At 44.4% G+C, this 57,671-nt stretch carries 38 protein-coding genes; 22 read left to right on the forward strand and 16 right to left on the reverse strand.

Annotated elements, in window-relative coordinates; genetic code table 11:
- From ACFQS8_RS14455 to xylB, 3 genes are all read right to left on the reverse strand, one after another.
- Positions 1–109, reverse strand: a 109-nt coding sequence (locus ACFQS8_RS14455) for a transaldolase family protein (RefSeq protein ID WP_382168760.1), incomplete at its 3' end; no start/stop codon positions are given.
- A 13-nt stretch (positions 110–122) separates the two neighbouring features.
- The gene (gene xylA, locus ACFQS8_RS14460; protein WP_382168662.1) at positions 123–1,439 is read right to left on the reverse strand and encodes a xylose isomerase; all 1,317 of its coding nucleotides are present in this window, start codon (positions 1,437–1,439) and stop codon (positions 123–125) included.
- A gap of 2 nt (positions 1,440–1,441) precedes the next feature.
- The gene (gene xylB, locus ACFQS8_RS14465; protein ID WP_382168762.1) at positions 1,442–2,896 is read right to left on the reverse strand and encodes a xylulokinase; all 1,455 of its coding nucleotides are present in this window, start codon (positions 2,894–2,896) and stop codon (positions 1,442–1,444) included.
- A 395-nt stretch (positions 2,897–3,291) separates the two neighbouring features.
- Between xylB and ACFQS8_RS14470 the strand changes: the two genes are divergently transcribed.
- Together ACFQS8_RS14470 and ACFQS8_RS14475 are read left to right on the forward strand one after the other, a co-directional pair.
- Positions 3,292–4,986 (forward strand): glycoside hydrolase family 43 protein, encoded by a 1,695-nt coding sequence (locus ACFQS8_RS14470; protein ID WP_382168664.1) that lies wholly within the window; start codon positions 3,292–3,294, stop codon positions 4,984–4,986.
- A 196-nt stretch (positions 4,987–5,182) separates the two neighbouring features.
- A complete protein-coding gene (locus ACFQS8_RS14475; protein WP_382168666.1) occupies positions 5,183–6,235 on the forward strand; it encodes a LacI family DNA-binding transcriptional regulator in 1,053 nt (350 codons plus the stop codon).
- Between the two features lie 137 nt (positions 6,236–6,372).
- Here ACFQS8_RS14475 and ACFQS8_RS14480 read toward each other — a convergent pair whose 3' ends face one another.
- Positions 6,373–6,432 carry a hypothetical protein gene (locus tag ACFQS8_RS14480; RefSeq protein WP_382168764.1) on the reverse strand — a complete coding sequence of 20 codons (60 nt, stop codon included), beginning with the start codon at positions 6,430–6,432 and terminating at the stop codon, positions 6,373–6,375.
- On the opposite strand from ACFQS8_RS14480, the gene ACFQS8_RS14485 reads away from it, so the two are divergent.
- From ACFQS8_RS14485 to ACFQS8_RS14495, 3 genes are read left to right on the forward strand one after another with little or no spacing between them, the layout of a single operon-like run.
- Positions 6,417–7,832: an MFS transporter gene (locus tag ACFQS8_RS14485; RefSeq protein ID WP_382168668.1), complete on the forward strand. Its 1,416-nt coding sequence runs from the start codon at positions 6,417–6,419 to the stop codon at positions 7,830–7,832. The genes ACFQS8_RS14480 and ACFQS8_RS14485 overlap by 16 nt on opposite strands.
- A 40-nt stretch (positions 7,833–7,872) precedes the next feature.
- Positions 7,873–9,018, forward strand: coding sequence for an endo-1,4-beta-xylanase (locus ACFQS8_RS14490; RefSeq protein WP_382168766.1), 1,146 nt, complete (start codon positions 7,873–7,875; stop codon positions 9,016–9,018).
- Position 9,019: 1 nt separating this feature from the next.
- Positions 9,020–9,982: a glycoside hydrolase family 43 protein gene (locus ACFQS8_RS14495; RefSeq protein WP_382168670.1), complete on the forward strand. Its 963-nt coding sequence runs from the start codon at positions 9,020–9,022 to the stop codon at positions 9,980–9,982.
- Between the two features lie 23 nt (positions 9,983–10,005).
- Here the strand turns inward: ACFQS8_RS14495 and ACFQS8_RS14500 are convergent, their stop codons facing one another.
- Genes ACFQS8_RS14500 through ACFQS8_RS14515 form a run of 4 tightly spaced genes read right to left on the reverse strand, consistent with a single transcriptional unit; the run spans position 10,006 to position 15,870 of the window.
- The gene (locus ACFQS8_RS14500; protein WP_382168671.1) at positions 10,006–11,523 is read right to left on the reverse strand and encodes a tryptophan halogenase family protein; all 1,518 of its coding nucleotides are present in this window, start codon (positions 11,521–11,523) and stop codon (positions 10,006–10,008) included.
- 13 nt (positions 11,524–11,536) lie between these two features.
- On the reverse strand, positions 11,537–13,057 hold the full coding sequence (locus tag ACFQS8_RS14505; protein WP_382168673.1) for a tryptophan halogenase family protein: 1,521 nt from the start codon (positions 13,055–13,057) through the stop codon (positions 11,537–11,539).
- Complete coding sequence (locus ACFQS8_RS14510; protein WP_382168675.1) at positions 13,054–14,373, reverse strand: tryptophan 7-halogenase; 1,320 nt, start codon at positions 14,371–14,373, stop codon at positions 13,054–13,056. The genes ACFQS8_RS14505 and ACFQS8_RS14510 overlap by 4 nt, the downstream gene beginning before the upstream one ends.
- The gene (locus ACFQS8_RS14515; RefSeq protein WP_382168677.1) at positions 14,374–15,870 is read right to left on the reverse strand and encodes a tryptophan halogenase family protein; all 1,497 of its coding nucleotides are present in this window, start codon (positions 15,868–15,870) and stop codon (positions 14,374–14,376) included.
- Between the two features lie 303 nt (positions 15,871–16,173).
- On the opposite strand from ACFQS8_RS14515, the gene ACFQS8_RS14520 reads away from it, so the two are divergent.
- The 9 genes from ACFQS8_RS14520 to ACFQS8_RS14560 all read left to right on the forward strand — a co-directional run bounded on the left by ACFQS8_RS14520 (position 16,174) and on the right by ACFQS8_RS14560 (position 29,692).
- The gene (locus ACFQS8_RS14520) at positions 16,174–19,392 is read left to right on the forward strand and encodes a TonB-dependent receptor (RefSeq protein WP_382168679.1); all 3,219 of its coding nucleotides are present in this window, start codon (positions 16,174–16,176) and stop codon (positions 19,390–19,392) included.
- 72 nt (positions 19,393–19,464) lie between these two features.
- Positions 19,465–20,496, forward strand: coding sequence for a cupin-like domain-containing protein (locus ACFQS8_RS14525; RefSeq protein ID WP_382168681.1), 1,032 nt, complete (start codon positions 19,465–19,467; stop codon positions 20,494–20,496).
- Positions 20,497–20,561: 65 nt separating this feature from the next.
- A complete protein-coding gene (locus tag ACFQS8_RS14530; RefSeq protein ID WP_382168683.1) occupies positions 20,562–21,110 on the forward strand; it encodes a hypothetical protein in 549 nt (182 codons plus the stop codon).
- A gap of 36 nt (positions 21,111–21,146) precedes the next feature.
- A complete protein-coding gene (locus ACFQS8_RS14535; protein ID WP_382168685.1) occupies positions 21,147–21,980 on the forward strand; it encodes a ThuA domain-containing protein in 834 nt (277 codons plus the stop codon).
- A gap of 277 nt (positions 21,981–22,257) precedes the next feature.
- A protein-coding gene (locus tag ACFQS8_RS14540) for an IS3 family transposase (protein ID WP_382168687.1) occupies positions 22,258–23,399 on the forward strand; the annotation gives its coding sequence in 2 pieces (ribosomal slippage) (positions 22,258–22,522 and positions 22,522–23,399; 1,143 coding nt in all).
- A gap of 680 nt (positions 23,400–24,079) precedes the next feature.
- Positions 24,080–24,697 carry an RNA polymerase sigma factor gene (locus ACFQS8_RS14545; protein ID WP_382168689.1) on the forward strand — a complete coding sequence of 206 codons (618 nt, stop codon included), beginning with the start codon at positions 24,080–24,082 and terminating at the stop codon, positions 24,695–24,697.
- Positions 24,698–24,703: 6 nt separating this feature from the next.
- Positions 24,704–25,729, forward strand: coding sequence for a FecR family protein (locus ACFQS8_RS14550; RefSeq protein WP_382168691.1), 1,026 nt, complete (start codon positions 24,704–24,706; stop codon positions 25,727–25,729).
- Between the two features lie 157 nt (positions 25,730–25,886).
- The gene (locus tag ACFQS8_RS14555; RefSeq protein WP_382168693.1) at positions 25,887–28,781 is read left to right on the forward strand and encodes a TonB-dependent receptor; all 2,895 of its coding nucleotides are present in this window, start codon (positions 25,887–25,889) and stop codon (positions 28,779–28,781) included.
- A gap of 11 nt (positions 28,782–28,792) precedes the next feature.
- The gene (locus ACFQS8_RS14560; protein ID WP_382168694.1) at positions 28,793–29,692 is read left to right on the forward strand and encodes a hypothetical protein; all 900 of its coding nucleotides are present in this window, start codon (positions 28,793–28,795) and stop codon (positions 29,690–29,692) included.
- 150 nt (positions 29,693–29,842) lie between these two features.
- On the opposite strand, the gene ACFQS8_RS14565 is transcribed toward ACFQS8_RS14560, so the two are convergent.
- Positions 29,843–31,099 (reverse strand): helix-turn-helix domain-containing protein, encoded by a 1,257-nt coding sequence (locus ACFQS8_RS14565; RefSeq protein WP_382168696.1) that lies wholly within the window; start codon positions 31,097–31,099, stop codon positions 29,843–29,845.
- Between the two features lie 226 nt (positions 31,100–31,325).
- Here ACFQS8_RS14565 and ACFQS8_RS14570 point away from each other — a divergent pair, with 226 nt between their 5' ends.
- The 5 genes from ACFQS8_RS14570 to ACFQS8_RS14590 all read left to right on the forward strand — a co-directional run bounded on the left by ACFQS8_RS14570 (position 31,326) and on the right by ACFQS8_RS14590 (position 40,383).
- Positions 31,326–33,257, forward strand: a complete 1,932-nt coding sequence (locus ACFQS8_RS14570; RefSeq protein ID WP_382168698.1) for a sulfatase-like hydrolase/transferase — start codon at positions 31,326–31,328, stop codon at positions 33,255–33,257.
- Between the two features lie 451 nt (positions 33,258–33,708).
- The gene (locus ACFQS8_RS14575) at positions 33,709–34,335 is read left to right on the forward strand and encodes an RNA polymerase sigma factor (RefSeq protein WP_382168700.1); all 627 of its coding nucleotides are present in this window, start codon (positions 33,709–33,711) and stop codon (positions 34,333–34,335) included.
- Positions 34,325–35,389: a FecR family protein gene (locus ACFQS8_RS14580; protein WP_382168702.1), complete on the forward strand. Its 1,065-nt coding sequence runs from the start codon at positions 34,325–34,327 to the stop codon at positions 35,387–35,389. The genes ACFQS8_RS14575 and ACFQS8_RS14580 overlap by 11 nt, the downstream gene beginning before the upstream one ends.
- A 192-nt stretch (positions 35,390–35,581) precedes the next feature.
- Positions 35,582–38,557: a TonB-dependent receptor gene (locus tag ACFQS8_RS14585; protein WP_382168704.1), complete on the forward strand. Its 2,976-nt coding sequence runs from the start codon at positions 35,582–35,584 to the stop codon at positions 38,555–38,557.
- 83 nt (positions 38,558–38,640) lie between these two features.
- Positions 38,641–40,383 carry a sodium:solute symporter family transporter gene (locus ACFQS8_RS14590; RefSeq protein ID WP_382168706.1) on the forward strand — a complete coding sequence of 581 codons (1,743 nt, stop codon included), beginning with the start codon at positions 38,641–38,643 and terminating at the stop codon, positions 40,381–40,383.
- Between the two features lie 109 nt (positions 40,384–40,492).
- On the opposite strand, the gene ACFQS8_RS14595 is transcribed toward ACFQS8_RS14590, so the two are convergent.
- The 5 genes from ACFQS8_RS14595 to ACFQS8_RS14615 form a co-directional block, all read right to left on the reverse strand.
- On the reverse strand, positions 40,493–42,172 hold the full coding sequence (locus ACFQS8_RS14595; protein ID WP_382168708.1) for a sodium:solute symporter family protein: 1,680 nt from the start codon (positions 42,170–42,172) through the stop codon (positions 40,493–40,495).
- A 113-nt stretch (positions 42,173–42,285) separates the two neighbouring features.
- A complete protein-coding gene (locus tag ACFQS8_RS14600) occupies positions 42,286–43,029 on the reverse strand; it encodes an SDR family NAD(P)-dependent oxidoreductase (RefSeq protein ID WP_382168710.1) in 744 nt (247 codons plus the stop codon).
- Positions 43,026–43,937: an SMP-30/gluconolactonase/LRE family protein gene (locus tag ACFQS8_RS14605; protein WP_382168712.1), complete on the reverse strand. Its 912-nt coding sequence runs from the start codon at positions 43,935–43,937 to the stop codon at positions 43,026–43,028. Before ACFQS8_RS14605 ends, ACFQS8_RS14600 begins: the two co-directional genes overlap by 4 nt.
- A 1-nt stretch (position 43,938) precedes the next feature.
- Entirely contained in the window at positions 43,939–45,108 is a 1,170-nt protein-coding gene (locus ACFQS8_RS14610; protein ID WP_382168713.1) for a mandelate racemase/muconate lactonizing enzyme family protein, read from the reverse strand.
- Positions 45,101–46,006 (reverse strand): dihydrodipicolinate synthase family protein, encoded by a 906-nt coding sequence (locus ACFQS8_RS14615; RefSeq protein WP_382168715.1) that lies wholly within the window; start codon positions 46,004–46,006, stop codon positions 45,101–45,103. Before ACFQS8_RS14615 ends, ACFQS8_RS14610 begins: the two co-directional genes overlap by 8 nt.
- Positions 46,007–46,338: 332 nt before the next feature.
- Between ACFQS8_RS14615 and ACFQS8_RS14620 the strand changes: the two genes are divergently transcribed.
- The gene (locus ACFQS8_RS14620; protein ID WP_382168768.1) at positions 46,339–49,242 is read left to right on the forward strand and encodes a glycoside hydrolase family 2 TIM barrel-domain containing protein; all 2,904 of its coding nucleotides are present in this window, start codon (positions 46,339–46,341) and stop codon (positions 49,240–49,242) included.
- Positions 49,243–49,610: 368 nt separating this feature from the next.
- Complete coding sequence (locus tag ACFQS8_RS14625) at positions 49,611–53,507, forward strand: TonB-dependent receptor (protein ID WP_382168717.1); 3,897 nt, start codon at positions 49,611–49,613, stop codon at positions 53,505–53,507.
- Positions 53,508–53,675: 168 nt separating this feature from the next.
- Here the strand turns inward: ACFQS8_RS14625 and ACFQS8_RS14630 are convergent, their stop codons facing one another.
- A complete protein-coding gene (locus ACFQS8_RS14630; protein WP_382168719.1) occupies positions 53,676–54,461 on the reverse strand; it encodes an IclR family transcriptional regulator in 786 nt (261 codons plus the stop codon).
- Positions 54,462–54,727: 266 nt separating this feature from the next.
- Here ACFQS8_RS14630 and ACFQS8_RS14635 point away from each other — a divergent pair, with 266 nt between their 5' ends.
- The gene (locus ACFQS8_RS14635) at positions 54,728–55,660 is read left to right on the forward strand and encodes a 2-dehydro-3-deoxygalactonokinase (RefSeq protein ID WP_382168721.1); all 933 of its coding nucleotides are present in this window, start codon (positions 54,728–54,730) and stop codon (positions 55,658–55,660) included.
- A gap of 186 nt (positions 55,661–55,846) precedes the next feature.
- On the opposite strand, the gene ACFQS8_RS14640 is transcribed toward ACFQS8_RS14635, so the two are convergent.
- The gene (locus ACFQS8_RS14640; RefSeq protein ID WP_382168723.1) at positions 55,847–57,427 is read right to left on the reverse strand and encodes a tetratricopeptide repeat-containing sulfotransferase family protein; all 1,581 of its coding nucleotides are present in this window, start codon (positions 57,425–57,427) and stop codon (positions 55,847–55,849) included.
- Positions 57,428–57,671 lie beyond the last annotated feature (244 nt).

The following is a 57,671-nucleotide window of genomic DNA, read 5'->3' on the forward strand; positions in this document are numbered from 1 at the left end:
GTCCTGATTTTTTGATGAGTGAAGGGTTTGTTGTCACCCCATCAATCAGACCGTAGGATTCAAGCTCCCGGATTTCATCGACATTTGCTGTATCTACAAAAAATTTCATCAGAAACTTCCGCCTATTTGATGCTTAGGTTGATCAGGTTTTCAAGGTGTTCTTGACGCCCCGAATTGTGAGTGCCGTTTATGCCTTCTTTTTTTGCGTGGTCGGCAATGTCAGCAAGAGATGTTTCTTTTGAAAGGATCATTTTCCCTAGGGTACCTTCCCATCCTTTATAGCGGTTAGCTTTGAAGGATTCGATTTCGCCTTTTTCTATAATGTCGGCTGCGGCGAGAAGGGCGCGCGCTAAGCAGTCTGCGCCGCCAATGTGGCCGTGGAGCATATCAACTGCATCAGAACTTTGACGGCGCACTTTCGCATCAAAGTTGAAGCCACCCGTATCTAAACCACCGCTTGGCAATAGCTCAATCAACGCCAATGTGATGTCTTTGATATCTACGTTGAATTGGTCTGTGTCCCAACCGTTTTGGTAGTTCCCAGAATTGATGTCGATTGATCCCATAACGCCCAAGGAGACAGCTGTTGCGATTTCGTGTGCGAATGAGTGGCCGGCAAGGGTCGCGTGGTTAGGTTCGATATTGACGTGAACTTCTTTTTCTAAGCCGAAGCGTTGAAGGAAGCCGAACACTGTTGCAGTATCAAAATCATACTGGTGGTAAGAAGGTTCATGCGGTTTTGGTTCAATCAGGATTTTACCTTTGAAGCCAATTTTGTGCTTATATTCTACGACTTTACGCAGCAACGTACCAAAGTTTTCTAGCTCTGTGTTCAGGCGGGTGTTTAGGAGTGTGTCATAGCCTTCACGTCCCCCCCAAAGAACGTAGTTTTCTCCACCCAACTTCATCGTGGTGTCCATACATTCACGGATTTGACGGACAGCCGTTGCGGTCACTTCTGGGTCTGGGTTGGTGAGCCCACCAGCCATATAGCGGCGGTGTGAGAAGAGGTTAGCGGTTCCCCAAAGTAGTTTGACGCCAGTTTCTTCCTGCTTCTGAGCGAGGCGGTCTGCTGCGCGCGCTAATTCGTTTGATAGTTCGTCTGGTGTTTCCAAATGTCCGGCAACATCAACATCGTGAAAACAGTAATATGGAAGCCCTAGTTTCGTGAAGAATTCAAAAGCTGCATCCATTTTAAGGTCTGTAGCTTCTTGAACTGAAGAGGCGTTGTGCCATGTGCGTTCAAACGTGCCTTGGCCGAATGGGTCTGCTCCATCCCAGCAGAAAGAGTGCCAGTAACATACTGCCATGCGCAGGTGTTCGGCCATTGTTTTGCCAAGGACGACTTGGTCTTTGTTGTAGTAACGAAATGCGAATGGGTTGGTTGTGTTTGGCCCTTCGTATTTGACGGCATCAACACCTTCAAAATAAGTAGTCATAGTTAGTTTCCTTCAAATTCTGGCGTTAGATTTTTGTAGAGGGATTGGAATTTCTCAAATTTGGGGCTGAGAGCTTCGATGTCTTGGTCGCGTGGGTTTACGATGTCGACGACAGCAGGGGCGCGGAACATGTCGTTGATGTCGCCGCCTTCTATTCCGTAGCGCGCAAGTCTGGCTGCGCCCAGGGCTGGACCGGTTGCGGCTCCATCGCGATAGACGAGCGGTCGCCCGATTGCTGCGGAAAGGATGCGCCCCCAATAGAGAGATAAAGAGCCGCCACCAATGACGGAAACATTGCTCACTTCTGCTTTGGATTTTAAGAGGGCATTGAAGCCATCAGCCATGCCAAAAGCAACGCCCTCTAAAACCGCTTGGGCAAGGGAGGCTTCATCTGTGTCGTGACCTATGCCAAATAACACGCCTTTTGCATTCGGATTGTTGTGTGGCGTTCGCTCTCCAGAGAGATAAGGTAGGAAGTGGAGGTCTGAAGCGAATTGGTTGCGTTCTTCCGCTTTTGCTACGAAATTTGCGACATTGCCATCTCCAGTCAGTTTGGCGGCCCAATCTAAACAGCTTGCAGCACTCAACATAACGGACATTAAGTGCCAGCGGTTTGGGAGTGCGTGACAAAAAGCGTGGACTGCTTTGTCTGGAGAGGGGCGAAATGCGCTTGTTGCAAGAAATATGACGCCAGATGTACCCAAGGATAGAAGGGCTTCACCATCATTTATAACGCCAACACCGGCTGCTCCTGCCGCATTGTCTCCGCCACCCGCGATGACAGGAACTTGTTGCATGCCCCAAGCTTCGGCAAGTTCAGGTCTCAGTTTGCCTGTTACCTCGTGGCCTTCATATAACTTTGGCATATTGCTAGTGGAAAGGCCGCACGGGGACAGAAGCTCTTCGGACCAACGGCGTTCGCCGACATCTAGCCAGAGTGTGCCTGCTGCGTCTGATAAATCTGTCGCTTTTTCACCTGTCATGCGTAGGCGGACATAATCCTTTGGGAGAAGGACCGTTTTGATTTGTTTGAATATTTCTGGCTCGTTGCGTTCTAGCCAGCGGAGCTTTGGGGCGGTGAAGCCGGGCATTACCAAATTGCCACCTTTGGTGAGGTAGTCGGGCTGTTCTTTGGTAAGAATTTCACACTCTTCCATGCATCGGCCGTCATTCCATAATATTGCTGGTCTTAGAATGCGATCGTCGGCGTCTAGAATTGTCGCTCCATGCATTTGGCCTGAAAGACCAATCGCTCTGATTTTGTGTCTGAGCTCTACATCTAATTGAGCAACGGCCATATTAGTGGATGTCCACCAGTCTGCCGGGTTCTGTTCCGACCACAATGGTTTGGGGCGGGAAATGGGGAGATCTACAGAGGTTTGTGCTATCGGGGTTCCATCGTTGTCTATTACGACAGTTTTTACGCTGGACGTACCTATATCTATTCCTAGAAACATTGTTTGATTTGCTCGCTTTGGTGCGTATTCCATTTGGGTTTGGAGACGCTTTTCTTCCCTAATCGTATTGGGCTTTGGGATTGCAACCATGAAGAATTGTCCCAGCCATAACGCTTTTCTTGCAATGATAGCGTTATCATTACGGTGCTGCAAGTGTCTTTTTTTGTTTTGTGATTCATTCGTCTTTTTTAGCCAGTGGGAATGCGTGAATAGAATGGGGTAAATTAAAGAAATTTATTTTAGCGATCCCAATGAAATCTAGTGCGGCTTTCCTGAGCCCTGATGACTTTATAGGTTAGAGGTAAAGCGATTGTTGTCGTGCTCATCCTGAAATTGTTGTTTTAAAACAATTTATTAGTTGTATGCGGTGAGAGTTTTTCGAAACTTTGTTTGCAATGATTGCGATATCATTTATCGTGTTGTCTCTTGCGGACGCGTGGTTTTGGTCGTGGATCATTTATTTGGCGCAGGCTTATGAAGCGGAGAATAGTGTTTTGAAAAAGTGTGTGCAGAAGAAAATTCTTAGGAACCCAATTCTCCGTGGTTTTAACCCTGACCCATCCATATGTCGGGTTGGAGATACATATTATATTGCCACTTCAACATTTGAGTGGTTTCCTGGGGTGCAGATATTTGCATCAACGGATTTAGAAGACTGGAAATTGGTTTCCAGACCATTGGATAGTGCGCGACTTTTAGATATGCGCGGGGTGCCTGATAGCTGCGGAGTGTGGGCTCCGGCTCTATCTTATGCTGATGGTAAATTCTGGCTACTTTATACGAATGTCAGACGTTTTGACGGGGATTTTAAAGACACTCCAAATTTTCTGACAACTTGTGAAGAGATAGATGGTGAATGGTCCGACCCAATCTACATAAACGCATCTGGGTTTGACCCGTCTTTATTTCATGACGATGATGGCCGCAAATGGGTTGTGAATATGGTTTGGGATCACAGGCATAATCATAGCTATTTTAAAGGCATTGTATTGCAAGAATATTCGGTCGAAATGCGGAAGGTATTTGGGCCACGCAAGATGATTTTTCAGGGAAGTGAGGCTGGTTATACTGAGGGACCACATCTGTATAAGATAAACGGTGAGTATTATCTTATTACAGCTGAAGGCGGTACCGGATATAATCATGCGGTTTCGGTTTGTCGATCAGATAAGATTGATGGTCCCTATGAGATAGACCCCGCAATGCATGTCATTACAGCGCAAGGCCAAGCTGGAAAACCCATCCAAAGGACGGGGCATGGCGGGTTGGTGGATACACCTGAGGGTAGATGGTTTCTTACTCATCTCTGTTCGCGCCCAATCCCTGGAACGCGACTTAGTCCGATGGGGCGAGAAACCGCCATTCAAGAAGTTTACTTTGATGATGATGGATGGATAAGGCTGAGGCATCCCGACATTGCATTTGAGATAAAATCTCTCAATGAGGATGAGAAGCAATTAATCCGTTATTCTTTTGATGGCGAGAAATTGCATTCGGATTTTGCATGGCTGAGGACGCCATATCCGGAGCGTCTTTTTTCTTTGTCCGCGCGTGAGGGGTGTTTGAGGCTCATTGGACGCGAATCTCCAGGGAGTTTGTTTGAGCAATCAATTGTGGCGAGGCGGCAAACAGAGCATTGCTATCAGGCAACTACGATTATTGAGTTTGATCCTGATAGTTTTCAGCAAATGGCTGGTTTAATTGCCTATTACAATCAGCATAAATTCCATTATCTGTTTATTTCTTATGATGATGAAAATGGCAAAACCCTGCAGGTGATGAGTTGTGCAGGTGATTTGAGTTTGCATGCGCGTGCGCCAATGGGTTTGAAGCCCGTTTCGATCCCTGAAGGCGTACCCATTCATATGAAAGTTGATGTTAAGTTTGATGTTTTGACTTTTTATTGGTCTCTGGATGGGGGCGACTGGACACGTATTGGCCCAACGCTTGATGCATCTGCACTGTCTGATGAGGCGGGAAAGGGAGAGGGTGCAAATTTCACAGGCGCGTTTGTTGGTATGGCATGTCATGATGTGACTGGAATTGGGTTACATGCTGATTTTAGTGCATTTTCATACGCTGAAACATAAGTGTGAATGCGCCGTTTGTGGCGATCTAAGTCTTGAGAATGTAATTATTACATCTTATAGTTGTTTATAAGAGCGATCGAATCCAAGCTAACCTATTGCAGCGATATGAATTGACGCTGTTCAATTGTTGCTAGTGTACTGTTTTAACGCTAGCACCTCTTGCTGCAGTGTCGAATGTTCGAGGGGTTAAGTCATAATGGAAAGACGGCGTATAACAGAAGTGCAAGGCACTAGTGGTCGCCGGCTAACTATTGTTGATGTGGCCCGTGAGGCTGGCGTTTCGGTCAAAACCGTGTCGCGTGTTCTCAACGACCAAAAGGGAGTTGGTGATAAAACGCGTGAGCGGGTTCGCGACATCATGGAGGCGATGGGCTATAAAATAAACAAGGCAGCACGGGACTTACGTTTAAATCGTCCAACGCTTATCGCACTGCTGCTTGATAACCCCAGCAGGCATATGAGTTCGTTTAACGCTGACCTTCAAATTGGCGCGATGCGTGGATGTAACAAACTTGGATATTATCTTATCGTTGATGATTACGGATCGCCTGAGAGTGCGTATGAAGAAATCGTCGACAATTCGGATTTGGCTGGTGTGATTGTTTCTCCTGGTTTGTCGGATAACCTTGGAATGATTGCGGCTTTTGAAGAGCGCAATATTCCTTATGTAAGGATTGCACCACAAAGTGAGATTGAGAGATCATTTTGCGTCTCTATTGATGATAGGGGGGCATCGCGGGATTTGACCAAGCATTTGCTAGATGCTGGGCATCGTAAAATCGGTGTCATTAAGGGGCACCCAGACCATTTGGTGAGTGAGATTAGATATATTGGTGTTGTTGAGGCAGCTATTTCGGCTGGCGTAACGATTGACCCCGCTTATGTTTTGCCAAGTTTGTATGATTTTAAATCAGGCCTGAAGGCTGCGGAAAAGCTCTTGAGTATGAAGGAGCGACCTACGGCTATAATTGCGTCAAATGATGAAGTCGCTGCTGCTGTGATTGCGGTTGCGGCGAAAAAAGGTATTAAAGTGCCTGAGGAGTTGTCTGTCGTTGGTTTTGATAATGCGCCAATCTCTAACTCGATTTATCCGGCATTGACCACTGTGAATCAGCCTGTAGCTGAAATGTCTAAAGTTGCCGCTGAACTGCTTATTCGTGACGTCCTCCCCAGCGAAACGCAAGTTAAGCGCGTAATGCTGAACTATAGGGTCGTATTTCGAGACTCTGTTGCAGATATTTCTAAATAGTTGAAACCATTGAATTTAACTTTTTTGTTGAAGCTTTACTGAAACTGTATATGTTAGAGACAACGATGGACGTGCCGAGCTAGTCTGCTCCGCGTGCGTTCATATTGCTGATTGGGATTCTTAAGCTTCGAAGAAAGTTATCGCTCAATCTTATGCAATGTGGTTCTAAAGGGGAGAGGATATGAAAGAGCAATCAGATCATAAGTTGTCTGTTGTCGAAAAAGTTGGGTACGCTACCGGGGATCTCGCGGCGAATCTGGTTTTTCAGACGCTGATGACGTTTTTGGCGTTCTTCTATACAGACATATATAATTTACCAACAGCAACTTCCACCATGATTATTTCAACCGTGGGGATTAGTGCTGCATTGCTGATAAACCCCATTATGGGGTTGATCGCGGATCGAACGAATACAAAGTGGGGGAAGTTCCGCCCTTGGATTTTGTGGACCGCAATTCCTTTTGGCCTCATTGCTATTTTGACCTTTAGAACTCCTGATTTGGGTGAGCAGGGAAAGGTCATCTATGCCTTTGTAACTTACACAATGTTGCTTGCTATTTATGCTGCAAACAATCTTCCCTATGCGGCATTGAGTGGTGTTTTGACGGGTAACATGTCCGAAAGAAATAGCCTTTCTGCCTATCGGTTTGTCGCTGTGATGGCTGCTCAGTTTATCGTCCAGGTTTTCATGTATCCTCTGGTTTTGATTGTTGGCGATGGCGATGCGGCAGCTGGATTTAGTAAGGTCATGACCACGCTTGCGGTGTTTGGTTCCTTGCTAATGCTTGTCACCTTTTTCACCACTAAAGAGCGCGTTGTTCCAAAACCTGAGCAAGCGTCGAGTGTTCTTCAAGATACCAAGGACATGTTTTCCAACAAGCCGTGGGTGATCATGTTGGTCTTGACGACAATGGTCTTCTTAGCTTTGGCCCTGAAAGGCGGGTTGTATATATACTATTTTGAAAACTACATCAGCGAAGAGGCTATCGTGAAATTCCTCTCCGGTGTTGGTTTTTCTGAGTTGGAAAACCCTTCCGCTTATGCCTTTGGAATATTCAATGGCGGTGGCATCATAACGATGATCATTGGTATCTTATTTTCCAAGAGCTTGGCGGATAAGTTTGGGAAACGCGACGTTTTTGGCGGAGCCATTTTTCTGGCAACTCTATTTGTTATCTCAATATATTTTGCTTCGCGGTCTTCTGTTGCATTCGTGTTTGGGATGCAGGCCATACATGGTTTCTTTTGGGGAATTACGATTCCTATCCTTTGGGCGATGATTGCAGATGTTGCCGATTATTCTGAGTGGAAAACCGGACGACGAGCTACTGCGATAGTTTTCTCCGCTATGATGATTGGTCTCAAACTTGGGTTAGCTTTCGGTCAATCATTAGTGACTGTCGCGCTTGGAGTTATTGGCTATGAGGCGGGCCTTGAGCAGCAGAGTGACGGTGCAATAAACGGTATCCGTTTTTCAGTGAGTGTATTGGCGGCAGTGCCGTTCTTGGTCGCTTGCGGTCTGCTGTTTTTCTATAAAATCGATAAATCGATGGAAGAGCGGTTAGAGCAAGATCTGAAGGCGCGGCGCAGCACTTAGTCTTTGTTTTTATGTGATGTTCAAAATACGGATGGTTATGATGAAATATAATGTATTGGTGGCTGCCATAGCAGCTTTAGGTTTGACGCAATGTGCTCAAACGCGTGAAGTATCCGCTTCAAATAGTGCAACGTTAGCACATGCATATGAGGATCATTTTCTAATCGGTGCAGCGCTAAACGAGGATCAAATATATCAGCGCAATGCCGAAATAGATGCAATCATCCGTACGCAGTTTAATTCAATTGTTGCTGAAAATTGTATGAAGTTTGAACGCATTCACCCGAACCAAGGTGGTTTTTTCTGGGATGAGGCGGATGCATTCATAGCTTATGGTGAAAAGCACGATATGGCTGTGATCGGGCATACGCTTGCTTGGCATTCGCAAACACCAGAATGGTTGTTTCTTAATGATGAAGGAGACAACGTTGGACGCGAAGAGCTGCTCAAGAGGATGGAGCACCACATTACCACGATAATGCACCGCTATAAAGGTAAGGTAAAAGGTTGGGATGTTGTCAATGAAGCGGTTCTTGATGACGGAACGATGCGTCAGAGTAAGTTCTATCAGATTATTGGGGAGGACTGGGTCGAGCAAATGTTCCGGATTGCTCAAAAGGCAGATCCGGATGCTGAACTATATTATAATGATTATTCAATGGCGATCCCTGCTAAGCGTGAAGCCGTGCATGCTTTGGTAAAGGGAATGCAAGAAAAAGGTATCCGTGTGGATGGGGTGGGTATGCAGGGGCATATTAGCCTCGAAGGACCGACAATAGATGAGTATGAGGCAAGTTTGGTACGCTTAGCTGAGTTGGGGCTGGTCATGATCACTGAGCTTGATGTGACTGTATTGCCTTGGCCGGGGACTGAATTGACTGCTGAGGTATCTATGTCAGTTGAGTTCCAAAATGAGTTTAATCCCTACAAAGATAAGTTGCCTGCTGATGTGTCGAACCAATTGACGCAAAGGTACAAAGATATGTTTGCATTGTTTCTTAAGCACGAGGACAAAATAGATCGCGTTACGATGTGGGGAGTAACCGATGGTGCAACATGGAGAAATGATTGGCCCATGGAGGGGCGCACTGATTATCCATTGCTGTTTGATCGAGCAAACAAAGCAAAACCCGCTGTAGCGGAAATCATTTCACTGACGCAATCTGACGACGAGACAAGTGACTAATATGAGACATTTAGTAGAGCATATCTTTACTGCAGACCCTTCTGCTCATGTGTTTGATGGTCGAGTTTATATTTACCCTTCACGCGATGTGGAGGGGGGTATCGAATTCAACGACAATGGCGATCACTTTGATATGAGAGATTATCATGTGTTCTCGATGGATAAGATTGATGGCGAGGTGACAGACCATGGTGTCGCACTTCATGTTGATGATGTTCCGTGGGCAAAACGCCAGATGTGGGCACCAGATGCAGCTAAGAAAGGAAGTAAATATTACTTCTATTTCCCTGCTAAAGATTATGACGATGTATTTCGCATTGGGGTGGCTGTTAGTGATAAGCCAGAAGGCCCGTTCATTCCTCAGTCACAGGCGATGCAGGGAAGTTTTAGTATAGACCCTGCAGTTTTTGAAGATGATGATGGCGCGCACTATATGTATTGGGGCGGAATTTGGGGGGGGCAGCTTCAGCGTTGGAAGACAGGATCTTATGAAGAGGATGATTCCGAACCTGAAGATGATATGCCGGCGCTTTGCCCCAAAGTTGCGCGCCTGCGAGAGGACATGCTGGAGTTTGATGAAAGTGCGCGGGACCTTGTTATCCTTGATAAAAAAGGGGAACCACTAAAGGCGGGGGATCACAATAGGCGCTTCTTTGAGGCTGCTTGGATGCATAAATTTGGTGGTAAATACTACTTTTCTTATTCCACAGGTAACACGCATCTAATCTGTTATGCTGTGGGGGATAATCCCTATGGTCCTTTTACATATGGCGGGGTTATCATCACGCCTGTCGTGGGGTGGACAACTCATCACAGCATCTGTGAAGTGGACGGTAAATGGTATCTATTCCACCATGACAGTAAGCTATCTGGCGGCGTAACGCATTTGCGTAGTATTAAGGTCGCGGAACTAACGCATCGTGCTGACGGAACTATAGAAACAATTGATGGAATGGCTGAATAAGCCATTCCTGATTGGCACAGAATTTAGAGACGATTGTCAATTAGTCCATTTTTCGAAAGGTATTCGGAATGAAGAGGCATTACCTCTGCGGATTTGGCAATCGTAGCTCTAATACTTTGAAGTCGTTGGGCGGTTTCTTCGTTAGATTGAACGCCTGCAATGGGGTCATACCCTGAGGGGCGTAGGCCTTGTCCGATCATAACTGAAAACCAGCTTGTGTCATTGAAAAGTTCTTCATTTTCTCTGAAAATGCGACCATTTTCGGCAAACAAATCTATCTTCTCTTTGAGCGTATCTGGAATGCTCATTGTGCGAACATAGTCCCAGAATTTAGAATCATTGCGCGACGTTGCGTGGTAATGAAGAATTATGAAATCTCTAATTCTTTCATATTCATAGTCAGTTACTTTGTTGAAACGTTGAATGTTGGCTGGAAGGAAGTCTTTGTCCGGAAACATTTGTAAAAGTTTGCCAATTGCTGACTGTATTAGATGAATGCTGGTGGATTCTAATGGTTCGATAAAACCAGCAGACAACCCTATTGCAACACAGTTTTTATTCCAGAAAGCTTTTCGACGGCCTGTTGTGAATTGTAAGTGGTTTGGGGAGCCAATTGCAGGAGTTTTTAACTCTTCGATAAGTTGGGCTGTGGCTTTGTCTTTAGATATAAACGCGTCGCAATATACATGACCGTTTCCAACTCTGTGTTGAAGTGGAATGCTCCATTTCCAACCCGCACTTAGGGCTTTGGAGTGCGTGTATGGGGGAAGGTTTTTGTCTGATTGGGAGGGGACTGCAACTGCACGGTTCATTGGTAACCAATGCGACCAATCAATATATCCCGTTTTTAGGGCTTGTTCGATCAGTAAACCTCTAAATCCAGAGCAGTCTATAAATAAGTCTGCCTCAATGAGTTTGCCGCCTTCCAACGAGACTCCTGTTATGAAGCCATTTTCACCGTTTTGGTGGACTTTGGATATCAGTCCTTCTGTTCTTTTAACGGAGCGTGTCTCTGCGAAATTTCTGAGGAATTGTGCATATAATCCCGCATCGAAATGGTAGGCATATGCTATGTTTGAAAGGGGGGAGTTTCCTGCATTTACGGGGCGCATGAATTTGTTTTCCCGTGATGCCATGGCTTGAAGAGAGTATTCTTCTAGTGCATTGTTGTTTATAGTTTTTGTATATAACTTTTGAAAGAAGGCATGAAACGAAATGCCATTCATATTGAGTCCATAGGGGCCAAACGGATGGAAGTAGCTTTCATTCAGCTTTCCCCAGTCATCAAACTTGATGCCAAGTTTGAAAGTTGCTTTGGTACGCTTTACAAATTCGCTTTCATCTATCCCCAGTGATCGGTTAAATGTTCTAATCTGCGGAATGCTAGCTTCGCCAACACCTACTGTTCCAATGTGCTCTGATTCAACGAGTTCAATTTCGCAGTAGTCTGGTTTGAGTGTGTTGGAAAGGGCTGCCGCAGTCATCCAACCAGCCGTGCCACCACCCACAATAAGTACTTTTTTTATCTGTTTATTGGTCATCAAGACAGTCCATTTAAAAGCTGTTGGCGCGACAGTAGCGATCAATATATTGCTGGTGTGTTGGCAATTTGTTGGATAGGTCCGCAATCGCTGCTCGTAGACTTTTGATTGCCTTTAGTGTTTCTTCCTCGGGCATAGCATCAGCAAATGGATCCCAAGTAGCGGGGAATATTCCTTGACCTAAGAAGACGGCTAGCCAGTTCGTTTCAGCAAACAGTTCTTTGTCGTGTCTAACGATTTTTCCTTTGTTGCTGAAAAGGTCAACTTTCTGCTGTAGAGAGTCTGGAAGGGGAATTGATTTTATGTCGTTCCAGAAGTCGGAATCATCTCTTTGGGTTGCTATGTAATGCAATAGGATGAAATCACGTATCTGAAGATATTGGAGGTCGGTTTGACGATTATATTCGTCAATTTCAACTGGCCGAAATTGCGTGTCTGGAAAAAGCGCGATTAGCCGTGAGATACCTGATTGAATAAGGTGAATGCTTGTAGATTCAAGCGGTTCAATGAAGCCTGCTGATAGTCCGATTGCGACGCAATTTTTATTCCATGCTTTTTTGCGTTTGCCCGTCGTGAATTTAATTGTGAGAGGGGAGCTGACTGTTGGTTCGTCAAGATTGCTAAGTAAGATATCGCTCGCAGCAGAATCTGAAATATGTTGGCTGGAATATACAAGCCCATTGCCATTCCTGTGTTGTAGAGGGATGCGCCACTGCCAGCCGCATTGTCTGGCAGTAGAAATTGTGTAAGGCGGGGGCCGCGTATCGGATTTGGTTTGGATGGCTATAGCGCGATCACATGGTAGTATATCAGACCAGTCATCATAGCCTGTTTTCAGTGCGCCTTCTATCAGTAATCCTCTAAATCCCGTGCAGTCTATAAAGAGGTCACCGGCTATGTAGTAACCATTGTCCAAGACTACTTTTTCGATGAAGCCTGTTTGCGAATCTTGAACGACCTGTTTGACTTTTCCTTCTATTCTTTTGGTATTTTGGCTTTCAGCCGCGCTGCGAAGAAATTTGGCATAAAGTGCAGCGTCAAAATGATAAGCATATGAAATAGTTGATAAAATGGCATGAGGGTCAGGGCCAGGAGATAGGAATTTCCCTTTCAAGGCGGCCATCGCTGATAGACAATATTCATCCAGAGAGCCAACACCTTTGTGATTTCTGTATTTGAGCCAGAGTTGATGGAATGCTACGCCTTGCATCGCCATTCCATACTCTCCAAATGGATGTAAATAGGAGGTATTTAGCTTATGCCAATCTTCAAACTTAATGCCTAGTTTGAAAGTCGCTTGCGTTTTTGCGACGAATTCATTTTCGTTGATGCCAAGAATTTTGTTAAAATTGACAATGGGCGGAATAGTGGCTTCCCCGACACCGATTGTGCTGATTTCATCAGATTCGATTAGGGTAATGCTTGTTGTCTTGCAATTAAGGAGGCGCGATAGCGCCGCTGCGGTCATCCAACCCGCTGTTCCACCACCTACGATGACTATGTTCTTTATTGGGTCTTTTGAGTGCTGTGTCATGTGATTTGCTCCGCTTTGGAATTTTCGAGCAAATGGTCGAGATATTCATTTAGCGTTGGTGCGGCTGTGGCCTGTTTTTGTATTCGGTCATAATGTTTGGAGTAAAAGGCATTTAATGCATTGGTTGGCGCAGCTTGCGCGCCGATCGAGCTTGTTTCTGGAATTATGCCAAGGCTCAGCATGCTGGTTATCCAATCGTCGTCAGAATAGGTTTCGTTATCGTACATAACTACTCTGCCTCTGCGTCGAAATTGCTCAATTTTTCGCTGTAATTTGGGTGATGCTTTTTTCTCCCATGGGACTTGGGAGGGGGGCTGATTTTCCAGTAGGTGTAATTCTAAGAATAAGTCAGTGTTTTCTATCGTATCAGATACAACATTATTGAATGCACGAATTAGAGAGTCATTTTTGTCCAAAGGGCTGTGTAGGGTGCTTAAGAAAGTTTCGCACGCAGTTTCAATGACGGTGAAATTTGTAGATTGAAATCCAGAATATTTTTTTAATACACCGCCCAAGTCTATTGTTTTACCAGTCCAAACTGCTGGAGTAGATTTATTTGTATCTCTGGGCAGAAGAGGATGTGTTTCCACAAACTCATGACATGTTGTATAGGCTGTGTTTTTGATAGTGTCGGGATTTAGGGTTAACGTAGCGATAGGTTTAGTTTTGGTGCGCTGGATTGAGGTGGCTTGATAGTTTACACCCGTTGCTGGAATGCTTTGCGAGCAGTTGATTTCCCACGTGGGCATATCGAGAGTCGCTTCGTTAGGTTTGATGGTGACACCATTGCTTAGGCAGAGTTTTTTCAAAACATTTCTAAATTTCAAGGCGTTTACCGTATAACCATATGAAAAAGTAGAATTAATGCTGCGAGGGTTATCGCTGGGGTGATAGAATTTACATTTCTCAGATAAGGCCGCGCCTAGGCTATACATCCAATAGGGTTTTGCGAGGTTGGCGTGTTTGAGTTTAGCCCAATAATGGTGAAAGGCTGTGCCGTTCGCGCTAATCCCAGTTTTCGAGAAGCAATTGGTGAAGTCAGAAATGTTATTGCGCGAGTAACGATATTGTACCCCGAGTAAAAAATTGGCGTCACAAGTTGCGAACAACTCTTGCTCTGTCAGGTCTATTTCTTCCAGTACGCGCAACATTTCAGGGCGTAGGGTGAATGCCGGCGGTATATTGTTGTCATCTATGTTTTGCGGCGAGACCTCTATCTGGTGTGTGCTAAATGAGAGTGCTGTTCGCAATCGTAGTGCGAGATACCAAGTTAGGTGACAATTTCCCAACAAGTTAATTTTGATCAAGGTGCTCATTTAAGACATTCCTTGTCGGCAATATTTGTTGAGAAATTCTGTGTGAGTTTCTGAGGAATCAACAAATTTACGGACCGTGTTTGCGTAGTTGAGGTGTCTGTCTAAGTCTGCCTGAGAAAGAGCGTCCGCCCGTGGGTCTCTATTTTGAGGGATTATTCCTTGACCGATAAAAACAGACAGCCAGCTAGGAAACAAGAATAGGCCATCTTTGTACTCCGGCACAAAACCCTGAGATTTGAACATTGATATTTTCTCGATGAGGCTATGTGGAAGAGGCATGTTTTGGATATATCTCCAAAATTCGGTGTCATTCCTTTCAGTCGCAACGTAATGCAAGATTAGAAAGTCGCGAATGCGCTCGTATTCTACGTTGATTACATCATTGAATTCTTTGATATCTACTGGGTCTATTCGCTTATTCGGAAGGAGTTCTACCAGTGTAGTTATTGCTGCTTGAATAAGATAAATGCTAGTTGATTCAAGGGGTTCTAGAAATCCCGCCGATAAACCAACGCCAATGCAGTTTTTCTTCCATTGTTTGCGCCGAAGACCAGCTTTAAATCTAATTTTATTGGGTGAGGCTAAAGCTGTTGTTCCTAGCTTTCTCATCAAAAGTGCTTCTATTTTGTCATCTGATGTGTATTCGCTGCAATAGACCGATCCGTTACCGTTACGGTGTTGGAGTGGAATCTTCCAGGTCCACCCATGACCATGAGCTTCTGCTTGGGTATAGGGGGGGAGTTTCTCTGGTGTTGTGTGTGTGCTCGGGATAGCGATTGCTCGATCGCAGGGGAGGTAGTGCGACCAATCTTCGTACGCTTCGCCTAACGCTTGTCCTAAAAGAACTGATCGAAAGCCTGAGCAATCTATAAACAAATCGCCAGATATTGTGTCTCCATCTTCGAGGCGGAGGAAGAGGATGTTTCCACTTTCAGGATCTAGTGAAACGTTTTCAACCAGTCCTTCTTGCCGCGTGACCCCTTTCTTTGTGCTGATATCGCGGAGAAATTTTGCGTAACGTCCTGCGTCTATATGGTAGGCGTAAGAGTAGGTGGTGGAAACGTCATCATCTGGGAGCTGAGGGATCTGAAACTTAAAATTTCTCGCCATCATTTCGCCGGCTGAGAAGTTTTGTAAGCTGAGGTCGGGGTGCTTCTCTAATAGGCGGTGCCAGATGTGGTGAAATTTTATTGGGGTTGTGCTGGGGCCGTATTCGCCAAATGGATGGATATAAGATTGGCCGATTTGACCCCAATTATTGAATTCTATTCCAAGCTTTATGGTCGCATTTGTTGCTCTCATAAACTCTTGTTCGTCTATTCCAATGGTTTGATTGAAGAATTTCAGGTGAGGCAGGGTAGCCTCGCCAACGCCAACTGTGCCGACTTTATCAGACTCTATAAGGTGGATTTGTGCATCACTATCTTGGAGGAAGTGTGAAAGGCCTGCTGCTGTCATCCATCCCGCTGTTCCTCCCCCTAAAATAACAATTCTCAAAATGATGTCCTATCGTTGTCTCATTGGATTCGTTGTTTTTCGCCATTGGTATAACATAAAAGAGCATTGTCGTATCGAATTCTAGGTGTGTGTTTGGGTATTTGTGTGCTTTTCTTGTCACAAGAAGTGGAAATAGCCCACCAGACATTGGTGTTGAGGCAAGAGATACGTCTAACGTTGTCTTTTTTTGTTGATTGCGTAAATGTGCTGTGCTCATTTGAAGATTAGGCGCTTTTTGGTGCCGTTAAGATGGCTGGAAGGGCAGTAGACCCTTGGTCGACATATGTTCGGGAGGAATTTTATATGTTGAAGGTTAACTTTGAAAATAAGTCTAGAATATCAACAAGGGCTGCGAAAGCTTTGTTTTGGTCGGCTTCAGTGGCGGCGTTGGGTTTTGGGCAGGTTGCTTGGGCGCAGGAATCTGAGGTTGCCGAAGAAAAGGTAGAAGATGCAAAAGTGTTGGATACGATTACTGTCACAGGTATCCGTAACTCTCTTGCGTCAGCGCAGGATATCAAACGCAACTCGGACACATTTGTCGATGCGGTAACATCTGAAGATATTGGAGCTCTACCTGACCGGTCAGTGACTGAAGCATTGTCTCGCGTGCCGGGCGTTGCAATTAGTCGTTTTGCTGCGGCAGATGATCCGGATCACTTCTCTATTGAAGGGTCTGGAGTTGTTGTGCGTGGTTTGACTTTTGTTCGGTCTGAAATCAATGGTCGCGATGCATTTACGGCTAACAATGGGCGCGCTCTAAGCTTTTCAGATATTTCTCCAGAGCTGCTTGGCTCTGTTCAAGTGTTTAAGAACCAATCTGCGGATTTGATCGAGGGTGGGATTGCTGGTTCTGTGAATTTGGTGACCCGCAAACCATTTGATAAAACTGGGCAAGTGATCGCTGGATCTATTGAGGGAGCATATACCGACTTTAGAGAGGCGGCTTCTCCTACTGCGTCGCTTCTTTATAGCAATAATTGGGATACAGAAATCGGTCGCGTAGGTTTTCTTGTGAGTGGCGTTCATTCGCAGTTGAAAACTCGATCTGATGGATCTCAAATTTCTAGTTTTCAGCCAAGAGATGATCTAGCTGATGGAAGAGTGTGGGCTCCTGAGGGGGCGGTTTTGAGAACTCAGAACTATGACCGTGATCGTACGGGGTATTCTGCATCCGCTCAGTGGGAGAGCAAAGACGAGAAAATCCTAGCGACGGTTGAGTATTTGCGTTCAGAAGCATCTACTTCTTGGGATGAGTACGTAAGTGAAATCGCGACGGATAATGTGGGTGATACTGCCTTTTTCCTTGTGCCAGGCACTGAATTTGGCTTTGGTGGGGATGATTTGTTTACCCATGGTACGATTTCTGCCCCAACCGGCTGGAGAGATGACCAGTTTTCTGACCCAAGAACGCCTATTTACGGTCTGCAATCAAACAATATCCACCGTGGTAATGAAACTGAGACAATGACGGCGGATTCCTCTTTCAATATAAAGTGGACTCCGACTGAGCGTCTTTCTTTGAATTTTGACTATCAGCACGTAGAATCCACAACAGATGTGGTCGATCACACAATATGGGCATCTTCATTTCAGGATGTTTCTATTGATTTGAGACGTGATATTCCTGAAATTAAGTTTCTTGCTCCGACAAATGCGGGCGATCTGATCGACTGTTCTGGTGGCATTTCAAACAATTGTCCGGATTACTTTAATGCTCCAAATGATAGTTTTGGTGCGCCTTCAAATAGCTTTTGGCGTGCTGCGATGGATCACATGCAGCAAAGTGAGGGAAAGCAAGATGCCTTCCGCGCTGACGTCGAATACGATCTAGAAGATGACTTTGATTGGATACGTTCAGTTCGTTTCGGTGCACGTTATTCAGATCGAGAGCAAACAACACGTTTCTCCGCCTTCAACTGGGGGGCGTTGTCTGAAATTTGGGGTAATGGTGGTCCAGTGTGGTTTGATGAGACTGGACAAGAAGACAATGGGTATTTTGCAAATTACAATTGGGACAACTTTCAGCGTAGCGACGTCACTACACCTGACCCAAGACAATTTTTCCAGTTAAATCCAGCGGTTAATTACGGTGAGGCAAGTGATTTTGCTGACTCTGTTGTCGCTGCATGGCTTGGTGAAGGCGCTGTCGCTGGTGGGGGCGGTAATGGTTGGCGTCGTCTTGAGGATCGTCCAGGTGTTATTGCTGGAACGCCATTCCTGCCGGGTGAGATTACAGACTCTACAGAGCAGAACACATCCTTCTATGCCATGATTAATTTTGGGCATGATGCTCCGTTCGGTAATGGTATGACGGTCGAAGGGAACGTTGGATTGCGGTATGTGAAGACGGACGTGTCTACGACAGGTGGCGCTGCCTTCATGCCTGCAACAACGCTTCCAGACGATGGGAGCTTAGGAACTTCAACTAACTTGTCGGGAAGCGATTGTATTCCGGATAGGGCAGAACAAGAAGTGTCTTTCTTCTGTGAGCTTTCTCCGACTGAACGCCAGGCGGCTTATGACTTCTTGGATGGGGCGTCGATTGATTATGTCGGTGATCATGACTACGAAGAAATTCTCCCATCATTCAATTTGAAACTTGGTTTGACAGATACTCAAATCGTCAGGTTTGCCTATTCTAAAGCCTTGTCTCGTCCTGATATAGGTTTCTTACGTGGTACATTCTCTGTCGGAGCAGAAACTCAGGATGATCCTCGCAATCCAGGTGTTGGGGTTCCGGACGGGTATTCAAATGGTTTCTTTGGCTTTACAACATCTGGAGGAAACCCATTCCTAAACCCAATTACATCTGCTCAATATGATTTATCCTATGAGTGGTATTTTGATGATGTTGGTTCAATAACAGCGACAGCGTTCTATAAAGAAATTGATGACATCATCGTTGCGGGTTCGGGGGATATAACCTTAGAAAACAATGGCCAGACATTTGATGTATTTGTTACAAACCAACCAACAAATTCAGATGAGACAGCCGAAGTTAAAGGGTTTGAGTTGGCATATAACCAATTCTTTGATGACCTTCCGTCTCCGTTTGATGGTATAGGTGTTCAAGCGACTTATACTTACATTGAAAGTACTGGTGTAAATCCATCTGTGTTGAACAATACACTTGGTGATCCGGCTTCAAATCAGGCAACTGTTGATCTGGGAGAGCTTCCTCTGCAGGGCTTGTCTAAGAACAATGCAAACCTTGCTCTGATCTATGAGAAAGATAAAATTTCTACACGGTTGGCTTATAGCTGGCGCGATGAATATCTTGTGACAGCTCGCGATGTGATCACGCCATTTTATCCAATCTTCCAGGAGGCTTCTGGTCAGTTGGATGGATCGTTCTACTACACTCTGAATGAGAACGTAAAAATTGGTGTGCAAGCTGCCAACTTGTTGAATGAGATAACGGTTACGGAATCTTATTTGCCGAACTCGGACGGTAGACGAGGTGGTCGTTCATGGTTCCAAAATGATCGCCGCTTCACAGCTTCAGCGCGATTTAATTTCTAAAGAGGGCTTCATTTTGCTGCAATTTAGGACTGCTGGGAAACTTGCAGTCCTTTATTGCTTTTAGGAGGTCGAATGCTGAATACGAAAAATACAGTCGAGCAGTTGAAAATCGAATCTGTTGATCAGTTTAGGCGAGAGGTTTTGGGGGCCTCTGTTCCTAAATTGCTAAAGGGGTTTGTGAGTGAGTGGAAAATTGTGCGTCAAGCAAAGGATGCGCATGCTTTGTTTGGGTATTTAAAGAAGTTTGATAGCAAAAAGGAAGTCGATGTACTCGCTGGTCGGCCGGAAATTGAAGGCAAATTCTTTTATAAAGAGGGTTATAAAGAACTGAATTTTGAGAAAAAAAGGGGGTTAGTTACCGATGTGCTGGATCAAATTTTGGAGAATTTGAAAGTCCAAGGTGGTTCAACATATTATTTACAATCATTATCTGTGAATGAATTTTTTCAGGGGCTTGCTCAAGAAAACCCTATCGGTATTTTGCCGCCGCAAATTGAGCCTCGAATTTGGATCGGTAATGCGCTCACCGTACAAACCCATTTTGATTTATCTGATAATCTGGCTTGTGTGGTTGAGGGGACTAAGAAATTCACCCTATTTCCGCCAGAGCAAACGGCAAATTTGTATCTTGGGCCGCTAGAGTTCACTTTGTCGGGGCCGCCGGTAAGCTTGGTGGATGTTGAAGCGCCAGATTATAAAAAATATCCGCGATATAAAGAGGCGGAGTCGAAAGCGATTATAGCTGAGGTTGAGCAGGGGGATGCGCTTTATGTGCCTTATTTCTGGTGGCATCACGTGAAATCTACTGCGCCAATTAATGTAATGATTAATTACTGGTGGAGCGATGCAAAAGCGGATTTGTCCTCCCCATTTGATGCGCTCTTGTTAAGTTTGCTTTCCATTAAGGGGCTGCCTGATCGCTATAAATATGCGTGGCAACAAATGTTCCAATCACTTGTCTTTTCTCAATCTCATGATGCGGGCGCGCATTTGCCTGAAGATGTAAGAGGTGTGTTGGGCGCGTTAAATGGGCGAGAAATTAGCGAACGCAAAGCAAGACTTGCGCGAAAGCTGGCGATCGAGGCTGGCGTGGCAAAAGGTTGATTAATAAATAAAATAGGAGGAAGCGAGACATGAGGCTGTGTGGCGCAAGAGGAGTAGTGTGTGGATTGGCGTTGAGTGTAATCGTCGAGAGTGGCTTGCCGGTTAACGCTCAACCTTCAGCGGCTGAATTAGAGTATATCGCTGAATTGAATGCTGTTTTGCCGGGGGAGTTGCTGAATAATCCCGCAGCCCCTGAGTATAAAGCTAACGGAGCGGACTTTAAAACAAAGACTGTGAAGACAGATAAAATAGCTGGAGGTGTTGCCTATCAGGTGCGTGTAAAGCGTAACCAGAGCAATCTGTGGGATGTTGCGGTGCATAGCGGTGTTTATCGCCCTGTTGTGAAGGGCAATAAATTGCTCTTAGCTTTTTGGGCGCGTTCATCCAATGAATCTGTCGAAAATATTCAAGTACGTGTTCAAGAAAGTGGGGAGCCATATGGGGCAGCTCTTGAAGGTCAGATCAGCATCGGGCCGGAGTGGGCGTTATATGAAATTAAGGGTAGTGCTCAAATGGGTTTAGGCGCTGAATCTTGTGTTGTTTCATTTAACGTTGGTGGATCAAAAAAGATGATAGAATTAGGGCAGTTCTTTTTGATTGATCAGGGAAGGTAGGCAGATATGAAGCGGCTCAATCTTTTAGGAGTTGGCGTGAGTTTTCTTGTTTTGATTTCGGGATGTGCGCAGCGAGAAGGGGTTGATGAGTTGTATGATGAGCGACCGCCGGAGATTACAGAATATATGAAAGCGCCTTCGGTGTTGGTGTTTTCGAAAACAATGGGATGGCGTCACAATGAGGGAATTGCAGGTGCAGACTTATTCTTTGCAAAGCTAAGTGAAGAAAGGGGTTATGGATTATTCACCACGTCGAATGGGGCCGTATTTAACGGGGATGATTTGGCTAAGTTTGATGTTGTCGTCTTTAATAATGTGTCGGGAGAGGTACTCAATACTTCGCAACGCGAGGCTTTTAAGGTGTGGTTGTTAGCGGGTGGTGGGTGGATTGGACTTCACGGTTCAGGAGCGGAGAGGCTTGGTAGCTGGGATTGGTATCATGACGCGCTTATTGGGGCTGATTTTATCGGTCATATTATGGCCCCCCAAATCCAAAATGCAAAAATCCATACATTGGTGGAGGCGCACCCAGTTCTAGAAGGTGTGCAAAGCGGTTGGGAGGTGGCGGATGAGTGGTATAGCTTCGATAAAGTGCCCGATCAGTCTCGTTTTAAGCTTCTGCTAGGATTGGATGAGGGGAGTTATTCCCCCCAAAATACGGTGGTTGATCGGTGGCCGGAAAATTTAGAAATGGGTGACCTTCCCGAGCAGCACCCTATCGCGTGGGCGTCGTGTCATGGGGCGGGGAGGGCGGTGTATTCTGCTATAGGGCATGGGTACGAAAATTATGAAAATAATAACTACGCTTTGTTTATGAAAAACGCGTTTGACTGGGTTGCGGGTACGGCAAATAAATCTGACTGCCCTTGAGTTTTTTGGATCTGCAATATGCGTTGGGGTGGCTTAATTAATCATGATTTACCGAAAGTGGTGTCCATCGTTATCTGTCCTTTATTTGTAGATTTATCGCGTTTTTGAGTGCTCTGCTTGACAGGTTTTGCTGTGAACGGTAAATAATAGAGACATCGTTGTCGTAATGGTTTTCGTCTCCCACGAAACTATTCTTCTATTTGAGTGTTGTGGTCTGCTTCCTAAAAAGTGGTCCAGGTATTGAATTAGATCTGGCTTCAATGAAGGAAGCTAGAAAATGGCCCGTAAGAAACATACAGCCGAAGAAATTATTTCACATCTAAGAGAAGTTGAGGTTCGCACATCTCAAGGCCAATCCATGGGACAAGCCGTTCGTGCAATAGGTGTGACAGAACAAACCTATTATCGCTGGCGCAAAGAGTATGGCGGCTTGAAAATGGATCAAGCCAAACGTCTGAAAGAGTTGGAGAAAGAGAACCAGCGCCTTCGCCGCGCTGTATCCGATCTAACGATCGATAAGATGATCCTTGCTGAAGCAGCAAAGGGAAACTTCTAAGCCCTTCTCGACGCCGCGCCTGTGTCGATCATGTTATCAGTGAACTTGGCATTTCTGAACGTCAGGCTTGCCGCGTGATCGGCCAGCACAGGTCCACACATCGTAAGAAACCGATTGGCAGGTATGATGAAAGTGCGCTTACGCGCGCTATCATCAAACTTGCGGAGCAATATGGTCGTTATGGTTATCGACGTATCACAGCTCTACTTAATCGAGATGGCTGGCATGTAAACGTCAAGCGTGTGTACCGGATCTGGCGACGAGAGGGGCTGAAAGTCCCGACAAAACAACCTAAACGTGGTCGTTTATGGCTAAATGACGGATCATGTGTTCGCCTACGCCCAGAATGCCAAGGTCATGTCTGGTCATATGATTTTGTTCAGGATCGTACACATGATGGTAAAATCTATCGCATGTTATGTGTGATAGATGAGTTCACACGTGAATGCTTGGCGATACGCGTGGAACGACGGCTAAACTCCAAAATCGTTTTAGAAGTATTGGCCGATCTATTTGTGAAATATGGGCCTCCAGATCACATTCGATCAGACAATGGCTCCGAATTTATAGCAACTGAACTACGTGAGTGGTTAGAGCGTCTAGATGTCAAAACACTCTATATCGCTCCAGGGTCACCTTGGGAGAACGGTTATTGTGAGAGCTTCAATTCCAAACTTCGAGATGAGTTTCTAAACCGAGAAATACTATATTCCTTAAAGGAGGCCCAAACGCTTATTGAATGGTGGCGACAACATTACAATATCCTTCGACCTCATTCGTCTCTGGGATATAAGCCACCAGCACCACAAACCATCTTGCCAAAACAAACTCAATGGCAATACCTTAAAACCACTCCAACATGATGTTGGTCAATTAAATGCCGGATCTAACTTAGTAAGTGGATCACCTAAATGGGGCAGACCACCTTCTGCCGGTTTGTTTATTAGTCGCAGTCACTTTATCCTATATTATTGCTCGTTTTATCGACCCACCAGTCCGCAAATGGTTGAGTCGAAACCTGTTTGCTCCTCCTCCATTGGCTGCAACAAAATTGGGTTAAATCACGATAATGAGCGCTGTGAAATTTGGTTGAATTTTATAAGCATTAGAAGTGATGAGGGGTATTTATAGCTGAGCGGTAATCTGGCGCGCTTCATTCAAATTGCTTAACCGAAGCAGAGACCTAATCTATCCCGTCCAATCCGCGCGGCTTCATGTGTGTAACAATTCCCTGCTTACGTAGCGAGCCTTCCACTTTTGTAAGCAAGCGTGGGAGCGGGACATGCTTCCTCACGGCTGATTTGACTGCCGTAGACTGCAAGACCGCGTGATAGTGGTGTCAGGCAAAAGCTGACCGGTCTTTGATACATCAAGGGGTGTTATTTTTAAGCTCACGAATATTTGTCGTGATGACAGTTTTATTAAATTTATATTTTGACCTTGCCAAGCAATGCTTCGCCTAACATTACGCGACGGTAAAAGGGTGCGATTTTCTCTACCGACATTTGTAGAAGTGATGTGCTGTATTGGATGTGAAAATATAATGCGGAAAACAAATAGCGATACGCAAAAGATTGTACATTTGGATACATACAAAGCTGTGCATCGTGTAAATTCCAATGTCGATATAGAAGGAATGAAAAGCCCTGCTACCATTGATAGATTGTATCGAGAGCATTGGGGGAAGCTCTGCAATCGGTTGCGACGCGTATTTGGTGATGGGCCCCCAGACCCTGAAGATTTAGCTCAGCAAGCATTTGAAAAATTGATAGAAAAAAACAATTCCGAAGATATTAAAATGCCCGGAGCATATTTATTCCGCCTTGGAATGAATGTCGGATTAGACGTAAAACGCAAGAATATGCGCGCGCGTAAATATCTCGAACAAGAAATTGTTTTGATTGATGAAAAAAATCTGCAAAATTTGACGCCTTTAAACGTCTTAGAAGAGAGCGAGAAATTATCCAAGATAAAAGAGGCGATTTCTCAACTTCCAGCTCGGCAGAAAGACGTGCTTTTGAGAAGTCGATTTAAAGGTCAAACTTATTTGGAAATAAGCAAAATTTTGAAATGTAGCCAGGCTAGTGTCTCTCGTGATTTAGCGCGTGCTCTAAATAATTTAAAACGGTTTTTGGCCGAAAATGAAGATGGTCGGAAATAAATATAAATGACTGTTATTGATAGTAAAAAAGATAAAACGACAGAGGATATTGCGCAAGAATGGTTTCTGCTAATCAATTCTGGAAGTGCAAGTGAGCAACAATATCGCGCACTAGATCAATGGCTTGAGCAAGACATTAAACATAAACAAGCGTTTGAGAGTATTCGTGCTCTATGGATGAGCCTTGATCTTGTCGAGGATATCGAGAGCTTCCTTCCTGTAGAGCCGGAGGAAGCTCCGAGAAGGGGGGCTGCTAATTGGCTGATGGGTGCGCGTGCCATGACAGCAGCTGCTTTCCTAATAGGGTGTGGTGTTATAATTTCCACGGGCTCTTTGTTTGATGGGTTTGGCAATGAAGAGACTGAGAGTCTGAATGCTACCGCAGGGGCAGTTTTACAATTTGCGACACTTACAGGAAAAATTCAAAACATTGAGCTTGAGGATGGGTCGCTTGTAAAACTCGATGCAGAGTCTGAGTTGACTGTTACGTTTAGTGACAAAAAGCGATATGTGAATCTACTAAAAGGCCGCGCTTTTTTTGATGTCGCAAAAGATGAAGCTAGGCCCTTTATTGTCGATACGGGTGAAAATCTTGTGACAGTTAAGGGAACTGCATTTGATATACGTAAGAGCGTGAATGATGTGAGGGTTTCAGTTCTGGAAGGGGTCGTGGATGTGTCTAAAGCCAAAGACCCTAGCAATGAAATCTTGGTTCAATTATTGCCTGGCAAACAGATGCTCGCAAAAATAGATGGTTCACTCAAAGAAGTACGCTCATTTGATAAGGACAAACAGACGGGATGGACAAAAGGGCATTTGTCGTTTTCTCAAGCGCGTCTGGAAGATATCATAATTGATGCAAACAAATATCGAGATAATAAGATTGTATTATCTGAGCAGAGCATTGGCGACTTATTATTCACCACTTCATTCGACATAGAACAGTCGGACCAAATGCTTGAAGGGGTTGTATATGTGCATGGATTAGAGGTCGCCAATTATGAAGACGTAACTATTTTGTCGCGTAAATAGGGTGATCTTCTACTTCTAAGTATTGTGAATATGAAGCTTTGGTGAAACAGACTAATGGCCTGCAAAAACTGAAACACCCCAGCGTCTTTTGAATGTCCGTAAGCTTGCAAACTGAATTTGCGGGTAGGCGGAGATGCAATGGATGAGGGTATTTCATATGACGATGTCAGGTAAAATTCGGGCGGGATTATTTTCTGCTATTTCGCTTGTAAGTTTGGTGCAAGCAGAGAGCGCTTATGCGCAGACTGAAAGCAAGGTGTCTTTTAACATTGAACGCCAGTCGCTTGCAGAGGCTTTAACTGCATTCTCAGAGCAATCTGGTGTGACACTGGTGGCTTCAGCAGATTTAACAGCTGGCAAACAATCCAAAGGGCTTTCCGGTGTTCATACTCCAGAAGACGGTCTGAACGAATTGCTGGATGGTGCCGGACTTTCTCTAAAGCGCAGCCCAAGTGGTCTATTCATGGTTGTTGAGGATACAGCACCTGCCAAGCCTGCGCCTCAAACCAAGCCTGCGACCAAGCAGGACGTTGATAAGAGTGCATCTCTCAACTCAACACAACGCCGTGACACTATCATTGTGTACGGGCAGGCACTATCCCAAGCGCGTTCAATTGAAACAAAGCGTAATTCAGATATTATTCTGGATGCTATTGCGCAAGATGATATCGGGCGTTTACCTGATTTGAACATCGCCCAGACGCTTGTGCGCATTCCGGGGGCAGCAGTTCAAAATGACCAAGGTGAAGCGCGTTTCCCTATTATTCGTGGATTAAATGCAACTTATAACCGCACGACAATTGATGGCGGTATTGTTGCGTCTCCAGAGCGAGGTGGTTTGGGACGTGCTGTGCCTCTGGACCTCATTCCTGCGTCTCTTGTATCGCGTATCGAAGTACAAAAATCCATCACACCAAATCTGGATCACAATGCTATTGGCGGGACAATCAACCTTGTAACGCGCAGTGCGTTTGATGATTCAACACCGTTTCTTGTAGGCGGCGTTTACCTTGGAGATTATGAGCAAGCCGGCAAGGGAACGACACTAGATGGTGATGATAAAAAGACAACATGGCGTGCGAATTTAGCGGCAGGCAGTCGTTTTGGTCCAAATGATCAATTCGGAGCGGTGCTTGGTTTGGATTATTCCATACTGAACTTCAACATCCCACAAATTGAAGTAGATGACGCTGATTACACGGAGTTTGATGATCTAGGCGTTAATGTTGGCCTCGGTAATGGAAATGGTCTTGTTGTACCGACAAATACACGGCAGTTTTTTTACAATAATGTGCGTGAACGAATTGGCGTCGTTGCAAAAGGTGAGTGGCAGCCAAGCGATGCATTTCAGGCTGAAATCGCTCTATCTTACAATGAATATAATGATGACGAACGCCGCGACGAGCAGATTTATGAATTAGGCACGGGCGGTGGTTCAAACCAACCAGCTCAGATTACCAATCAAACAGCGACAAGCGGTGTTACAGATACAGGTTACAACAAAATCGGGATTGGCCGCTTCGTGTTGGATCGTGAAATTATCAATCTGCGTTCTGCCGCTGAATGGCGTTTTGCTCCGGGATGGGAGTTGGATGTACAAGCTGTATACACGACCGCTGAACTTTCAAACCCAGAAGTGACAGAAGGGTTTTCGACTGACACGAGTTTTGGGGCACGTTATGATACGTCTTCATTTTTTAACTCGGTTCAACCACTTGATCCGGTCGCGTTTTACGATGCTGAAAATTATGCCTTTCAAAACCGAGGTGTATTGGATCGTTTCGCCGACGATGAAATTCAAGAATATTCAGCAGACTTGAATTGGGATGCGCCAGCTCTTGCGGATTGGAAGTTTGCAACAGGTGTATTGTTTCGCACGAGTGAAAAAACAGAAGGTTTTACATTTGAGCGGTTTATTGCGGATACAGGGTTCAACTACACATTAGCGTTGGTCAATGAGGCTTCGCTTCGAGAAGTTGACTATCAGGGGGGCTATAGTTTCCCGCAACGTATTTCTATTGAGGCTTCTGATGCAATAGCCCAAAGTGGGAACCTTGTAAGCTCATTCACAACAATGAGTGGCTCAACAGCAAGTGAGGAGACATCCGCAGCATATTTAATGGGTACGTGGGATCGCGGGCCATTTAATGTAACGGGTGGGTTGCGCTTTGAGCAAACCGAGTTTGAGGGTTTGCCGCAAGGTGGTGAGGTTGTGTCAGGTGAGTATTCTGATGTGCTTCCATCTATCAATATGCGTTATAATGTACGTGACGATGTGGTGATCCGCGCAGCGGCTTCTCGTACATTGGGGCGTCCAAATTTAAACCTGATGACCCAAGGTGTGTCTATCAATACAGCGGACAATACCATCTCTCGGTCTAACCCTGACCTAAAGCCACGTAGTTCAACTAACTTTGATGTATCCGCTGAATGGTATATCGGAGACGGTATTTTGGCGGCGGGCGTATTCTATAAGGATATAGCAGACGAGATTTTCACACTTACAACTGCTGGGCCTGTCACCGTTGATGGTGTTACTTATGACGCGCTTACGCAGCCGGAAAATGCTGAGAGTGCGGAGATATTCGGCTTTGAGGCCCAATATCAGCAGACTTTTGGTTTCTTGCCAGCGCCGTGGAATGGTCTTGGTGTAGCGGCAAACATGACTTTATTGGACACTGAATTTACTGTGCCATTGGCGGATGGTTCAAGTCGTGTGACAGGTTTTTTCCAGCAACCTGATAATGCGTACAATCTAACTGCATTTTATGCCACAGAAGTGTTCGAGATGCGTGCCAGCTATAATTTCACGGATACATTCATCGATACGATTAGTGCGAATAATATCAATGCAGATGAGTATTGGGATTCGCGTGAGCAGGTTGATTTACAAGCGCGTTTCAACATCAATTCAAATATGACTTTGGTAGGGGAAGTTCAAAACCTGACTGGTTCTGGGCGGCGTGAACTCACAGGGCCAGACGCATTGTACCTGCAAGAAGATGCCGTCTTTGGGCGTACGCTTTGGCTCGGGCTAACAGCGAGTTTCTAATGAGGATAACAATGTTAGGTTTTAAGCCTCTTATGGTGGTGGGTGCGATGATCGCACTCACCATTTCGCCGGCGTTTGCAGAACTAAAGTATAAGGAAATTCCTGTATATGAAGCGCCAAAGCCAATTGTATTGGATGCTAAGCTTGTGGGAAGTTGGGATGCAGTTGAGGCGCGTCAGGGCGCAGCAGGTGATAGCAAATCAATTTACGCGATCGTTAATCATGTCATTGGACGCTATGATAAGATTAGCAAAGAACTGCAAGCACGCTGGATCGGGCCACGTAAAGGTCTGATACGCCATCTTAATTCATGTTTGATCGAGGGGAAGCGCTTAGTGTGTGCGAACTCCAATCATCCTGAAGTGCCTATGGGTAGTTCAATTGAAGTGTTTGATGCGCTTAGTCTCGAGCATATTGATAGCCATAGTTTAGGGCTGATGGATGAAGGGTCGTTGGTCTGGTTTGACCATTATCAAGGCGGCTGGATTGTTGGATTTGCACATTATAATGATGAAACAGGACTACCATTTAAGACTAATGCCTATGCTGGTGTGCACACCTATGATGCATCGTGGCGGCGAACGGGCGGTTGGATGCTTCCCAATACGCTTGTCAGTTTAATGGCCCCTCAGGCTGCGTCAGGTGGTGCTTTGGGCCAAGACGGCTTTTTGTATATGATGGGGCATGATCGCAAAGAAATGTATGTTTTAGCGAAGCCAACAATGGGGCCTAAGCTTATTCATATTGCAACAATAAATATAGAGGCTGAAGGCCAAGCTTTTGCGTTTGACCCTAATGAGGCTCGAATTGTTTATGCTATTTCGCGCCCCAATGCTCAGGTGCGAGCCTTTGAGTTACCACAAATGCCTGAAGGTATTTTAAAAGGTATTGATGCAACCCCTTTTAAGTGAAAAGGGTAAATACACAAAGCTCCCGAGAATAATTTCTTGGGGGCTTTATTTGCCAGTCCCAATGTGGTGAGGGCGGGGCGTATTTATACCGATTTTTAAGGTTGTCATGGGCAAAGTGTCCAGAATGAATGGAGTGTTCGTACTCGATATTTAGCGAGACGGATCTTCTATGTTTTGCCGACCGATAACATCAGTTTGATATATTAACTCAGCTTTAACATCAGAACGATCAATACCCATAACTTCAAAAACTGCGGCAAGATCAGTCCAATCATTTTTGGTATTTCCAATCGTTGAATAACTATCATTACTCGTAGCAAATCTGACCATTCGTGCCAGTGACGTATCTTGGATAGATCCAAAAGTAACAACCCTATTGCCGTTTTCGCCAGTGTGTTGGGTAAACAAACCATAGTCTTTATGTACTTCTGAGGCTTTGCCGATTTGTTTAAATTCTTGATCGGTGGTTGTGAGAGTGAAGCCACCATAATTCTCTTGGAAATCTACAGGTAGGCCTCGATAGATCGGCTCCATATTCTGTTGCGTACGAAATTGACCGACAAAAATAATATTCTTATTGCGGATATCATTCGCCGTCACTTCAGAAGCTATTTTATACTCCAGGGGACGAGCATTATTGTATTTTTCTGTCAGAATAGACACTGCATTTAGCGTTCCTCGAGACACAAAATGAATGGAATCTGGATACCTATTTATGACGTCATGTGATGACGACTGCGAATTGGCAATAAACTGGGTAAATTGTGCATACGTGTCCATATACAGATTATATATCACACGCGTTGTTTCTTTAACGCCCGTATCTTCTACATAGAAAAAGGTATCGCCAGAAACGATCAATATCGGCATTTCATTTTCAAGAAGAGAGCTCCAGAACAAGTTGTCAGAACTCTGCAAAGTTTTTTGATCGGTTTTGCTAAATAATTCCAACGAGATCACTGCCAACAATGCACCTATCAGAAAAGCTGAGAATAATTGAGTGCTTTTGAAAGAGAACCACGAGGAGATCAGTCGGCTATTATCACCCCTCTCGGAATGCTGTTCAGTTTGTGAAATTACTGATGGTTTTGACAATTCGATTGAGTATCCCCCGTGAGGGATGGAAAGTTGATAGTCCGATTGGTTTTTGGGTTGGGAGTAATAAGCAATAAGCTTGTTTCGTAGGTTATGAATGTAAACGCGAGTTGAGGAATCTGTTGGTGAAGACGTCCCAGTCTTTCCAAACACATCTTGTGCTATTTCTATTTCCTTGGGGGAAGTTGCGTTGTTTTCAGATGCACGATTTGCAAGGTATAGAAGTAGGTCTTTGTAAGTTCGAGCTTTTCCAACTCCACCATTCTGGATGACTCTTTCCGCTTCTTTTATAATCTGAGATGCGTCATCCATAAATCACCTGTTATAAACAAATTTTTACACCAAAACTAACTGTTTTTACGTGGATTTTTCAATGGTCTTCTATCCAGTATTCCACAAAACAACACGTACCCCGAGTTAATCCTGCCTAAAGAATACCTGCAACTCTAGGCCTAAACTTGATTAATTGAAGAGTGTCGATGTGTGTTGTTGTTCGTTTTGCGTCTTGAAACGAAAGACATAGAAATAGGTGGAAGCTATGAAAACAATCTTTGGCACATGCCTCGCAAGCCTTCTTGCTCTTGTAATCTCGCCCCTGAGCTTTGCTGAACAAGAAAATAGCCAACCAAATATTTTGTGGATTGTCACTGATGATCATCGCCCTGATTCAATTCGGGCTTACAATCAGGCAATGACAGGACAAAGCGAGAGTCCTTTAGGGTATGTCTCATCTCCTGTTACTGACAAACTGATCGCTGAGGGAGTGCTCTTTACACAAGCTTACAATCAGTCACCAGCGTGTGGACCATCAAGAGCTTCCATGCATACTGGTCGTTACCCTTTCAGAAGCGGCAAATACGCTTGGGAAGCGATGCACCAAGAAGTAGACATCTCACGCCCCACACTTTCTCAAACAATGCGTGAGGCAGGATATGGTACGGCTCTCATCGGCAAATCTCACCACGGTGTATCTAAATTCCGGCAGAACTCTCCAGAAGATATTCAACAAAGACGTGAAAACAATAAAACGCTCCGTTCAGATATTTTTGATTTCGAATTGGATTTTAGTCGTGATCTGGAACGAAATGGCATCGGTGATCTCGTTTCAACAGGCGCTTATGGATTGAAGGATGGCGTGTTGCTGCGCAAAGATTCCACAGAAACGATTTTCTATCCTACCGGTGAAGTAAAAGAATATGTGCTCACCAAAGAAGATCGCCTCCTCACCGAAGAAGAAACTGCAATTAAAGCGGAAGTGGAAAAAGAGTTCGATATTCTGCGTGCGTATACCCGGATAAACACAGGCTTAATATTGGGTGGAGAAAACCCCAGGCCTGCGGGAGAAACGATAGATGCAAGCATTGTAAAGGAGTTCAAAAACCATCTTTCTCATGCCGGCAAAAGCTATAAAACTTTGTGGGGTAAAGAGGTGGAAGGCGCAAATAACGATAAGCCATTATTTGTGAATTTAGGCTTTCACCTCCCGCACACGCCTGTTCTTCCTCCTAAGAAATTCCGCGATCAATTCAAAAACAAGAAATATAAAATACCTGCATTTGATACTGAAGAATTGTCCACATGGCCTGGTCAACTCCTTCAAACTTACAATGAATCCAAGACCGATGCGATGAAGGATAACGAAAAGCTTCAGGCTATTCGAGATTATTATGCTTTCACAGCGTATGGAGATGCATTGATTGGTGAAGCAGTTGAAGCCTTCAAAGAATATTCTGAAAAACAAGAGAGAGAATGGCTGATTGTTTACACCGTCGGAGATCATGGGTGGCACCTCGGAGAGCAAGGTATAATGGCCAAGTTTGGTCCTTGGAAGCAATCGCTAAATGGGGCTGTCATTGTTGTCTCCTCCGACAAAAAGAGCTGGCCTGCCGGCAAAATTATCGACGAATTCGTCGAATACGTCGATTTTGCGCCCACATTTTTCTCAGCTGCCGGAGAAGATGTTGAAAAGCCAGAATATGAATATCTTGATGGTTTAGATCTGGCGGAAGTTCTAAATGATTCCAATACTGAAAGAGATTACATCCTCGGTGAAATGAATTTAGTTCATGGCCATCGTGCTTTCATGCGCACTAAGCATTTTGCTTTTTCAATGCGCACGCGCAACCGTAGAACGATCGCCGCCTCTCCAAGCTTGAACGATAATGTGCTTTGGGCTCTGGAAACCGACCCTATGAATGTGGACTTGGCTTTATACGATTTAAGGGCGGACCCTTTAGAACGCAAAAATGTCGCCTACACACAAGAATATCTACCGCTTTCTTTGTGGTTCCGAGAAAAGCTAGGAAAGATTGTGTTGGGGGATGGTCGCGCCGAAGTAGATTGGAGCAAAGCAAACAGCTACAATATAAGTCGTTTTGCAGGCGGTGCCGATGACAAAAAAATTGACATTCCCGCAGAGATTATTCCGGAGGTGAATGAAAATTGGAATCCTAGACCGTTAAACTACTAGGAAATGGAGTGCTCCAATGAAACTGATGAACATTATGTGAGGTGGCGGATGTAGGACTTCTTTTCTAAGTCTGACACGCAATGATTTGTTGTAAACTCTCTGTCTGTTGAAACTAATTCATGCAGAAGACTATCCACTTTTTTCGTCGAGTGCGGGGACCTAGCGCGCATTGTTGTGGCTGATTTGATGGTCGCGGGTGAAGTCTAAAAGTATCGGAAGGTAGGGGTTTCCTGCTTCCAACGTGGTGCAAACTGGATAAGTTCGAAATCGGCGGCGGAATCAGACAAAGCCTGCAACGTCTCAGCTTCCTCTGCTAAGGTTAGTTGGTAATTTTTTTAATTATTCTGCAATTTATATAGCGGGTTTTGTTTTGCGTTCCGTCTACTTCAATTGAGAAGGCTTTTTATACAAGAAGCTAGTGATATAATATTGGTCGTGGAGGGGTGTTTTTGTGAGCAAGTTAAACTCCACTCGCGCGAAGACGGATAAGGCTGGCGGAATCTGGGGGGCATTCTTAGAAGCGGAGCCCGTTATACGGCGTTTAATCAAGAGAATAGCGCCTGATAGGCAGCAGGTTGAGGACATTACTCAAGAAACAATAATGCGTGCACTTCATGCTGAGAAAGAGAATGAGATTGAGCAGCCTAAAGCGTATCTTTTCATGATCGCACGCAATCTCGTTAAAGATGAGTTGGATCGAAAATCTAGGTCCATTATCGAATTTATTGATGATTATGCGCCTGATATTGAAGCTGAAGATGTGCCAACCCCTGAAGAAATTTTAGATAGTCGGAAAAGAATGCATTTGTTTGGCGAAGCTGTTGCCTCTCTCCCCAAACAATGCCGTGAGGTCTTTGTTTTAAAGAAAGTCTATGGATATTCTCACAAAGATATTTCCAAGAAGCTTGGAATTTCAATTAGTACAACTGAAAAACATACGATTGCAGGACTTAAAAGGTGTCGGGAATTTATGAATGCTAGAGACGCAAGTAAGGTCCGGCGAGTTTCTACGGCAGCCCCGATTTTAGGTTCGCGATCCAAAGTGCTTGTATCTAGGGATACAAAACATGAAGAATAAAATTAATTTGTACGTTGATTCTGATATTCGGAATGAAGCTTTTTCATGGATAGCTCAATTAGAGACGAGTGAGCTTTCTACAGAAGATTTAGCGGCCTTTCAGGAGTGGATTAGCCGTAGCCCTAAACATTATGTTGAGATCCGTGAAGCGGCGGAATTATCGAGACAAGTGAATGTGTTGGCTGATTTGGCGGGGCATCTGAATTCGTCTCAAAAGAAACAGTCATCCTTTATGAGAAGTAAGCGGGTCGGTGTTCGGGGGCGGGGTGGTGCTTTTGTAGCTGTAAGCATTTGTGCCTGCGCACTCATATGGTTTTCAATAAATCAATTCAATAAACCGCATGAAGTCTACCAAATTGCGACGGTCGTTGGCCAAGTAGAGGAGGCGGCTCTCACTGATGGTAGTTCTGTAAAGCTGAATACTAATAGTGAAATCGAAGTTGATTTTGAAGGGAATGAACGACGCGTGCTTCTGAATAAAGGGGAAGTGTTTTTTGATGTAGCTCATAATCCTGACAAACCATTTTCCGTTTATGTGGAAGGACGGCGCATCACTGCTGTTGGTACTGCATTTGCTGTTCGTAGAACGAATAATGAGCTAATTGTGACGGTTTCTGAAGGGAAGGTTTTGTTGGGAGTCGGTGAGTTGTATTCCTCAACGAAGGCGCAGGGAAAAACGCCTTCTGTATCTGGACTTTCCATAGGAGGTCCCAATGATAAATTGATCACTGCTGGGCAGCAATTGCATATCTCAAATGTAGTGAGTACGCCTGTCGTTGAGGAGATAACTTTAAAAGATATGTCTCGGCAGTTGGCGTGGCGAGCTGGGATTTTAGAATTTGATAAAAAACCTTTGATTGACGTCGTCGCGGAAATGCAACGATACACCCCAAAAAATATAAAGCTAGAAGATGAGCAACTCGGCGAACTCACGTTTGGCGGCGTTTTTCGCGCAGGAGAGACGGAAGCTTTCTTTGAAGCGCTTGAGTACTCCTTCAATCTAAAAGTTGTCAATTCTGATGATGGTAGCATCGTGATTTCTAGAAAAGAATAGAAATAAAGATAGCTTTTAGAGTGATTTTGGGTTTTTCGTTTGTTTTTTTTGAAATAAAAAATAAGTATACATGGAGGGAAAAGACGTTGCGACCGTCTACTATATTAAGGTCGCTTATAAAGAAGTAAGTTGTTCGATAGAAACAATATAAAACGGGGAGAATCTAGTCTGTTTAGTACTATAAGGAGGGTGTTGTTTTTCATCATTCTACTGGCGGAGGCTGTTGTTTTTCAGGCCACTGCACAAGAGAGGTACGAGCTAAGTATACCGTCATCGCCGGTACCTGAAGCTTTCAAATCTCTTTCTTATAGTACGGGGCATTCTGTTCTCTTCCAAACAGATGATGTTGAGACTGTTCGAACAAATGCAATTAATGGACGAATGACTGTGAGTGAGGCGTTAAATGCGTTGCTCGAAGGGACTTCTCTTAAAGGCGGCCTTACAGAAAGTGGAGTCATTACTGTCTCCGTTTCTGAAGTGCAAAAACTAAAAAAGCCAAGGGGAGATAATATGAAAACACGTTCTTTTAAAAAGTCATTGTTTGCAGGACTTGCGACAACTATTTTAGGAGTGGGCGGGGCGAATGCTCAAAGCGTAGAGCCAACGGATGTGGAAGCGGAAAATCCAATTCTACTGGAAACAATAGTTGTTACAGGTATTCGCAAGAGTTTGTCAGATGCTGTTTCAATGAAGAAAAATGCTTCTTCTATCGTTGATGTCATTTCGGCTGAAGATATAGGTAAGCTTCCAGATCAGAATGTAGCTGAAGCGCTTCAGCGTATAAATGGGGTGCAAATTAGACGTCGGAATGGTGAAGGGGCTGCAATTGCCATTCGAGGTTTAAGGGACAATAGAATTGAAGTCGGAGGGGCAACACTTGTGAACCCGACCGGCCGTAATAATGGTCCCAATGAAAGTACATTTAATGTTTTGCAATTTCTGCCATCTCAGATGTTTTCTGGGTTGGAAGTAGCGAAGTCCCCTACAGCAGATCTAATTGAAGGTGGTATTGGGGGGCATGTGCAGCTCCACTTAAGGAAGCCCCTAGAATTTGATGATTTCACTGTCTCTTACACAGCTGAGGGCGTTTATTCTAAAGCAGCTGATGCGTTCAGTCCTCGAGGTTCTGTGTTGGTTGCGGACACTGTTCTTGACGGAAAGTTAGGGTATTTGTTTAGCGCGAGCCATGACGTTCGAAAATTGCAAGAAGACGTTTATTATACGCGTGGTACAGAAGTTATCGGAAGTGCGGATTCCGCGAACACTGAAGATTTTTTCTTTGTAGGTAATGAATCAAGATGGCAGGATTTGAACGAAGATCGTACACGGACTTCATTCAGCGCTGGGCTTCAATGGCAGCCAACTGATGCATTAGAGTTATATTTGAATGGTTTCTACGCTGAATTTGGTATTGAGCGTGTCCGTAATTGGTTGTCAGTTCGTTATGGTGGCGGATCCGAGGGACCAAATTTTGAAGCATTTGATAATAAAGTAATATCTGACAATAGGTCCTTATTAGCTGCTGAGTATGACACGCTTATTCAGGGAAATGGGGAGGAAAATGATATCAGCTCCCATACAGCTTCTTTTGTAACAGGTGCTGAATTCTCTCAAGACGCGTTAAACGTAAAAACGGAATTCACAATCGGTGAATCTGAACAAATTGAAGATCAAAATTTCCTACGTGCTCAGTCTCTAGCGCAGACAAGGGTTGGTGTTGATTTTCGACCTACTGTGCCGTCTATTCAATTGCTAGATGCTGGGTTTGATATTCTTGATCCACTAAATTTCAGAAATAATGTTGGTTTCAACAGTATACGTACCTATACAAACGAAGAGCTTAGCGGGCGTGTTGATGTTGATTACGAGATCAATAATTCGCCACTTACCTCAATTGAACTTGGGATGAGATATTCATCCTCGAGTTTTGAAAGAAGTGCTGTTCGTTCGTCATTCAGTGGCGCGTCAGGTACGACTTTGGCCGATTTTCCTAGTGAAATAAATCCAGTGGCGTCGATTAGCAATGTGTTTGGAGAGCACCCGCAATTTATTTTCGGACCATCTGCATCTGGTGGGCAGGGGGTTGGTCGTGGACCAGCTGCAGCATTGAACCCCTCAGCTTTGACTGAGAGCCTCAATGAAGCTGTGGTGTTAGATGAGAAATCAATGGCTGCGTATCTGAAGGCCAATTTTTCTATAGAAACGAAGATACCTGTTTCAGGTAATGTCGGTATTCGTGCAGTAAACACGGATCTCATTGCAAAGACACCAGCAATTGGTGTTGTTGCTGCTTTGAACCTTGATAATAGTTACACTGACTATTTGCCTAGTTTGAACGTTAAAGCTGACCTTAGAGATGATATTGCTCTTAGGTATTCTTATTCTAAGGTTATGTCTCGGCCACCTACTTTTGATCTTTTACCAGCCTTTGGTGTGGACGTGATCAACGGGTTCGCTACGAGTGGCAACCCTTCGCTAGATCCGTTTAGAGCGAATGCACATGACTTATCTTTAGAGTGGTATATTGATGATACCAGCATGCTGTCAGCTGCGTTGTTTAGAAAAGAGTCAAAGTCATTTCTAGTACGACGCAATTTTCAAGAAACCATTCCGGGGTTGGGAGAGCGGGTATTCACGGTTTCTCGTCCTACTAATGGAGCGCCGGGAACGATTACCGGACTGGAATTAGCAGCTCAAAAAACATTCGACAGTGGTTTTGGATTCATCGCCAACTACACGTATGCAGATGGAGGAGAGCCAAACCGAGACCCTAGTACTACAAATGGAGGGTTAGCACCTTTACCATCAGGTGCAGATGTTTTGGTTTTTGGGACGCCTCTTGGGTTGGAAGGGTTGTCGGAACATAGCTATAATTTAGTTGGCTTCTATGAAACTGACAAAATTTCACTACGTGCGGCTTACAATTATCGGAGTGAGTTTCTCGAAGTGGTGGAGAGTGTCGCCACGGGTGGCTCTGTTTTCCAAAAAGGTAGTGGTCAACTCGACCTTTCCGGTAGTTATAATATCCTAAGCAATTTGGCTCTGACTTTTGATGCCGTGAATATCTTGGATACACAAGTTAATCAGTACTCGATGTTTGAAGATCGTAGATATCGTGTCGCTGAAACGGGGCCGAGCCTAATTTTTGGTGTTCGCGGAACTTTCTAAATATCGTTCGAAGCAAGAGGCGTTGCGGACTAAGGCAGCGCCTCTGTTTTTGAGTATGCCATGCGCACTGAGGGGATCTATTTATGAGTTTTCTGGATTATATTGTTTTTGGGTTGTATCTATTGGGAACGCTCGGTTTAGGGGCATTTTTCTACTTTAGAAATAAAACGTCTAAAGACATGTTTTCTGCAGGGGGAGAAGCGCCGTGGTGGGTCTCCGGACTTAGTGGATTTATGACACTTTTTTCGGCGGCAACATTCGTCGTGTGGGGAGGTTTGGCCTATAAGCATGGTATTGTCGCGCTATCAATTAATATGTGCTATGGCATCGCTGCTTTAGCGGCGGGATACTTTATAGCAGGCAGATGGAAGGCTTTGGGGGTTGATACGCCTTCAGAATATATTTCACTTCGCTTTGGAGATGCAGCTGTTCAGTTCTACATTTGGGTTATGCTCGCATTCCGAATAGTGGGATCAGCTGTTTCTCTGTATGGATTAGCAGTTTTGCTCGTGCCTCTCATGCCTCTAAGTGATGGTCATATTTTGCAAAGTGAAGAGACAGGGTTTCTCTCTGTTGAATGGGCTATTTTTCTGCTCGGTTTGATCGTTGTTTTCTATACTATGGCGGGCGGACTATGGGCCGTGTTGATGACCGATGTTGTTCAGTTCATAATTCTTAGCTTGTCAGTTGTTTTCGTTGTTGTGCTTCTGTTGATCGATGTTGGTGGCATCAATTCTGTTATTGAACGTGCACCACCGCAGTTTTTTGATTTGGTAAATGATGAATTTACATGGTATTTTTTAGTAGCTTGGTGCTTGATCAATTTTGTTACGGTGGGTGGTGAGTGGGCGTTTGCCCAGCGCTTTATTAGTGTACGAAATGTGGGTGAAGCTAAGAAAAGTGCCTACCTAATTAGTGCTCTTTATCTTGTGAGTCCCGTTATATGGCTGGCACCTACATTGATTTATCGTATCGTGAATCCGGATGCGAACCCTGAGCAAGCGTATATCTTAGCAAGCATTACGGTTCTTCCCGTTGGGATGGTAGGGATGATGGCTGCGGCGCTGTTTTCAGCTACAGCAAGTATGGTGAGTTCTCAGTTGAATGTGTTTGCCGGCGCTCTGACATATCAATTCTATCAGGCGCGGATAAAACCGGCAGCTTCTGAAGCGGAACTGATATGGGTTGGTCGTTTTGCTTCAGTTATCATCGGTGCGCTTTTAATCGGTATTGCGTTACTGATACCTAATTTCGGCGGCGCGGCAAAAGTGGTTATTTCCAAAGCAATTTTGATAGTCGTGCCTCTAATGTTGCCAGCAGTTTGGGGATTGTTTAGCTCTAGTATTTCGTCTCGGTCGGTTTGGGTTGTGGCTGGAACAAGTGTTTTTGTCGGAGTGGTGCTGAAAGGTCTTTTCCTAGAGGGGGGCTTGCTAGCTGAGGTGGAGTATCTCGTGAACTTTAGTCATTGGGTTCAGAATTCCCAGCGATTGGTGGATATCTTAATAGGCGTCGTGCTCCCAATATTTGTTATGTCGATTTTGCAAATTCGATCTAAAGGTGTCGATGAAGGATGGCGGCGGGTCGAAGCAATTGAGCCTAAAATAGAAACACGACCAATTGCTTCAATTTATGATTCCACACCGGCATGGATTGTTGTGATAGCATTGGGTGTGAGTGCAGCGATCATGATCGTTATTGCACTGTTAACAGAAGAAAACCGCAGAGAGCTAATGGTGTTTGTTGGGGTTCTCTTAGCAATAGGTTTGATCGTTCTGAGAAGTAATTTTAAAATGAATGATGCTAAACAAAAACTAACTAGACTCTAGTATTCGTCTAGGCGTGTGCGAGGTGAAAATTCTCATCTTCTAACTGGTTGATGAGAATTCTCGCATCTGTTGTTCAATATGAGCGCTTCAATCCGAAGATTCTTAGTGTTTACTTGAATTTGGTCTTTAGCGTAGGTGCGACAAGAAGTGCTCCGGCTAAAATAATTATGCTTCCAGTGGATATGACCGTTATTTGGGAGTGCGGTGCAAGTAGTCCAAGGCCAACAATCAGAACACCAACTACGGCAATACTCGTGCCTATAATTGTTGTTGCGCGGTTATCTGCATTTTCTTCTGATGCCTCTTCGACAATTGCTAGCTTCTCATCGTGTTTTGTTTTGTAGATGCTGTCATAGTGTTTCATACGAAGGTCTTCTCGGTTCTGAAATATATAGAGAAGTTCAAAAGCAAGTAGCAACGCCATTGGAAAGAACACGCCAAAAAGCATTTGAGACGATCGATCTAAAGATAAACCGATAATCGTTTCCGGAATAAAGTTAAGTCCTATGTTTGCGCTCAAGGAAATGAACGTCACAGTTAGGATGCTGAATGCTGTTTGACGACGTGAAAACAACGTCCAGATAGGCGGCATAAATAGGGAGCCACCTATAATTGCAGAAATAGAGAGGATCATGTTGACGATGCCTCCGAGTTGTTCAACCAGGAAGGCACTTCCGATAGCTGTCACGCCTAATACAGCCGTGGAAATACGACCAACGGTCAGTAGATGTTTTTCTGAGGCTGATTTGCGTAAGGATTTGTAAATATCATTCGTGAAAACCGCAGCTGAAATGTTTAGCACGGTATTCACTGAGCTTGCTGTAGCGAAAACCATTGCGGTGATCATAAGCCCTAAAATGCCTGCGGGAAGAACAGCTTTACTTACCAGCATATAGGCACCTTCATTCGCCAAGCCGGAGAGGTCTGGTTCCATAATACGATAAATCATGGGAGGCAGCATCCATACAATCGGGCTGAACAAGTAGAGGGCTGCAAATAGCCAAGCAACCTTTTGGGCAGACTTAGGATTATCTACTGTTGTGAAACGTTGAACATAACCCCAATGGCCCCCAATAAAGACTGTATTATAGATCAGAAATGCGATCATAAAGCCGATATTATATTCGGAATTTGTGAGGTTAAAAAATCGCTCCGGTGCTTGCTCAACAAAACCGCTAATGCCACCGACTTGAGCGAAGGATAGGGGAACCACAATTATAATAGCTGCACTTAGAACAACAAATTGGAGTATATCTGTCACAAGAACTGCCCACAATCCTCCAACCACTGCATAAAGTAGGATAAAGCCAGCAAGGAACAGAATGGCCATTTCTAGAGGAACGCCGGTTGAGACCTCGACAATCTTACCAACAGGGTAGAGCCAGCCGCCCATACCCACCATTGAACTCAATAAAAATAGCGCTGTATATATAGTTTTGGTATTCTCTCCTAAACGGTCACCAATATATTCTGCAGCCGTCATGACATTGGTCTTGTTCCAACGAGGCGCGATTAAGAACCCGATTATTACACCCGCAAGACACATGGTTGATTGGATGGCCACAGCAACCAAACCGTCTGTGTAGGCAATTGATCCCCACACGACAAAAGTCCCAACAGAGAAGAAGCTCATATACAGGGAAAGGCCGCTCACCCACCAAGGTACAGCTCCGCCACCAGCAAAGAAAGATTTTGTTCCCGAGCCACTGCTTAGTTTGGCGAAGGCCAGTCCTGCAGCAAGAACAACAATGCTGAATAGGGCGGCGACGATAATATCAAACTGGCTCATAAAACATCCAACTTAAAGATTTTATACTGAGCCGCCTCAAAAGGATTGAGCAGAGTTACCCCCCCCTTGAAGAAGCCAATGGTTTTTAACTATTCAATGATCTGCAAAGTTTTCTAGACGACGCCGCCATCAATAATGATTGTTTGCCCAGTGATAAAACGTGAAGCATCGCAAGCTAACCAAAGTGCGGCATCTGCAATTGCTTCGGGTGGAATAAGCTCAGGAATGCACTGAAGGTTTTTAGTTTCTTCTATCCAGTCATTGTTCACTTGAGCAGCTGCTCTATCGGTGAAAATCCGACCGGGGGCTATTGCGTTTACCCTGATTTTTGAAGGGCCTAAATCACGTGCGAGTCCGCGCGTTAGACCCACAATACCGGCCTTTGCAGCATGATACGCGGTTAGGTTGCCTGCGAGTTTCATCCAAGCTGTTGATGTTAAATTGATTATTGCACCACCGCCTGCTTTTTCTAGGCTTTTCGCCGCTAAGGCACTTAAAGCAGCTTGATGGTTGAGATTGGCTGACATCATCCATTGCCAATCTTCAGATGACTGGCTGGAAAGTGGTATTCGGCGATCAACACCAGCATTGTTTACAAGGACTGAAGGGGAACCATTTTGCTGAATACAGTCCGTGTAGGCCTTTTCAATTTGATCGATTTGAGTGAGGTCACAAACAAAACACGTGATATTGGGTTGACCTTTTTTGAGGTCAGATAGTCCGCTTTCATTAATATCCCAAGCGCTGACTTGCCCGCCATGAGCAGCAAAGGCTAAAGCTATTGATTTTCCAATGCCTGAAGCTGCCCCAGTAACGATGATATGCTTGCCTTTGAAATTTAGGTAAGACGAAGTCACATTCTTACCTCATGGGTCTTTTGTCCTTCAGTATCTAAATTTATCGCAAATAAACTCCCGGAAAGGGGAGCTTGTTGCATTTGCTCTTCATTTAGACCTGCTGAGGCAGTTGTAATATAGAGGCGCTTCATATCGCGACCTCCAAAACAACAACTGGTAACTCGAGGAACAGGCACCATAATATCTCGGATTAATTCACCTTTGGAAGTGTAACCTGAGACACGCCAACCATCCCAAAATGCAACCCAAATATTGCCGTCACAATCAACGCATATGCCGTCTGGCTTGCCGTTTTGGATGTCAAATTTTAAAAACTCGCGTCTGTTACTGATCTCGCCCGTCTCTTTGTCGAATTCATAAGCGAAAATAGTTGCTGATACAGTTTCAGTAAAATACATGGTTTTGTTTTTGGGGCACCAGCCTAAGCCATTGGAGACTTTAAAGCCTGTATCCATTCGTGATGCTGAAAAGGGTGTATCAAATCTATATAGGGAGCCTGTGTCTTCATTTGCTTTGCGGTTCATTGAACCTGCCCAAATACGTCCTTTTGTGTCAGTTTTTGCATCATTAAATCTATTGTTTGGAAGTGCTGATTCTGGGTTTGAGATGAAATCTAATTCTCCAGAATTTTCATTTAGTAGCGCAATTCCTTTTTCTGTCACCGCGATTAGCCGACCGTTCGCTGTTGGCAAAACAGCACTGACAATATGAGGGAGTTTGTAAGAGGCGAGCGTGCTTTCCTTTGGAGAAAAAGTGTGGATATGGGGGCCAATTACATCAACCCAATGCAGCACTTTCCGTTTGTTATTCCATACCGGTCCTTCACCAACTAATGCATGCGATTTGAACACGCATTCAACGTCCGAGGCGTGACTTGGTGGGGAGTTTGTGTTTTCAGATTCTAACATTTTAAACCTCAAGAAGTGTCAGATGTTTCAAACCGTCTTTATTTGGCTCTACGCCGTGTCCTGGTGTGTCAGGAACGAAGAATTTACCTTTTTCCGTGGGTGCAACGCCGTCCAATAATGCGCCATTACGATGGTATATTGTGTGTTGAAACTCATGAGCTTCCGCGTTGACAACAACTGAGGTGCGCAGGCTAGCTGCCATAAATATCCCCAACCCAATTGTAGCATGCGGCATTATTTTGATGTTGTTTTCGCGAGCGATTTTCCCCATTCGAACAAATTGCGTAATGCCTGTATGGCCCATTTCTGGTTGGATGATTTGACAAGCTTTTAAGCGCTGTTTGAAATCCCACTCCGTACGCCATTCTTCGCCTATCGCTAATGGTGTCTTCATAGTCGTACCAATTTCGATTTGGGCTTCAATGTCTTCTGGAATGGTTGGCGCTTCGATGAACCATGGATTGAACTGGCGAATTGACTCTTCCAATGCAATGGTTTCTGGAGCTGATTTGGTCCAGTGCATATCGAGAGCAATTTTGTGGTTTTCTCCCAGTCCAGCGCGGAGAGCTTCAAATTCACCGACGACATCACCTTTTGTTGTCGCGCTTATTGGGATTTTGAGATCGTCAAATCCCTTTTCTTTCCATGCTTGAGCAAGTTCAACGCGTTCTTCTGTGGTCTTTTTCGGCAATCCTGAAACATAACCTTTAATTATGCCTGAGCCCGCTTTTCCTAAAGCCGCTTGAATGCTTTGGTTATTTGCACGGGCGTGTAAGTCCCAGAGTGCTATATCTATTGCTGCAAATGTGTCCGCGAGGTAGCCGCCCCAATATCCACGGTTTCTTTGCAATAAATAAAAAGCGTCCCAGATTTTGTCAGGTGATTGGGGGGGGAGCGCTTTTAGATAGGGGCCGAAAAGGTCATCTATTAGCGCAGCTACGATTTTGGGCGCAACAAGACCGTAAGTTTCGCCCCAACCGACGACACCACTTTTATCTTCTATTCTAACAACAACAGATCTGTCACGTTGAGGGTAGACTGTTCCGTTAAAAGCGCGAACGAAATGATGTTCATTGAGAATAATGTCATCATCAGAAAGGTCGCCAAGATAGGCGTCATTCGGTTCGCGCTCAAATACATATGCCTCAATTTTAGATATGGCGCTATGCATCAATTGTGTCCTTTGTCAGTTCTAGATTTTCGTACATTTCGAGAATAAGTTTTTTTGAAATGTCATCCAGAATTGGCAAGTTTTCTCTTACATGATCTGTCTGGAAAATGCCGCGATGTTTTAGGATTAGTTTTGTTAGTCTCATACGGTAGGGCGCTTGCATGAGAAGGATAGGGAGGCTTTTCCCGTACAGGGCCAAGGCTTCATTTCTTTTGCCAGCTTGATACGCTTTTACGAGTGCCACGTGTAGTTCAAGAAGTTCAATAGCGGGCATTGTCGCGATTGCGCCGCGTTCCAATTCTTCAAATACATAGCGCGCCCCGCCACCACCGATGACGGCATCAATAGACTTCCCTACGCCTTTGCTAATCGCTGTAACCTTGGGGCCAGACGGGATGCCTTCTTCTTTTACAAAGCGGATTGCTTCGACCTTCTCTGAAAGATCCAACATTTCCTCTGCTGACAGGTCAGCGCCACGCGGGGCGAATAGATTTTGCAATACGATAGGAAGTCCGCCCGTTGCATCAGAGATTTTCTGGAACCAATGTTCAAACCCTTTTTCGGCCATTGAAGGCACTGCCATTGCCATTATACCTGTCGCACCAAGACTACTCATCAGGCTAGCCATTTCGACCATTACTGGTGCGTCATTCGAATTTACGCCGGCTATGATAGGCAGACGTCCTTCATTTGCTTCAACCACCGTCGCCATACACGCTGCACGCTCTTCGGCCGATAGTTGAATGTCTTCGCTGGCCACGCCAGGATAGACAAGTGCACTTGCTTCTGCGGAAATTGCGAACTTCACAACATTGGCAAGTGAAGTGTGGTCAACTTTATTGTCGTCAGTGAAAGGGGTAGGCACAACAGGCAGAACGCCAGAAAAATCTTTATTCATTTTGGTTCTTCATATCCAAAGTTCGATCTGCAAAATTTGTTGTTTTGAATAAATTTTCATCGAAAGAGTTTTTCTTCCAAAACGTGGCTTGCGTCGAATTTTTCAGTATTTTGTTTCAATTATAGCAATATCAAGTTATTTAGAAACGTCTTGCATTGTCAATGTTAATTTTTACTCAGCGATTAATAACATCATTTTAGGGAGTGAATCTGATTCTCCACTGCTTCCTCATGAGTTTACATCAGCAATATTGTTGCTATTAAAGATGCAAAAAGGAGAGTTGTGGCTTGTTCGTTTAGTTGAGCTGCAAGTTTTAGGGAGTGATTGAAGTGATGATTGAATCTAAGAAAATGGGGAGCTATTTGCGTTGGATAGGTAGTTTGGGTTTATGCTTAGCGGCGGTTGCTTCTTGTCAGCATAGTTCACTTACTAAGATGAATACCCAAGCTGAGATAGCCAGTTTAGAAGACAACCAACTTCGTCAGACGGCGAAAACATCTACCCATAAGCATTCCCTGTCTGGCCAATGGGCCTTTAAAACTGATCCCTATAAAAAGGGAGAGGCATTAGGATGGCAGAATGCCAATTTGGACACGATGACTTGGGACATGATGGATGTACCTGGGGTGTGGGATGTTGTCGACGAATACCATGATTATACAGGTGATGCTTGGTATCGGACGTCATTCAAATTTGACCCTGCTTGGAGCGATAAACGCGTACGTTTGGCTTTTGATAGCGTCTACCACGACTCTGAGGTTTGGTTGAATGGTGAGAAGCTTGGAGAAAATAATTTAGGGTTCATTCCCTTTAGTTTTGAAATTGACGAGTTTCTTGAAAGAGAGAACTCACTCGTAGTTAAGGTGAATAATCGGGTTAAACGTGGTGCAGTTTGGAACTGGGGAGGGATTCGTCGTCCGGTGTATCTGGAAATAACACCCCGGACTCATATCGAACGTGTTCACGTGTTTGCAGATCCGGATTTAGACACTGGCAGCGCGACATTAAACGTAAAAACCACGATTTCTTCGTCCGAGATACGCGAAGACTTTGCTGTAAAACTGTCCGTTCTGCGGGATGGTGAGGTTATTGCTGAGCAGGTCGCTGAAGGGACTCACACGATTGATGCTGGTGGTGAGTTGGAGGTAGCGACGTCTATCAATTTGCCATCTGATTTGGTTGAGCTATGGCACTTTAATGACCCTAACTTGTATAATATCGAAGCAAAAATAATTCAAAATGACGATGATGTTCATGTTTTGACGGACCGATTTGGAATTCGGAAGGTCGAAGTAAAAGGAGACCAGTTCTACTTGAACGGAGAGGCTGTTCGTTTAGTCGGCTTTAATATGGTGCCTGAAGACAGATTTGACGGGAATGCGTTGCCTTTGTCTCGTATTAAGGAAGATGTCGATTTGCTTAAATCGATGAATGCTAATTTTGCGAGATTGTCTGGCCCAAACTTACCAAAGGAGTACCTAGATTATCTTGATGAGGTGGGGTTCCTTCTCGTTGAGGAGGTCGGTTTATGGGGTAAGGACAGGATGGTAGACCCAAACCACCCGACACCCAAAGTATGGCTCGAAAAAATGGTTGAGGCGCGTTACAATCACCCTTCAATAGTTGCGTGGAGTGTGGGGAATGAAATTGGCGATTTGAACAAGAATCCATTGGCAAATGAGTATGTTCAAACAGCAATTGCCCACGCAAAAGAACTCGATCCTTCTCGTCTGGGGGTTTATATCTCTTATTCTGCCGATTTTCAGGAAAACGACCCGGCGCAGTTTTCCGATATCATTATGTTTAACAAGTATAGTGACCATGAAGAACGCTTGAAAGTTGTGCGCAGCTATCATCCTGATAAGCCAATATTTTTCTCTGAAATTGGTACGAAACTAGACTCTGAAGATCCAAATCTCTCTGAGATGGATCCAGAGGAGATGATGGGAGATTTGCGCAAATATCCTTATCTGATCGGAACGTCGTTTTTTGCCTTCAGTGATTACCGTAGCAATTGGAAAGATTCCAAACCAACATGGACAACGCCTCAATCTGAGAACCGAAGTTGGGGTGTATTAACTGCTTATAGAGAGCCAAAACGTGGATTTCATAAAATTCAAAAGTTTTATGCGCCTGTACAAGCTTTGCGAGTTGAAGACAGTGTTGGAAAACTCAACGTTAGTGTAGAGCCACGAGGAAAGAATACTTTCCCCGCGCATGTAATGCGAGAGTATAGTTTGGTTTGGCAAGCGCGTGCCGCTGATGGCAGTTTAATTGATGCTGGCATTCAAAAACTACCGCCAATCTTTCCTGGTGATGATGCCTTTAAACTGTCTTTCGACCTCCCAAGTCAGTACGCGAGCGCTATTGTGAGCTTGATTGATCCGATGGGGTATGAAGTGCTTTATGACCGTGTCGATCAGATTGTTCCTGAAAGTCCCGTTATAAGGGCTATCCACTCATCGATTGATACAATCCGTGTGGTATTTAACAAATCAGAAAATGCGATTGAACATGAGCTGACATTGACCGACGAGGCGGGGAATGTGTTCACGAGTGGCCTGACAATCAATGAGTTTGCGGAAATCACTGGTTTGAATCCGTATACCCACTATAAGCTTGAACTGGTTGGTGTTAACCAAGCAGGGCGTAGTGCGCCTGCCAAAGTTATTGAGGCGACAGTCTCCACTGACAATGATGAGTTGCCACCAGTTGTGTGGGATATTTCTGGCAAAATAGATGCGTTTCACATTGGCTATTCTTCTGAACGCAATGATTTTAGATACGAAATTAAGTATGGACTAGCTTCGGAAGAGTATACGCAAACAAACCTAATAGAGACGCATGGTGCCACGCGTATTCCAGCAATTGAAATCGGTAAGCCTCATTATTTTAAACTACGTCGATTGGTAACTGGACGCGTTGATAGTGAGTGGACAGATGAATACCGTGTAGAGCTTCTTGGCAGTGACGGTATTTTGCCTCCTAAGAATGCTAGTTTGATCAATGCGGATGGTGAGGCTGTGCTTTTGATGGAGCCGGTAGATCGTGCGACAGGATACAAGGTCGTGACCTATTCAGATTTAGGTCGTGAAGTTTTTGATGTGAATATCGCACAATCAAAGTTTGCAATTGTTGAAGGCATAGATTTGTCTACTGTTTTGAGGGCTGAAATCCATTCAAAGGATGAGTTTGGAAATGCTGGAGAAGCCGCGGCCTTAGAGTTACTGCGCTAGTTTCCCACTTTGGGTCTTTTTATTCATGGAAATCGGGGCTCCCGCACGGTCAAACTGTGCGGGAATTTTTTTAATTCTCGTGCTTGCGCAAAACTCTCCGTCCTAACAACCGAAGTTTTCAACGTATTTCGCCGCATCAATAATTGCAACGTGCAATTGACAACCTGCATAATTTATTTATTGCTATAATAGCACATACTAAGTTCGATCAATAACGACGAATAAGGTCGAGTTCGAGCTTGGTACTGCAGCATTGTTACGATGTTCTACTGCTGAATTAAGTACATGAAAATAAAAAATAAAACCGTATTTTATGCTTCATTCCATAGGGGTGGTTTGAAGCTAAAGCATGGTTAGGGGAGAATAAAATGAAATATTTACATAAGAATAAGTTGCTGTCTGCTGCGTCATTAATAGCAATATATGCGTTGACTGCTCCAGTAGTGGCTGCGCAGGACGCTCAAAGCGTTGAAAATGATGATGGTGGTGAAAAAGTTCTGGATACCATAGTCGTTAGAGGGATTGCGGGCAGTGTTTCGCAGTCTGTTTTAGACAAGAGAAACGCTTCTAAAATCGTAGACACCATCAATGCTGAAGACATCGGTAAATCTACAGACCAGAATATTGCTGAAGCATTAAATCGTGTTTCTGGTGTAAGTATGTCATCCGTTGACGGTGAAGGGGCTTTGATCTCGATACGTGGTGCTAGCCCAGATCAAACCGTCGTGACTTTGAATGGTGCCGCTTTGGGGACTACCGAGTTTGGGCAAGCTGTAGACTTGTCTAGCTATTCAGCAGACGTGTTGTCTAAAGTCGAGATTATCAAAACTCCAGCCGCAGATGATGAAGAGGGGTCTCTCGGTGGTTTGGTTAATCTGCAGACCCGCAAACCACTGGAAATCGATGAGGACGTTAGAAGTTTTTCTGTCCAAGGTCGATATAATGACTTGGCTGATGAGACGAATTATAAACTTTCAGGCGTCGTTTCTGAGAAGTTTTTCAATGACAAATTGGGTGTAATTGTTTCTGTAGTTGATGAGACAAACTCAATTAGACGTGATCAGATCCGCAATGATGATTTCCGTGCGCATAATACATGGGGGGCGACTGATCAAAATGGCAACTTCATTACAAACAGCTTTAATTTGGCAGACTATGATTTAACAATGCCTGGAGCTGGCGCTACTCAAGAAGAGATAGCGGATTACAATTCTAGAATTGCAGCAGTAGGTAACCCTTATGACACTGCGATATGGGGTATTGCACCAACGCGTTCGCAATACAGCATTTTTAACGGGAAGCGCGATAGGCAAGCCCTTGATATTGGTACGCAATGGCAAATTACGGAGAAAACCGATTTAACGGTAAATGTGAGTTATGCATCGCAAACCATAGATAATGTTACGGATGAAGTTGGTATTCGTACGCCCCAGTCAAATACTAATATGAACTTTAGGGCTGTTCTCGATGAAAATGGAAATGTGCCTATGCGGCAAGTTTACGTTGAGAATGATGACGGCGATTTGGTACCAAGTTTGGATGACGATAATAATCCAATTATGGCACCAATATTTGCACACCCTTTGAGCGCTCCAGGGAATGTCTTTGGTATTGCGCCAACTTTTTCTGATCCGCAAGCTGATTGGTATGCTATTGATACGGATACTCGCACTTATACAAAAATTTTAAATCGTTTCCAGTCGGCAGATCTAAACTCCTCCATTGCTCGTTTTGAAAATGAAAGCAAAACTATTTCTGCTGAATTGAATCACGAGTTTACAGATAATTTGCGTGTAAAATTGGGGGCTAGTCTCCAGTCTGTTGAACGAATCCCAGACCAGCAAATCTGGATGAGTGTGCAGTCTCGAGAGAACCCTGATTATCTTAGATTCGCAGCCGGCCCAGTTGGGGCACCTGGAGGTATAGAGCCTGTCGGTACGGACTGTAGTTCAGGGCTTTGTCAGCCAATTGTTGGTACAAGTTTTATTGACCGCGGTCGGTATATCAATGAACCAACTCCGGAGGAAATCGCAGAAGCTGCGGCTGAGGGTTATGTTGGCGTAATTGGCAATTCTGTAACGAACAGAGGTAGTGATAATAGGTCATTGACTGGATACAATCCAGATGATGCTTTCGCGCAGTCAATTAACAGCCTATCTCAAACAGTTACGGCTGTTAAAGACGAGCAAACGACTGCCTTCATTGATTTAGACTATGATCTTAATAAATTCGGGCTAACTACTCTTGAGCTCGGAGGGAAGTATACAAAAAGAGAGAAGTTTACCGACGCACAAACAGGCAGTGTGACAAATACCAAAGTTGGTGTTTCCGTTGTCGACCCTGAGACGGGGCGGGAGGTGCTTGTAGGAAACAATTTAGATCAGACACCTATTTCCGGCTTTTCAAGAAGAGTTGGTGGTGATGGATTGTGGGCAAGTCTAGGTCTAAATCGCAATGCGTTGACAGATGACTTCGTTAGCTTTGACGCTGAATCTGTTTTCAATCTTGTCGCTGCCGATCCTAACTTAGCGATTGATATTGATGACTCAGCTACTCGCGGTGCTGATTTTGAGAATATAGCGCTGTACGCTAAACAAAACTTCTCATTTTATGACGATCGTGTGAGCGGTAATATTGGTGTCCGGTATGTTAAAACCGAAGTTGAGACGACAGGTGCGGGTGGTCTACGGGCGTTCAATGAAAGTTTTGGACGTAACCAACGTGTGCTTGATTTAGGGGTCTTAAGAAGCCTATCAGATTCATCAAAACCAGAGTGTGCGGCATCCCCCATTTATGAAGGCGCTCAACTTAATACGTTTGACCAATATAGGTATTCTCGTATTGATGGGTTGGGAGTTGATACAAAGGGTACAGTTTCTTTCCTAGACGATACTAGGATTGACAATTTGGTTCCGGAGGGCGGATGTTTTGAGCCGCTTCTTGCTAATGCTGAAACGTTTTTGGCGGCAGGTGATGAAGGGCGTAATGCTCTCCTTCGTTGGAATAATGCATTTTTCACAAATAACTATTTTTGGACATTTGATGATGACCCATCCAACGGAGCTGGTTTTGTTGTAACCGACCCAGGCGGCCCTGCTGAAGCGCTAACCAGCATTAACAACACTATCCATACAGTACCTACTGCAGGTTCGCATGAGTATGATGTGTTTTTGCCAAGCATGAATATAAATTGGGCGGTGACCGATGATGTTATTCTGCGTTTTGCTGCATCAAAGTCTATGACACGTCCGAACATTGATAGTTTGAGGCCGGGTTTTCAGGTAAATGAAAATGGTTGGGGGAGTCCGGCAACTAAGTTTAGCACAGTAAACTTGTTCAATACTCAACTAGATCCATTGGAATCTATCAACATTGATACATCTGTTGAGTGGTATTTTGCGAAAGATGCATTGCTATCTCTTGGGTTGTTCTACAAAGATATTACGAACTTAGAAGAAACCGAAGAACAAGTTGTCTATCTATCAGACATAAAAGGTGCAATTCAGAATGGTGAGGCGGTAGATGGGAATGGCTTAATTCTATCTGCTGATGAACTAACGCACGACAATTGTTTTGCTCACATCACTGGGAGTTGGCAAGTCAGCAGGGATCCGCAGGATGTTGCAAATGCTATTTTCGGTAGTCCAGAGCAACACTGTGCAAGGTTTAATGCGAGTCAGGTCCGCAATGCTGCGGGTGCCGAAATATTGGGAATGGAACTACAATATACTCAAAATTACTCTTTCCTACCCGGCATTTGGTCGGGGCTAGGTGTTTCAGCGAACTACACCTATCAAGACAGTTCATTTGATGCGGAAGAGTCTAATTTGGTGCAAGGAGAAGTTCTTCCAAGCTTCCAGATTATTCGCACGCCTGAGCATTCTTACAATGTCACAGCCTATTGGCAGGATGGCGGGCATCAAGTGCGCTTAGCGTATGGTGGTGCGTCTGACGTTCTTTTGAACCGTGCATATGATAATGGTGCGCTCTGGGAGGAGGGACGCGAGACTCTGGATTTCTCAGCTTCATATGAATTGAGTGAAAATTTCTCGCTCACATTTGATGCGTCGAATATTTTGGAGCAGCCTTTGCGTCAGTATTGGACGAGTCGTCAATTGGAACTTCCTACCGATGCTTTGGGAACAACTGACTTTGTAGCATTTGATGAAGGAAATGCTTTGGATGGTGAAGCTCCGAAGCACCGCACGGCGCTACTCTATAATACAGGTAGAATTTTCAGATTGGGCTTAAGAGCTCAATTTTAGCTCTCCAAAGTAATTCTCACACTTCCCAGTGTAGAGAGCTTATCTCAAACTTTAGCTACGGGAGTTATCTCTCGTAGCTATTTTTTTGGGTGGGTATTTTTAGCGATAGAGCGTATTGAGTGAATTAAAAGGGCTCTATTGGTTTCAGTTATAACATGAAATTTTGTACTAAATAGCTTCGCGGTCTTTTATTATATCGAATTTTAATTGTGCAGATGACGTTTTATCGTTGATGCTGGTTTTGGCTTTTTCAAGTGCAGAGAGTAGCTGTGCATTGTTTTCTTCAGGTATCCAGCCAGATAGTGCAATAGCTGAATGCGTTGGTTGTCCTACATTTATAGCTAAAGTGTGTTGGTTTTGATCCGGTTTAACAAGATATCTAGTGTACCCATTGGATCGGATTTTGTTGAGTTCTTCCAATAGCTGATTTACCCCGTTTGGGAAATTTGGAATGTCTTTCCCATTATATATTTGAGAGACTTCGGCATCATCTAAATCAGCCAGAAGAGATAAGCCAATTCCACCGCGTGTTGCTGGGAAGATGCCGACACGCCCTAATGCTTCAGAGGAAGCTATACCGGGAGGGGCGTGATAGATGTAACTGACAACATCTTTCCACAAGACACCCATTGCAACAACTAGATTATAACTTCGTAATTCTTCAAGAGCGGGAACTGCGCGACGCACAAGCCCTGAAGCAAATAACCCTTGCGCTGCCAAAACGTGCATACCTGAACCGGATGTGTATTTCCGATCAGATGTCTGTCGAGCTATTCCTAAATATGCCAGTGTTTTGAGTAGCCGATTGACACGGGTAGGTTCAAATCCCAAGCGTCTTGAAAGTTCTCGTCCTCCCACTGGGCGATCAGAAGTTGCTAAAGCTTGAAGTGTTGTTATCCCATCAATTAGACTTTGATTGGGTTGAGCGTTCTTTTTTTTTGTCGGCGTTTTCATATGTGTGGACGATCAAGCTTTTAAGTTATCAGAGCCATCATTTAAACTGTGTTCTGTTGAAGTGGCAAGCTGCTAGAAAAAGTGAATTTTGGTGGAATATCACTCTATTACTGTCGCGTAATTGAGTAATGTATACATTAGTTGTCGTTGCTATATAAGCACCATTTGGTGAGAGAGATTGATTCGTCTCGAACGTCAGATGGTCCGCATTGGCGTCTCTAATATCTCGTCTCCGTTATAAGAAATTTACAAGTGAAAGATTGCAAATGACTTCAAAGACATTTGTTGCTGCCAATTGGGCGAGCAATTATTTTCGTGCGTTTCTGGTGAATGAAGATGCAGCTGTTATTGACCAGCTAAGCCACGATAGAGGGATTATTGGTCTTACCCGCGCTGATATGGAAGACGTGATAGTGCATGCAAACAAGACCCTAAAACCAACAGCCGGTTTTTATTTGGCAGGCATGGTTGGATCAGACATGGGGTGGGAGAAAGTTCCATATTGTGAGTGTCCATCCACGATCGATAAATTGGCGAGCAACTCTCTTTCAGCTTCGATAGGAAATGTTGATGTTTCCATACTTCCTGGGCTTTGTGTGACAAACAGTTCCCACGGACCAGATGTGATGCGCGGCGAAGAGGTTGAGTTATTTGGAGCATTAAATCTGCTTGATGGTTTGAATGAGGGGACTAAATTTATTGTTCTTGCTGGTCGGCATTCAAAGTGGGTGAAACTGGAAAATGGTAAAATTGTTGATTTCTTAACATCCATGTCTGGTGAATTATTTGACAGCTTGAGAGATAAAGGTCTGCTTTCGGCACTGATGAAAAATCAACCTCAATTGGATGATGCTTTTTGGGGTGGTTTGTTGTCGACTAAAAAACGACCGGTCGGATTAGGTCGAGAGTTGTTCGGTGTGCGTGCAAAAGTAATGACGGGTGCTCTGGATAAAGAAAAAACATCTTCATACGCGCATGGTCTTTTTCTTGGGGCAGAAATTATAGATGCCGTCCAACAATTTCCTGAGCTTAATAATCAGACATTTATCCCAGTCATTGGTAAGCAGGAATATACCGAAGCATATCTGCATGCTATGAGCGGATTTTCGTTGAAAGGCCGTGCAGTTGATGTTGTTGCGGCTACTGTTAACGGGTTTAGCCTCTATCATTCTACTTTTGTTTCCCTGCCAGCTCCTTGAGGGTGCGGCTTTGTGGCGATTACGTGGGCTTCCCCTAGTCCACGTAAGATTGAATGGCGGCGGTTGAATTGATGATCGTGGGGGAGTTTTGTAAGTATCGGAAAGTGGTGGTTTCCTGCTACCAATTTAGGAGGCTTTGGATAAGTTTGGAATTGGCGGTTTAATCTGAGAATGCCTTATTAGCTGCTAATCTAATTGGATGCCGGCTTCCTTTAAAATGCGCAGTGCGGGTTCTAATTCCGCTTCGTATTTTTTCCATCGCGCGAGAGCTGATTTGTAAATTGGTTGCCTCACTTGCGCAGAACTTGCTGTTGCAACTGGGGCAGAGTTTTTGTGAAATGATGCACAAGCATCTTGCCATTCCAAATCACAAAAATTGACTAACTTTCGCGCGGCTTTAGTCGTGTCAGCGACGATATCTTCATAATAAACTTCTGTGTATTTTTCTGAAGGTAGATTTGAGGTGTATTGCGCCATTAGCTTGTCAAACTGGACACAGTATTTTGCGGTATCTTCCAAATTTAAGCTGTAATTATAATAAGAAAAAGACGTCGCAAATAGTTGTTTGTAATTGCTCAAGACACTGTCGGCTAAGTGTCGTCGCACACAAATAATTTTGGCATTGGGGATGGCTTGCAAAATCAGCGGTGCGCAGAAAAAATTCAAAGGCATTTTATCAAGAATTCTTCGCGCATTTGGGACGATTTTGGAAGCGCTTTGCAGGTATTGTTGGCCAACTTGGCCGAGGTCTAGTCTTTGGGAAGCTAACAAAGTTTCTTCATCAAGAATGTATGGAGATAACGTGCCGGACGCCTTTTTTAGTTTTAAAGCAAAGTCAGTTAGTTCGCCTGCAGATTCAACGTCTGTATGGCTACTTAATATGCGATCAACAAGTGTCGTGCCGGAACGGGGGAGGCCAATTACGAAAATTGGCGCAGCCTCAGAGGTATTGCATTTCGAATAAGAAAAATGAAGTGTTTTTTGCGCTGCTTGGAAAAGTGGAATGTCGTTTTGAATGTCGTAAGCTTGCGCCTCAAATTTTAGCTTTTTAGCTTTTTCCAGCCAATGCATTTGATCTTGGACTTGGCCTAAATCTTCATAAGTTTTAGCTATTGCATGTCCTATATTCAGTCTTTCATCTGGTCTTTTTAAATTATCGAATTGCGTTTTTAGCTCGGAAAGATAGTTTTTTTCCTTAGTTTGTTTGGTCAAGGAAACCAGTGACGACCAGGCTTTGTGTGAGGTTGGGTCTATTTCGATAGCGCGTGTATAAGACAGCTCAGCTTCCTTCATATCTCCGACAAATTGTTGAGCTGCTCCCAAATTATACCAATATGCTGCATTTTTCGGGCTTAAGTCCGTTGCTTGTTTATAGTGTTGAATGGCTTCGGAATGGTATCCGGATCGGCTTAATACGACGCCAATAGTATCTAGAGTCTGTGCTGAGTTATCGGGACAGTTTGCTGCTGCACGTGCAGCATTAACCGCAAGATCGCGTTGATGTTGGTTGGTGAGTAATCTACCATGCCAAGCATGATATCTACCTGTCTTACCTTGGCTAAGCGCAATTGCTTTTTCTACTAATTCGAGTGATTTGTCTAAATTTCCGTGATCGAAGGTAAGTATACTTAACAGGTAAAACGGTGCGTGTGCGTTGGGGGATAGCTTGAGTACCTCGATGCAATTTGCATGAGCTGCTTTATAATTTCGCACAGATAATAGTCGCTCTGCCTCAATTATTAGCATGTTGGTTTTTTGTTCAACCATAATAGCATATTTCCTGTTTACGAAACACCGTACATCATCATCCAATACGTAAAGATTGAACGATCAAAGTGATACAAAATGATGTATTGCATCTAAATAACGCCCGTTTTGATGCATATAAGTACATTAAATTAGACACTATGATGCCTCTATGTCACGCAATTGAGTTTGATCCTTGAGCCGAGATAAAAACTAATAAGGTCTGCTAGTGCTTTAAATCATCAAAGAGTGCAATGGCAAAAAT

This window comes from Hirschia litorea, assembly GCF_042665075.1.
Lineage (GTDB): Bacteria > Pseudomonadota > Alphaproteobacteria > Caulobacterales > Hyphomonadaceae > Hirschia > Hirschia litorea.

What these genes read in the sequence shown, in the direction of transcription:
- ACFQS8_RS14610 (WP_382168713.1), bottom strand. Translation starts at nt 45,108, where the DNA reads ATGCATAGCGCCATATCTAAAATTGAGGCATATGTATTTGAGCGCGAA.
- ACFQS8_RS14565 (WP_382168696.1), bottom strand. Translation starts at nt 31,099, where the DNA reads ATGGATGACGCATCTCAGATTATAAAAGAAGCGGAAAGAGTCATCCAG.
- ACFQS8_RS14470 (WP_382168664.1), top strand. Translation starts at nt 3,292, where the DNA reads ATGATTGCGATATCATTTATCGTGTTGTCTCTTGCGGACGCGTGGTTT.
- ACFQS8_RS14570 (WP_382168698.1), top strand. Translation starts at nt 31,326, where the DNA reads ATGAAAACAATCTTTGGCACATGCCTCGCAAGCCTTCTTGCTCTTGTA.
- ACFQS8_RS14590 (WP_382168706.1), top strand. Translation starts at nt 38,641, where the DNA reads ATGAGTTTTCTGGATTATATTGTTTTTGGGTTGTATCTATTGGGAACG.
- ACFQS8_RS14555 (WP_382168693.1), top strand. Translation starts at nt 25,887, where the DNA reads ATGACGATGTCAGGTAAAATTCGGGCGGGATTATTTTCTGCTATTTCG.
- ACFQS8_RS14495 (WP_382168670.1), top strand. Translation starts at nt 9,020, where the DNA reads ATGAGACATTTAGTAGAGCATATCTTTACTGCAGACCCTTCTGCTCAT.
- ACFQS8_RS14620 (WP_382168768.1), top strand. Translation starts at nt 46,339, where the DNA reads ATGATTGAATCTAAGAAAATGGGGAGCTATTTGCGTTGGATAGGTAGT.
- ACFQS8_RS14475 (WP_382168666.1), top strand. Translation starts at nt 5,183, where the DNA reads ATGGAAAGACGGCGTATAACAGAAGTGCAAGGCACTAGTGGTCGCCGG.
- ACFQS8_RS14630 (WP_382168719.1), bottom strand. Translation starts at nt 54,461, where the DNA reads ATGAAAACGCCGACAAAAAAAAAGAACGCTCAACCCAATCAAAGTCTA.
- ACFQS8_RS14545 (WP_382168689.1), top strand. Translation starts at nt 24,080, where the DNA reads ATGCGGAAAACAAATAGCGATACGCAAAAGATTGTACATTTGGATACA.
- ACFQS8_RS14605 (WP_382168712.1), bottom strand. Translation starts at nt 43,937, where the DNA reads ATGTTAGAATCTGAAAACACAAACTCCCCACCAAGTCACGCCTCGGAC.
- ACFQS8_RS14505 (WP_382168673.1), bottom strand. Translation starts at nt 13,057, where the DNA reads ATGACACAGCACTCAAAAGACCCAATAAAGAACATAGTCATCGTAGGT.
- ACFQS8_RS14640 (WP_382168723.1), bottom strand. Translation starts at nt 57,427, where the DNA reads ATGGTTGAACAAAAAACCAACATGCTAATAATTGAGGCAGAGCGACTA.
- xylA (WP_382168662.1), bottom strand. Translation starts at nt 1,439, where the DNA reads ATGACTACTTATTTTGAAGGTGTTGATGCCGTCAAATACGAAGGGCCA.
- ACFQS8_RS14625 (WP_382168717.1), top strand. Translation starts at nt 49,611, where the DNA reads ATGAAATATTTACATAAGAATAAGTTGCTGTCTGCTGCGTCATTAATA.
- ACFQS8_RS14550 (WP_382168691.1), top strand. Translation starts at nt 24,704, where the DNA reads ATGACTGTTATTGATAGTAAAAAAGATAAAACGACAGAGGATATTGCG.
- ACFQS8_RS14525 (WP_382168681.1), top strand. Translation starts at nt 19,465, where the DNA reads ATGCTGAATACGAAAAATACAGTCGAGCAGTTGAAAATCGAATCTGTT.
- ACFQS8_RS14485 (WP_382168668.1), top strand. Translation starts at nt 6,417, where the DNA reads ATGAAAGAGCAATCAGATCATAAGTTGTCTGTTGTCGAAAAAGTTGGG.
- ACFQS8_RS14560 (WP_382168694.1), top strand. Translation starts at nt 28,793, where the DNA reads ATGTTAGGTTTTAAGCCTCTTATGGTGGTGGGTGCGATGATCGCACTC.
- ACFQS8_RS14490 (WP_382168766.1), top strand. Translation starts at nt 7,873, where the DNA reads ATGAAATATAATGTATTGGTGGCTGCCATAGCAGCTTTAGGTTTGACG.
- ACFQS8_RS14510 (WP_382168675.1), bottom strand. Translation starts at nt 14,373, where the DNA reads ATGAGCACCTTGATCAAAATTAACTTGTTGGGAAATTGTCACCTAACT.
- ACFQS8_RS14520 (WP_382168679.1), top strand. Translation starts at nt 16,174, where the DNA reads ATGTTGAAGGTTAACTTTGAAAATAAGTCTAGAATATCAACAAGGGCT.
- xylB (WP_382168762.1), bottom strand. Translation starts at nt 2,896, where the DNA reads ATGTTTCTAGGAATAGATATAGGTACGTCCAGCGTAAAAACTGTCGTA.
- ACFQS8_RS14635 (WP_382168721.1), top strand. Translation starts at nt 54,728, where the DNA reads ATGACTTCAAAGACATTTGTTGCTGCCAATTGGGCGAGCAATTATTTT.
- ACFQS8_RS14595 (WP_382168708.1), bottom strand. Translation starts at nt 42,172, where the DNA reads ATGAGCCAGTTTGATATTATCGTCGCCGCCCTATTCAGCATTGTTGTT.
- ACFQS8_RS14580 (WP_382168702.1), top strand. Translation starts at nt 34,325, where the DNA reads ATGAAGAATAAAATTAATTTGTACGTTGATTCTGATATTCGGAATGAA.
- ACFQS8_RS14500 (WP_382168671.1), bottom strand. Translation starts at nt 11,523, where the DNA reads ATGACCAATAAACAGATAAAAAAAGTACTTATTGTGGGTGGTGGCACG.
- ACFQS8_RS14615 (WP_382168715.1), bottom strand. Translation starts at nt 46,006, where the DNA reads ATGAATAAAGATTTTTCTGGCGTTCTGCCTGTTGTGCCTACCCCTTTC.